Below are 55,827 nucleotides of genomic sequence, written 5' to 3'. Positions count from 1 at the left end.
GACAAGGTGATCACGTACTCCAAGGACGACCTGATCGACCACTCCCCCGTGACCGAACGGCACGTCAAGACCGGGATGAGCCTGCGCGCACTGTGCGAGGCCGCCGTCCGCTACAGCGACAACGCCGCGGCCAACCTGCTGTTCGACGCACTCGGCGGCCCGAAAGCCCTCGACGCCGCGCTCGAGGAGATCGGCGACGACACCACCCGCATGGAGCGCCGCGAGCCCGAACTGAGCCGGTGGATCCCGGGCGAGCAGCGGGACACGACCACGCCGCGGGCGCTGGCCAAGGATCTGCGCGCGTACGTCCTCGGAGACGTCCTGGGCAAGCGCGAACGCGCCCAGCTGACGACGTGGCTGCGGACCAACAAGACGGGAGACACGCTCATCAGGGCCGGGGTACCCAAGGGCTGGACGGTCGGCGACAAGACCGGAACCGGCAGCTTCTACGGCGCCCGCAACGACATCGCCGTGGTGTGGCGCCCCGACGGCGCCCCCGTCGTCATGGCCATCTTGTCGAACCGCAACCGGAAGGATGCCGAACCCGACGACAAACTGATCGCGGAGGCGGCGTCCGTGATCGCCGACACGATGTCGTAGCCGACGACCGGTGGCTGAGGGGGCTGGTGACTCAGGACGACGGGGCCCGCGGTGCACCGACCCCAGTGCCGATTTCCTCGTCGCAGTCCAGCGCTTGGGCCGCCTCGGGAGGGACGGGCGCGGCGATGATGGTGTCCAGCATCTCGCGTGCGGCCCGCAGTTCGTCCATGGCGGCGGTGATCCGGTTCCGCTCCCTGACCAGGTCGACCAGCAGGTCGGGGCAGGCGGCCGCGAGTTGCCCGCCCTCGTCGACCATGCAGGGAAGTACGTCGGCGATGGTCGCGGTGCCCAGACCGGCGGCGAGCAGCGTGCGGATGCTCCGCACCGTGTGGACATGCTCATCGGTGTACTCGCGGTAGCCGCTCGGCCGCCGCAGCGGATTCAGCAGCCCCTGCTCCTCGTAGTACCGCAGCGCCCGTTCGCTGACTCCGGTCCGCTGGGACAACGCCCCGATACGCATGTGATGACACGCTCCCCGAAAGGCGAGTTGACTCTGACGTCGACGTGAGGGTTTAGCTTACGCGGCATGTCAACGGAAACGCTCCACACGACCCTCCCCCGACAGTTGGCCGGGCCCCGAGAATGGCTCGGGCTGGCCGTGCTCGCGCTCCCCACCCTGCTGCTCGCCATGGACGCCACCGTGCTGTACCTGGCCGTCCCGCACCTGAGCGCCGCCCTCCGGCCAAGCGGCAGCGAACTGCTCTGGATCACCGACATCTACGGCTTTATGATCGCCGGCTTCCTGGTCACCATGGGCACGCTGGGCGACCGGATCGGCCGCAGGAAACTCCTGTTGATCGGGGCGGCCGCGTTCGGCATCGCTTCGGCGCTCGCCGCGTACGCCACCAGCCCCCAGATGCTGATCGCGGCTCGCGCGTTGCTCGGGATAGCCGGGGCGACCCTGATGCCGTCCACCCTCGCGCTGATCACCAACATGTTCCGTGACCCAAGGCAGCGCGGCACGGCCATCGGTGTCTGGGTGACCTGCTTCTCGGCCGGTGTCGCGCTGGGCCCTGTGCTGGGCGGGCTGCTGCTCCAGGCGTTCTGGTGGGGCTCGGTCTTCCTGCTGGGGGTGCCGGTGATGATCCTGCTGCTGGTGACCGCCCCGGTGCTGCTTCCCGAGTACCGCGACACCCAGGCCGGTCGACTGGACCCGACCAGCGTCGTGCTGTCCCTCGCCGCCATCCTGCCGATCATCTACGGCATCAAGGAGCTGGCCAAGGACGGTCTCACGATGCTGCCCGTCACCGCCCTGACCGGCGGCCTGGTCCTCGGTGTGCTGTTCGTGCACCGGCAGTCCAGGCTGGCCAGTCCCCTGCTCGACGTCACGCTGTTCAGGAACCGTGCGTTCAGCGCCGCCCTGGGAATCCAGCTGCTCAGCATCGCCGCCCTGGGCGGGGTCTACCTGTTCATCACCCAGTACACGCAACTGGTCGAGGGGCTCTCGCCACTCGAGGCGGGGCTGTGGCTGCTGCCCGCCGCCGGTGCGCTCATCCTGGCGTCCGCCCTGACTCCGGCACTCGCCCGCACGATGCCCGCCGCGTACATCATCGGGGCCTCGCTGGCGGTCTCCGCTGTCGGCTACCTGGTCCTCACCCAGGTCGACCCCGTCTCCGGGCTGCCCGTCCTCGTGACCGGCTTCGTCATCGTCTACCTGGGCATCAGCCCCATGTTCGTGCTGGGCACCGACCTGATCGTCGGGGCCGCCCCGCCCGAGAAGGCGGGTTCGGCCGCCGCGATGTCCGAGACGAGTACCGAGTTCGGCGTCGCCCTGGGCGTCGCGGTCCTCGGCACCGTAGGCGCCGCCGTCTACCGCGACCGGATGACCGGCGCCGTCCCCGGCGAGGCCCCGGCGCAGGAGGCCGAGTCCGCTCGCGAAAGCCTGCCCGACGCCATGGCCACGGCGGACGACCTCCCCAGCCGACTGCACGACCTCTTGCTCGACCCCGCCCGCGCCGCCTTCACCGACGGTCTGAACCTCATCAGCGGCATCAGCGCCCTGGTCGTCGCCGCCCTGGCCATACTGGCCGTATGGCTGCTGCCGCGAACCCGCCCCGACCGTGTCACGTGACGTGGTCGAATGCCCCGGCCTTGGCGGCCCGCACGAAGGTGCGGAGGGTCGTGGGGGTGGTGGCCGCGACGACGTCGGGGTCGTCGCTCTCGCGGAAGTGGATGGCCCCGCCGGGGCCCGGCGCCAACTCGACGCACTCGCTCTGCGAGCCGGTACTGAACGATGACTTGCGCCACGCAAGCGGGGACATGGGGCTCCCTCACAGTTCGTACATCGCGTGCTGGATCAGGCTGAGCGAGTCACGGGAGTCATGCGACTCCGGCGTGACCTGAGGGTCGACAGGAGCGAGCGCCAGCTCCGTCAGCCTCTCGAACATCTTGGCGTACTCGTCGATGCGTTCTCCATCCCCCAGAAAGACCGAGTTGAGCGGGTGCTCCAGGTGGACGGTGTTCAGCTCCGGCGTTGCGGCCTCGAAGAGCACGAAGGGGCGGCTGAAGGCCGCGTACGCGCCCTTCTCGTAGGGGAAGATCTGCACCGTCACGTTGGGAAGCCGGGCCACTTCGATCAGCCGCAACAGCTGCTTGCGCATGACAGTGAGCCCACCGACCCGGATACGTAGAGCAGCCTCGTGGATCACCGCGTGGTACGTCGTCGGCGAGTCACCGTCGAGGACACGCTGACGGGCCATCCGAAAGCCCACGCACCGCTCGGCGTGGTCGTGGTCCTGGCCATCAGTGGCCAGGATCACCTCGCGCGCGTAGTCCTCCGTCTGGAACATGCCCGGGATGAACAGCGGTTGGTGCATGCGAATGGCTGTGGAGCGGGACTCCAGTTCTGCCAGGTCAAGGGCGTTGCGGCCCATCGCGTCGCGGAACTCGTCCCACCACCCCTTGCCCAGCTCCTGCGCCATCTCCATCAGCCCGTCGAACAGCGGCCCGTCCGGGCACCCGTACTCGCGCAGCAGCTTGTAGAGCCGGTTCCGGGACACGTCGATCCGTCCGGCCTCGATGTTGCTTATCCGTGCGCGATCGGCGTCGAGGATCACGGCGGCCTGGTCGCCGGAGAGTCCGGCGCGGTTGCGCAACTTGCGCAGCTCGGCGCCCAGTCGGCGCTGGCGTTCGCTCGGCTGACTCCTGGGTGACATGCGCTCCTCCTCGTAACTCCGCGCAGTCTGCCCACCTCAGCACGGCACGGGCCACCGAATAGGCGTTCCGTCACCCGGTCGAGGGAACCAACGCCGAAACGGTTGCTGGATCGGAAAACCTTTCCCTAGCGTCGGGGCACCAATCGGCAACCCGAACCCGGGAGGTCCGCCATGCTCGTCTCCCTCGTCTTCCCGCCCGAACCCGTATGGGTCCGCGCCGCCAGGGAAACCGTACGATCCCTGCTCCTCGCCGCCGACCGCGGCGACCTCACCGACACCGCCCTCTTACTCACCTCCGAGGCCGTCACCAACGCGGTCAACGCCTGCCTGATCAGCGGCTGTTCGACGCCCGTGACCCTCTTCGCCGAGTGGGCGGCGCACGCCGAGGCCGACTACCTCCGCGTACTCGTGCACGACGAGGCCCCGGGCCGCCCGCTCTGCCGGACAACCGTGTCCCCCGACGACGAGTGCGGGCGCGGCATGGCGCTGATTTCCGGGGGTGCGGACGCGTGGGGCGTCTGCGAGCACGGGCCGGGGCTGGGCAAGGGCACGTGGTTCGAGCTCGGGGCACGCCAGCTGGCCTAGCCGACCGTGGGGTCCGGCCGACCGTGGGGTCCAGCCGGTCAATCCTCGGCGGCGCCGGCCGCCACCGTCTCCGCCACCTCCGCCCGCCGCGCCGCCTCCTCCGCCGCGAAGCGCTCCGCGTCCAGGCGTTCCGCCTGCTCCTCGTCCTCCGCCATCAGCAGGTCCAGGTTGCTGTCGCCCAGCTCCAGTACGCCCATGTCCACGTACGCCCGCTGCAAGCGCTCGCCCCACAGCCCGATGTCCTTCACGCACGGCACGATGCGGCTGAACAGCAGCCTGCGGAACAGGTGCAGGAAGTCCGACCGCTCCGTGTACTCCGCCGCCTCGGCCTTCGGGATGCCGAAGTTCTCCAGCACCTCGACGCCGCGCAGCCGGTCGCGCATCAGGTAGCAGCCCTCGATGACGAACTCCTCGCGCTCGCGCCGCTCGGCGTCCGACAGTTCGCGGTAGTAGTCGCGCAGCGCCATCCGGCCGAAGGCGACGTGGCGGGCCTCGTCCTGCATCACGTACGTGAGGATCTGCTTGGGCAGGGGCTTGTCGGTGGTGTCGCGGATCATGCCGAAGGCGGCGAGCGCCAGGCCCTCGATGAGCACCTGCATGCCCAGATAGGGCATGTCCCAGCGGGAGTCGCGGAGGGTGTCGCCGAGCAGGGCCTGGAGATCGGTGTTGACGGGGTAGAGCATCCCGATCTTCTCGTGCAGGAAGCGGCTGTAGACCTCGGCGTGCCGGGCCTCGTCCATGACCTGGGTGGCGGAGTAGAACTTGGCGTCCAGGCCGGGGACGGCCTCGACGATCCGGGAGGCGCAGACCATGGCGCCCTGTTCGCCGTGCAGGAACTGGCTGAACTGCCAGGCCGCGAAGTGCCGGCGCTGCTCGGCCTTGTCCCGATCCGTCATCTTCGCCCAGTGCGGGGTGCCGTGGAGGACGAGCGACTCGTCCGGCGTGCCCAGCGGATCGTCCGGGTCGACCTCCAGGTCCCAGTCGATCCGCTTGGCCGCGTCCCACTGCTTGTCCTTGCCCTTCTGGTACAGGGCCAGGAGCCGCTCGCGGTGCTCGTCGTACTCCCAGGTGAAGCGGGCCGCCCCGGCGGCGGGCACCTGCCAGATCGGCTCTTCGGGCTGCTGTGCGTAGAGTTCCGCGGTCCCCACCGACGCCTCCTTCGCTGGCTGCCATCCCGGTCCGTCCCCGCACGGGTGGCACGGGCAGGCTCACACGCGCGGTGTGAACGGTCAACATTCCGCGCAAGGGATTGACGAGCTTGCTGACAGAGAGTCTCATAAGGGGGTGACCCCGGGTATCGGTGGCCCGGACAGCCCAACCGCGAGGTGTTCTCAGCCATGACGTCCACGATCGAACCGCCGGCGCTCCGGGACGCGCTCGGTCTGCTCAAGGACCGCGAGCAGGTGGCCGAACGGCTGCTGGAGTCCTCGGCCAAGCACTCCTTCGACCCCGACACGGAGCTGGACTGGGACGCCCCGTTCGAGGACGGCAAGTGGTTCTGGCCACCGGAGCTGGTCTCGCTGTACGACACCCCGCTGTGGAAGCGCATGTCGGAGGAGCAGCGGCTGGACCTGGCGCGGCACGAGTCCGCCGCGCTGGCCTCGCTCGGCATCTGGTTCGAGATCATCCTGATGCAGCTGCTCGTACGGCACATCTACGACCGGCCCGTGACGAGCGCACACGTGCGGTACGCGCTGACGGAGATCGCCGACGAGTGCCGGCACTCCAAGATGTTCGCGCGGCTGATACAGAAGGGCGGCGCGCCCACGTACCCGGTCTCGCCGCTGCACCACAACCTCGCGCGCGTACTGAAGACCGTCTCGACCACGCCCGGTTCGTTCGCGGCGACGCTGCTCGGCGAGGAGATCCTGGACTGGATGCAGCGGTTGACGTTCCCGGACGAGCGCGTCCAGCCGCTGGTGCGGGGCGTCACCCGCATCCACGTGGTGGAGGAGGCGCGCCATGTCCGGTACGCGCGCGAGGAGCTCCGCCGCCAGATGGCCACCTGCCCGCGCTGGGAGGCGGAGCTGACCCGGGTCAGCTCCGGCCAGGCCGCACGGGTCTTCGCCGTCGCGTTCGTCAATCCGCAGGTGTACGAGAACGTGGGCCTGGACCGGCGGGAGGCCGTGGCCCAGGTCAGGGCGAGCGGGCACCGGCGCGAGGTCATGCAGTCCGGCGCGCGGCGACTCACGGAGTTCCTGGATGACATCGGGGTGCTGCGGGGCGTCGGCCGCAGGCTGTGGAAGAGCTCCGGGCTGCTGGCGTAACCCGCGTCGGCCGACATCCGGGCCGGAGGCCGACCCGGTGGGGGGACACGCGTGCCGCAGGCGCCTGAATGCACCGGTCACGCCACCGTTGTGGTGGCGGTTACGCTGCCTGGCATGACGACAGGCAGCGTCCCGGCAGCCGCGCGGCGCGGCGCGTACCGCAGGCTCAGTGTCGAGGAGCGGCGCGCGCAGCTGATCTCCGTCGCGCTCACGCTCTTCGCCGAGCGTGCGCCCGAGGACGTGTCGTTGGACGACGTGGCCACCGCCGCCGGGGCCTCCCGGCCGCTGGTGTACCGCTACTTCCCCGGCGGCAAGCAGCAGTTGTACGAGGCCGCGCTGCGCAGCGCCGTCGACGAGCTGGAGCTGTGCTTCGCCGAGCCGCAGACCGGTCCGCTCAGCCGGCGGCTGACCCGCGCACTGGACCGCTACCTGGCGTTCGTGGACGAGCACGACACCGGGTTCAGTGCGCTGCTGCACGGCGGCAGCGTGGCCGAGACCTCGCGTACGAGCGCGATCGTGGACGGGGTGCGGCGGGCCGCCGCCGAGCAGATCCTGCGGCACCTGGACGTGGCCGAGCCGGGCCCCCGGCTGCGGATGATGGTGCGGACCTGGATCTCGGCGGTCGAGGCCGCCTCGCTGATCTGGCTGGACGAGCAGAAGCAGCAACCGGCGGCTGAGCTGCGCGGCTGGCTGGTCGACCACTTCGTCGCCCTGCTGGCCGCCACGTCGGCGACCGAACCGCAGGCCGCCGAGGTGCTACGCCGGGCGCTCGCGCTGGAACCGGCGGACGGGCCGGTCGGGGAGCTGGTGCGCCGGTTGGCGCCACTGCTGGTGGACGCGCCCCGGCTGCCGGCCGCGCCGCAGGCGCCACAGGCGCCGACGGCGCCGCCCGCCGCCCCGGGCGCCGCGGCCACCCCCGCCGCCCCGGGCACCCGGGCGGGCGGCTCCGGCGGCGGCGCGCGAGACTGAGGGCGTGAAGAGCGAAGACGTACTGTTCACCGGCGGCCCGCTGGACGGCAGGGTGCTGCCGGTGCTGGTCGGGGCGACCGGGCAGCCTCCGAAGGCGTACGAGGTCCCGGTGCCGGACGACGAGGGCGGCCCGCCGACGGTGTACGTGTACCGCCGGGTACCCGCCGCGACGTCGAAGCGGCTGGGGCTGGTGCGGGGCTGGCGGTACGAGTACGCGCCGGAGGCGAAGCCGTGGGGCGGCCCCAAGTGGCCGTGGAGCAAGCCGAGCGCGCCGGACCGCCCGCGCGACCCCGATGGCCCGCGCCCCCCGGACGGCCCGGACACCACGAGGGGCCCGGACACCACCGGCGGCCCGGACGGCCCGAAGCGCCCGGACAGCCCGGACGGGTGACCCCGCACCCCATCCGCGCGCATATAAACGAATAGTCCGACTATGCGTGTCACGATCCTCCCGAGCCCCTTGAGTGAGGCCCCGCGATCCCGCCGGAGGTGGTGTGCGTGTCACGGCGCTTCGGCCGCACGGTCCGTGTGGTCTGCACGCTGTCCCTGGCCGCTGCCGCCGTGGCCCTCCCCCCGACGAGCGCGGCGGCCGACCCCTCCGTGGCGGAGCTGCTGACCCGGCTCCAGACGCTCTACGCCAAGGCGGAGGAGGCCACCGAGGCGTACAACGACACCGAGGAGAAGCTCAAGAAGCAGCAGGCCCGGACCGAGCGGCTGAACCACCGGCTCGCCGAGGTCCGGCGGGCGCTCGCCGGCCAGCGGGCCCGGGCCGGGCAGTTGGCCGGGCAGCAGTACCGGGGCGGCGCCGGGGCCTGTCCGACTCCGTCCACACGCTGCTCAGCGGCGATCTGCGCACGGTCGCCTACGAGCGCCACGCGCTGCGCCGGGCCGCCGACCTGCAGGCCGTGGTCATCGCCCGGCTGGAGCGCGGCGAGCGGCGGACGGCCGCCCTCGCCACGCGGGCCGACGCGGCCCTGGACAAGCGACGGGATCTGGCCGACAAGCGCCGCGAGCGGCACGAGGAGGTCACCGAACGGCTCGCCGACATCGAGCGCGCGCTCGCCTCGCTGACCACCGACCAACTCGCCGCGCTGCGCAAGCGCGAGAAGCGGCAGACCTCCGCCGCCCAACGCGCGCTGATCGCCACCCGGGCCCTCGCCGGGCCCGAGCGCAAGCCGTCCAAAAAGGGCGCGAAGGCCCTGCGCTACGCCATGCGGCAGATCGGCAAGCCGTACGTCTGGGGCGCCGAGGGGCCCGACGCCTTCGACTGCTCGGGGCTGACCCAGCAGGCGTGGCGGCAGGCCGGGTACCTCATCCCGCGCACCAGCCAGGAGCAGTGGCGGACCCTGCCGCGCGTGCCGCTGAGCGAGCTGCGCCCCGGCGACCTGGTGGTCTACTACCCCAAGGCGACGCACGTGGCGCTGTACGCGGGCGGCGGAGCGGTGGTGGAGGCGCCGCGGCCGGGCGGGCGCGTGCGGACGTCCCCGTTGGCCACGTACCCGTTGCGGGGGGCGGTGCGGCCGGATGCCGCGCCAGCCCTCCCGAGCGCCGAGAATCCCTTCCCCGACGACGCCGCGAGCCCCCTCCCCGACGACGCCGCGAAGCCCCTGCCCGACCCCGAGAAGCCGACGCTCCAAAGGCCGGACCCCGAGAAGCCGACCCCGGAGAAGCCCGCTCTCGACCAACCCACGCCGGACAAACCGGCGTCGGACAGGCCCGCGCCCGAGAAGCCCGTCCCGGCGAAGCCCGCGCCCGGGAAGCCCGCCCCCGAGAGACCGGCGCCCGCGAAGACCGCGCCGGAGAGGCTCCCCGACCCGGACACGCCCCGCCCGGCCCCCTCGGACCCGCCCGCGGCCTCGCCCCTCAAGCTCAGGACGGGCGGTCGGCGGTGACCTCCGCCAGGTACGCCGCCGTCTTCTCCGGCTCGTAGAAGAAACCCTCGAAGTCCGACGGATCGTCGAAGCCGTTCGCGAAGCGCTCGGCCACCGGCGGCAGTTCACCGGCCGCGCCGAGCAGGCCCACCACGTGCTCCGGCGGCGGCGCCAGCATCGCGTTCGTCCACTTGGTGACGTGCTGGGCGGCGGCCCAGTAGCGGTCGAACGCAGCCTGCATCCAGTCCGCGTCGAAGGGCCGGTCGCCGTGCTCGACGATGCTGTCGAGGTAGGAGGCCGCGCACTTGGCCGCGGAGTTGGAGCCCTGCCCGGTGATCGGGTCGTTGGCGACGACGACGTCCGCGACGCCCAGCACCAGGCCGCCGCCGGGCAGCTCGCCGATCGGGTTCCGTACGGTCGGGGTGTAGCGGCCGGCCAGGGTGCCGCCCGCGTCGGTCAGCTCCACCTTGGTGGCCCGGTCGTACTCCCAGGGCGTGAAGGCCCTCATCAGCTCCAGCGTCGTGGCCAGGTGCCCGGCCGGGTCCTTGATGCCCTGGAAGACGTCGAGCGGACCGCCGGGCACGCCCTCCCAGAACAGGATGTCGGCGCGGCCGGAGGTGGTGAGGGTGGGCATGATGAACAGTTCGCCGACCCCCGGCACCAGGTTGCAGCGCACCGCGTCGAACTCGGGGTGCTCCGGGCGCGGGCCCAGCCCGTGGACATAGGAGACGGCCAGCGCGCGCTGCGGGCTGTCGTACGGGGAGCGGGCGGCGTCCCGGTCGAACATCGACACCAGTTCGCCCTTGCCCGCGGCCACCAGCACCAGGTCGTACTGGCCCGCGAAGAAGTCCAGGTCGGAGACGGTGGCGCCGTGGATGACGAGCTGGCCGCCGGCCTGCGTGAAGGCGTCCAGCCAGCCGGCCATCTTCAGCCGCTGGTCGACGGACTGGGCGTAGCCGCCCGTGAGCCGGCCCACCCAGTCGATGGCGCGGGCGCCGTCCGGCCCGGCCACGGAGACGCCCAGCCCCTCGATCCGCGGCGCCTGGCTCTCCCAGAAGTTGATCCGCAGATCCCGCTCGTGCCGGAGCGCGGTGGGGAACATGCACTGGGTCGACATCACCCGACCGGTACGGATCTCGTCGGCCGTGCGGTTGGACATCAGGGTGATCTCGTAGCCCCGGGCCTGGAGGCCGAGGGCGAGTTGGAGACCGGACTGCCCGGCTCCGACGATGAGTATCTTCCGCATGACGACAACGCCTTCCAGCTCAGGACATCAAGAGGAACGAGAAGTTCCGCATCTAGGGGCGGGCCAGACGTTACGTCACTCCGGCGTGAGGTCAAGAGCGTGGCCCACCAGGGCCAGCAGCGACTCGATCACGGTGTCCCGCCTGCGCGCGTCCATGACGATGACGGGGACGTCCGCGGGCACCGACAGCGCCTCGCGCACGTCCTCCGCCTCGTAACGCGGCGTCCCCTCGAAGTGGTTGACCGCCACGACGTACGGCAGTCCGCAACTCTCGAAGTAGTCGAGCGCGGGGAAGCAGTCCTCCAGCCGACGGGTGTCGGCCATCACCGCCGCGCCGATCGCCCCGCGCACCAGGTCGTCCCACATGAACCAGAACCGCTGCTGGCCCGGTGTGCCGAACAGGTAGAGCACCAGGTCGGAGTCGAGGGTGATCCGGCCGAAGTCCATCGCGACGGTCGTGGTCAGCTTCCCCGGGATCGCGGCGGTGTCGTCGACGTCCTCGCTCGCCTGCGTCATCAGCGCCTCGGTCCGGAGCGGAGTGATCTCCGAGACCGAGCCGACCAGGGTCGTCTTGCCGACACCGAAGCCGCCCGCGACGACGATCTTGACGGCGATCGGCGCGCGCGAACGGTCCGTCTGCCAGTCCTGGAGCCCCTCTTCGGCGTCCGGCTCCGCGGCCACCGCCGCGCCGGTCGTGGTTGTCGTGCCGTTCGCCTCAGAGTCCGCGAAGTCCAACGAGCACCCTTTCGAGCAGTGCGCGGTCCGGCTGCCCCGGGCCCCGCCCGGTGCCGTAGACGCGTATCTTTCCCTGGTCCGCCAGGTCGCTGAGCAGGACCCGCACCACACCCAGCGGGATCCTGAGCAGCGCGGAGATCTCGGCGACCGAACGCATCCGGCGGCACAGCTGGACGATGGCCCGGATCTCGGGCAGTACCCGCGGGCCGCGCCCCCGGCCGGCCGCCGGCCCCGAAGGTCGTCGGGGGGACCGTCCAGCGCGGCCACGAAGGTCTCCACCAGCAGCACATGGCCGAACCGGGTGCGGCCGCCGGTGAGCGAATACGGGCGCACCCGTGCCGGCTTGCGGCCGAGCGCGCCGCGTATCGGCAGGCCCGGACTCGCGGTCACTGCCCCGACTCCAGCGATCTGCGCAGTTCGCTCCGGAGTTCGGGGGTGAGCACATGCCCGGCCCGGCCGACGAAGAGCGCCATGTGGTAGGCGATCACGCTCATGTCGCAGTCCGGGGTGGCGTGCACGCCCAGCAGCGAGCCGTCGCTGATCGACATGACGAAGAGACTGCCCTCGTCCATGGCGACCATGGTCTGCTTCACCCCGCCGCCGTCCATCAGCTGGGAGGCGCCGAGGGTCAGGCTGCCCAGGCCCGAGACGATGGTGGCCAGGTCGGCGCTGGAACCTTTCGGCCCGTCCTGGGCCGTCGGGTCGCCGACCGCGGACGCCCTGGCCTGGGGGTCGGAGGAGAGCAGCAGCAGGCCGTCGGACGAGACCACAGCCACCGAACGGACGCCCGGCACCTCCTCCACCAGATTGGCGAGCAGCCAATGCAGATTGCGGGCTTCGGTACTCAGTCCATAGGTACTACTGGGCGCGTTCAATCGCGTGCCTCCTCAACAGTGCCACCCTCCTCCTGAACCCCCGTCGGTCCTTGCGGGCCGCTCTGTTCCACGATCTCCGCCGCGGCGTCGCGCCGGCCGTCCCGCGCACCCTGCTGGAACCCGCCCAGCCTGCGGCGCAGTTCGTCGGCGTCGACGCCGCGGGCCCTGTGCCGCGCGGCGGGTGCGGGCCGGGACACCGTCTTCGGGGTGCGCTTGGGCAGACCCTTGCCGGTGAGCGGCCGTTCGGAGACCGGGCCGGTGTCCGCCGGCCCGTCCGGCGCCCCGCCGCCCCCAGCGGGGGCGGGCGCCGACCGCCAGGCGACGCCCCTGGCGGGAGTCCCGTCGGACACGGGCGGCTCGGCCATGAACCCGGCGGCGGGCCCGGCCGTGGGCCCGTCGGGCGTCGCGGCACCGGCCCCGCCCACGCCGTCCACTCCGTGCTCCGGTCCGAGCTCCGGTGCGGTGCCGGTGGCCCACGCGTGCCCGGGGGCCGGCGCACCGCCGAGCGGCACACCGCCACTGGTGGGGGTCGCACCGGCCCGCTCGTCGGCACCGGCCGAGTACGGCGCCTCGGGCACGCCGCCGTCCATCAGGACCTCGTCGGCGTACTCCCCCACAGCCTTGAGGGCGTGGGAGGTACCCCCGGCGTCCAGCGCATCGGTGCCCGCCGGGGCGGCGTCGGCGTACGACGCGTCCAGCGCATCGGCGTGCGCCGCGACGGCGGTGTCCGGCCCGTCGGTTGCGGCGGTGGGCTCGTGGTGCGGGCCGTCCTGCTGGGGTCCGGTGCCTGCCGGGCCGTCGCCGGGGTGCGCCTCCCGGCCCGGGGCCGGGTCGCTGTCCGGGTGCCGCGTCGGCTTGAGGTCGCCGCGGATGGCCGCGAGCTGGATGGTGCGTTCGGCGGCGGCGACCAGCGGGTCCACGCCCGGCGCGACGTCCACCTCGATGTCCGGGACGAAGTCCGGCTCGTCCGTGCCGAAGCCCGGCTCGTCCGCGACGAAGTCCAACTCGTCCGTGTCGAAGTCCGGCCCGTCCGGGGCGGCCTCGCCCGTGTACAGCGGATCGCGGGCCAGGGGGAGGCCGTCGTCGGGGAGTGCGTGGCCGCCGATCCTGGCCGTCTCCTCGGCGTCGTGCCCGAGGCCGCCCCGTACCGACCCGGCCGCGGCCGCGCGGTCCCGGCCGGGCAGCGTGTGGGAGTTGGCCTCGGCGGCCTGGCCGGGGAAGCCCAGGGCCACGCCGGAGGCCCCCGCGCCGGAGGTTCCCTCGGCTGGGGCCGGGGCCGCCGGGGCCTCCCCCGGCACCGCCTCGGTCGGCGACGCCGGCAGGATGTTCGCTGGCAGGATCACCACGGCCGCGACGCCGCCCTGCGGCTGCTCGCGCAGCTGGACGCGGACGCCGTGCCGGGCGGCCAGCCTGGTCACCACGTACAGCCCCAGGCCCAGCGGGTCCTCCGCGTTGGGGCCCTGGCAGTAGTCCGGCACCGGCTCGGCCAGCCGGTTGTTCAGCTCCTCGAAGCGGTCGGGGGTCATCCCGATGCCCTCGTCCTGGACGGAGAGCATCAGCTCGCCGTTGTCCACCAGCCAGGCGGAGACCTCGACCGGGGCCTCGGGCGGGGAGAAGGCCGTGGCGTTCTCCAGCAGCTCGGCGACCAGGTGGCTGACGCTGTCGGCCGCGTACCCGGCGACGTAGGACTGCGGCGGCAGGGACTGGATCCGCACCCGGTCGTACCGCTCGACCTCGCTGATGGCGGCGCGGAGCACGTCCAGCAGCGGGACCGGCCCCTGGTGCGTGGCCTTGTTCTCCGAGCCCGCGATCACCAGGAGGTTCTCGCTGTAGCGGCGCATGCCGGTGGCGAGGTGGTCGAGCTGGAAGAGGGTCTCGAGGCGGTCCGGGTCCGTCTCGCGCTCCTCCAGGCCCTCGATGACGGCGAGCTGCCGCTCGATCAGGCCCAGGTTGCGCAGCGCGAGGCTGACGAAGCTGCCGTGGACCCGGGCCCGCAGGCCCTCCAGCCGGGCGGCAACCGCGTCCCGCTCGGCGTGCGCGTCGTCCCGCTCGGCGCGCAGGTCGTCCCGCTCGCGGCGCAGGTCGGCACGCTCGTCTGCCAGTCGGCGGCGCTCTTCGACCAGCCGGGTGCGGTCGGTGTCGAGCTTGGCGGCGCGCTCGTGCGCGCGGCGCGCGGACCGCTGGAGCTCGTTGACGCCGTCGACGGTGGCCGCGAACTCGTCGTTCCGGCCCCGGTAGGTGATCGGCTCCTGCGCCACCGGGTCCTGGGAGATCCGCTGCGTACCGAGCCGGAGTACGGCCAGTGGGCGCGTCATGGACCGGGCGCCGGAGATGCCGGCGCCGAGGGCGAGCAGCAGGCACAGGCCCAGCAGCCCGAAGCGGATCTCCAGGGCGGTGACGTCCTCGTCGCGCAGCTCCTCCAGCCGGGCCACCTCCGCGGTGGCCAGCGCCGACTCCACGCCGCGCATCCGGTCGATCCGGGCGGTCAGGGCCGCCTCGACGTGGCCCTTGTCCAGCAGCAGGTCGTTGGCCGAGAGATGCGGGCTGTCCGTGAGCCGGCCCAGGTACCGCTCGGCGGTGGTGACCTCGGTGCCGTTGACGGTGCTGGTGTAGCGCTCGCGTACGGCGGCCGGGGCGAGCTGGCTGAAGTCGGCGACGGCGGACTGCTCGCGGACGTTCGTCCGCTGCGCGGCGGCGACCAGGGCCGACCGGCCGCCGTCGGCGGTGAGCGCGCCGAGCAGCAGGCCGCGGCTGGCGGACGCCTGCTCGGTGGCGCGGCCGAGGGTGGCGAGCGCGCCGGCGCTGCCGGTGTCGGCGCGCTCGGGCAGCCGGCGGGCCAGGGTCTCGGCGAGGCCCTGGAGCGCCTGGATGGTCGCGGTGTAGTCCTGGTACACGTCCAGGGCCGAGCCATGGCCGGTGAGGGCGCGCTGCCGCAGCTCGGGGAGCGAGTCCAGGAGTCGGCGGACCGAGCCGGGCGCGTCGGGGCGCAGCTCGGTGATCTGGCGGTCGACGCGGGCCCGCTGGTCCTCGGAGACCCCGGCGCCGGAGGCGGTGGTGCGCCCGGCGGCCACGAACCCCGTCATGGCGTCGCGTTCGTCGGCGAGGGAGTGGGCGAGGACGACGGCCTCGCGGTTGGTCCCGGCGAGGTCGACGAGCCGCTGCGAGTCGTGGGTGTCGTCGATGGCCGCGGCGATGCCGGGGGCGCCGGCCCCGGCGATGGCGATGGCGACGACCGCGACGGAGATGACCAGCCGGTTGCGGACGCGGGCGGTCCGGCGCCGAGGTGCGTCCGAGGTGCGGCTATCGCCGCGTGCGGCGTCCTGCTCGCGCATTTCGCCCTGTGTGCTGTGCTCGCTGTTGCTGCCCCGAAGCCGCTTCTTCCGCACCGGTGCTCACAATCTTTTCTCGCCCTACCCACTGGGAGACCAGGAGGTGACGGCGGTTCAACAATTGCCTGACCTCACCCCATGGCACGGAATCCGACCATTCCAGTACGTCTGTGAGGCGGACGCGCAACACTTGCCCGGCCACCTGAACGAGTGAACATCATTGCGAAGTTGACCATCAACTTCCGCTTGTCGTCTGCACGGGCCCGAAACCACCCCGCAGTTGGAAAACACTTCCCGGTCCTGGCAGTATGCGCACACGCAACTGCACGGAAGCGTCAATTCCGGCCGCAATCCGACATCTGGTGCTCTGCGCCGGACCTCTCGGCGTTCGAGACTCCGAACCGGCCGCCGCGCGCCGCGGTCCGGCAGACTGGCCGAATGCGCATCGAACTCGCGACCGACCCCGGGGATCCCCAACGACCCAACGAGGACTACGCGTCAGTAGCGCTACCAGCGTCGGGGCAGGGTGGAGCCCTGGTACTCCTGGACGGGGTGACTCCGCCCGAGGGCGACGACGGCTGCGTCCATGGCGTCCCATGGTTCACCGCCCGGCTCGGCGGGGCCGTTCTGGAACTGTCCGGTTCGCGCCGGGATATGTCGCTGGCAGAATGCCTCACGGCGGCGATCGAACGAACCGCCGACGCGCATTGTCAAACCTGTGACCTTTCTCACGCACGCACTCCGCAGGCCACCGTCGTCGCGGCCCGCTGGGACGACGACCGCGTCGAGTACCTCGTACTGTCCGACTCCGTCCTGCTCATCGAGGGTGCCGACGGAGCCGTCACCGCCGTACTGGACGACCGGATCGACCGGCTGCGCGCAGCAGGCCACCGGCTGGCCCCGCTGCGCAACGCGCCGGACGGCTTCTTCACGGCGGCCGCCGACCCCGCCGTCGCGGCCAAGGCGGTCACCGGCGCCGTCCCGCGTGCGGAGGTCCGCGCCCTGGCGGCGCTCACGGACGGGGCCACGCGGTGGGTGGAGGTGTTCCGCGAGGGCGACTGGACGGACGCGTTCGCCGTACTGCGCAAGGACGGGCCGCGGGGGCTGATCGACCGGGTACGGGCGGCCGAGGACGCGGACCCCGAGCTGGCGGGGGCTCCGTACGGGAAGGTGCACGACGACGCGGCGGCGATTCTCGCGGAACTCTGAGAAAAGGCGCCGGGGATCCCGGGTCCTATCGTATGTGTGTGGCGTAATGATCGGGTGAGCCGGCAAATCCGCGAGCGGCGCGCATTACTCCTCGGCCTCCTGCGCGCCATTCAGCCGGTGCAGCAGCCGGGCCAGTTCGGCGACCTCGCCGCGCTCCCATCCCGCGAGCCGGCGTGCGTACTGCGCCCGGCGGGCGCTGCGCACCCGGCGGAACCGCTCCCTGCCCTCGTCGGTCAGCTGCACCAGGAAGGCGCGCCCGTCGGCCGGATCCTGAGCCCGCGTCACCAGTCCCAGCATCTCCAGGGCGCGCAGTTGGCGGCTCATCGTCGCCTTGCCGACGCCGAAGTAGCCCGCCAGGTCCGTCGCCCGCTGCCGCCCGGCGTCCGCCAACCGCACCAGCAGCCCGTACGCCGCGGGCTCCAGGTCCGGGTGCATCTCGCGGGCCATTTCCCCGGAGGTGGCACGGGCCCGGCGGAGAAAGACGGCCAATTCGCGTTCGAGCGCCAGGAACGCCTGATCCACACCCGTCGCACCCTCGGCGTCGGAAGCCCCGTTCGCGGGCGGCTCGGCCCCGGTATTGTGCACGTCAGCGCCTCTCCGGATTTTCATCTGGATGAAACTTTCTTTCAGCCGCGCCCGTCGCCGCAGCTCCGACAGTATTTCGCAGGATTAGACCAACGGCAGCACCCGGGCCCCTATCGCGGGGCGGTCTACGCCCGTAGCGTCGATATGACATGGCCACACCAACGACATGTGCTCCCCCCCTCTCCCCCACCCCGAGGCTCTCGGAGGCACGCCATGCCTGCTCACAGACCCGGATCGCTCCGGCCCACGCCGACCGCGATCGCCTGCGCACTCGCCGCACTCCTCGCCATGACCGCCGCACTGTCCGGTACGGCATCGGCCGCCGACCGGCACCCCTCCCCCCGCCCCGGTGACGACCACTGGGCGGGCTCCCAGATCCTCAAGCACGAGGGCGGCGCCATCACCCCCGGCGGCCTGGCGGACGACCCGCCCTCCCTCGCGTCCGTCGAAGGCGTCGACGTCAGCAGCCACCAGGGGAACGTCGCCTGGTCGAGCCTGTGGAGCAGCGGCGTCCGCTTCGCCTACGTCAAGGCGACGGAAGGCACGACGTACAAGAACCCGTACTTCACTCAGCAGTACACCGGTTCGTACAACGTCGGCATGATCCGCGGGTCGTACCACTTCGCGCTGCCCGACGTCTCCAGCGGCGCCACCCAGGCCAATTACTTCGTCAGCAGCGGCGGCGGCTGGTCGCGGGACGGCAAGACGCTGCCGGGCGCGCTCGACATCGAGTACAACCCCTACGGCTCGTCCTGCTACGGCAAGAGCCAGAGCGCCATGGTCAGCTGGATCAAGGACTTCACCAGCACCTACAGGTCCCGCACCGGCCGCGACCCGGTGATCTATACGTCCACCAACTGGTGGAAGACCTGCACGGGCAACAGCTCCGCCTTCGGCAGCGTCAATCCGCTGTGGGTCCCGCGCTACGGCTCGTCCGTGGGCGAGCTCCCGGCGGGCTGGTCCTTCCACACGATCTGGCAGTACACCTCCAGCGGCCCGATCGTCGGTGACCACAACCGCTTCAACGGCGCCTACGACCGGCTCCAGGCCCTCGCCAACGGCTGACCGTCGCCGACCGATCGTCGACAGCCGATCGCTCCGTGACTCAGCCTCTCAGCCTCCGCCCTCCGGCGTACGGACAGGTCTGTCTTCTGTCGCTACGCTGGAGGGCATGAGCACGAGCAGCGCGCGATCCGCCCGGCCCTCCGCCCGCGAGCGCATCCTGTCCACCGCCACCGAGCTGTTCAACGCCCACGGGGTGCGCGCCGTCGGCGTCGACCGGATCATCGCCGAGTCCGGCGTGGCCAAGGCGACGCTGTACGCCCACTTCCGTTCGAAGGACGACCTGGTCGTCGCGTATCTCAGGGTCGCGGACGAGCACTGGCGCGGCGCGCTGCGGGACGCGGCGACGGCCGCCGGTCAGGCCCCGCGCGAGCAGCTCGTCGGGGTCTTCGACGCGCTGCACGAGACGACCGTCCGCGACGGCTTCCGCGGCTGCGCGTTCACCAACACCGCCGGCGAGACAGCCCCGGCCACCGCCCCCACACCGCGACGGTCGAGCACAAGCAGGCGGTCCGCGCGTGGCTGACCGGGCTCGCCACGGCGGCCGGGGCGACCGACCCGGAACTGCTCGCGTGCCAGCTCTCCGTCCTCATCGACGGCTGCATGGCGGCGGCGGCCCTCGAGCCGGTGCCCGCCATCGCCCAGGCCGCCCGCGAGGCCGCGCGCGGCCTGGTGGAACAGGCGTGCCCGGCCCGCGCCTGACGCCGGTGGCGGCGTCGGGACGGCGGGCCGGGCAGCGGGCGAGCGGCTGACCGGGCGCGCTCAGGCGACGGCCACGGCCGGGTCCTCCGCCGCCTCGGACCCCAGCAGCAGCGCGCGGTAGCGCTCCTGGTGCGCGGCGAGCCCCGCGTCATCGAGCTCGTGGGTGCCGTAGACGACCAGGGGCTCCTCGTAAGGCATGCCGCTGAAGTGGGCGGTGGCGTCGAAGGGCCGCAGCAGCTCGGCAACGGCGAAGCGCTTGAACCCGTCGGGCCGGTACGCGGCCTCCGGGGCGCCCGCCGAGGTCGCCACCCGCAGCGACTTCCCGTGCAGCGCGGTGCCCTTCGAGCCGTACGCGAACCCGTACGCGAAGACCTCGTCGAGCCACTGCTTGAGCAGCGGCGTGCCCGAGTACCAGTAGAAGGGGAACTGGAGCACGATCCGGTCGTGCTCCACCAGCAGCCGCTGCTCGTGGGCGACGTCGATGCGTCCGTCGGGATAGGCGGCGTACAGATCGTGGAGCGTCACGCCCTCGACGCCCTCGGCGGTCTTGGCCAGGGCGGCGTTGATCCGCGACGCGGCGAGGTCGGGGTGGGCGAGTACGACCAGGGTGGACACGAAGCTCTCCTCTTGCCGGTGTGGCCGGTCCTGCCGGTGCGGCCGGCACATTGACCAGACAGGTCTGTCTACTTCCGTGGCGCGAAGCTACCAGACAGGCCTGTCTGGGTGTCAACTGCCGCCGCTCGGACGGCTACGCGCCCAACCGGCCAAGGACGGCGCGGCCCGCGCTCCAGGGACGGCGCGACCCGGACGGCCCACTCGGATTGCCCGCCCCGACTCCCCCTGCTCCTCTGGAACCACCCACCCCATGAATATGCCGAAGGGACAATCGTGCCGCCGAACGAGAGCGCCAAGCCGAAGGTCATCCAGGGCCAGGGAAAGGACAAGTGCCCCAGCGGCCATCTCTGCCTGTACGCCGATGCCCAATTCAACACATCGGGCGACCGGAGAGACATCCTCGTCATTCCGCCCGACGCGGCGGCGAACAACTTCAGCGAATACGGCTTCGACCACAGCGGTGACGGGGTGAGCGCCGTCGTCAACAACACGAGCAAGGACACCAAGCTCTTCTCGAAGATCGACCAACGCGGCGACCAACTGCCCATCAAGGCCGGCGCCGCCATCGACGACCTGACGAAATACCCGCTGACCGGAAGCCCCAACGGCACCTGGAACGACCAGGCCCAGTCCGCCCTCGCCCACAACGAGCCCGTGCCGATTCCGGTCATCGCCGAACCCCAACCCGACGCCCACACCACGAACCGCCGACAGCCCGTCAGCGGCACGGCGGGCGCCAAGGTCGAGAAGGCGGAGCTCTAGCCAGAGATGGCGCGGTCGTGGACGCCAGAACCCCTGTCGAGGGCCTCGCCTTCAACGCCGAGAAGGTCGAGGTCACCGAGGGCGGCACCACGCTGGGCTCGCCCCCGGTGGTCGGCGAAAAGTGGACGTTCACTCCCGAGAAGGGCTGGCCGCTCGGCAGCCACACCGTGTCCGCCAAGGCCGTGAAGGGCTCCACGCATTCCCCGGAGGCCAAGGTCAACTTCACCGTGGAGAAGAAGAATCTCACGGTCACCTACAAGCTGGTCCAGGATCCCTGGGAGGACTGGAAAACCCATAAGTGGATCTACCCCTACGACATCACCATGACGGCCGGTAAAACCGCCGTGAAGCGATGGCGTCTCGGCTTCGGCCAGTTGCCGGAGGGCACGGCCCTGTCCGAGGAGTTCACCAAGAACTTCTGGGGAATGATCATCAAGGACGGTTCCAACGGACAGGTCGAGCTCGGCTCGCCGTCAAAGGGCACGTACATTGTGCAAGTAGGCGCCGCTCGGGGGCGTGTGAGGCGGGTGGGGGCGCCGGTCGGGCGCCCCCACCCGGTCAGTGCGTGTCGTCGCATCCCGCCTATACCGCCGCCATCGACACGCGCCCGCCGTCCGCCGCGTCGGACACCGCGTCGGCCGTCGCGGGCTGGAGCGCCAGTTCCAGGACCTTGCGGACGTCGGAGACCGGGTGCACCTCCAGCTTCTCCAGCACCTCCTCCGGAACGTCGTCCAGGTCCGGCTCGTTCCGCTTGGGGATGATCACCGTGGTGATCCCGGCCCGGTGCGCGGCCAGCAGCTTCTGCTTGACGCCGCCGATCGGCAGGACCCGGCCGGTCAGCGAGACCTCGCCGGTCATGGCGACGTCCGGGCGGACCTGGCGGCCCGACAGCAGCGACGCCAGCGCGGTCGTCATCGTGATGCCCGCGCTCGGGCCGTCCTTGGGGACCGCGCCCGCCGGGACGTGCAGGTGGACGCCGCGCTCCTTGAGGTCGCCCACCGGCAGCTCCAACTCCGCGCCGTGGGAGCGGAGGAAGGACAGCGCGATCTGCGCCGACTCCTTCATCACATCGCCCAGCTGGCCGGTGAGGGCCAGCCCCGCGCCGCCCGTCTCCGGGTCGGCCAGCGACGCCTCGACGAACAGGACGTCGCCGCCCGCGCCGGTGACCGCGAGCCCGGTGGCCACGCCGGGGACGGCGGTGCGCCGCTCGGCCGGGTCCTGGGCGGACTCGGGCGTGTGGTGGGGGCGCCCGATCAGCGGGCGCAGCTCCGGCACGCCGATGGTGAAGGGCAGCTCGCGCTCGCCCAGTTCGTGCTGGGCGGCCACCTTGCGCAGCAGCCGCGCGATGGCGCGCTCCAGGGTCCGTACGCCCGCCTCGCGGGTGTATTCGCCCGCCAGCTTGCGTAGCGCGGCGTCGTCCACGACCACCTCGCCTCGCTCCAGGCCGGCCCGCTCCAGCTGGCGCGGGAGCAGGTGGTCGCGGGCGATGGTGACCTTCTCGTCCTCGGTGTAGCCGTCGAGGCGCACCAGTTCCATGCGGTCCAGCAGCGCCTCGGGGATGGCCTCCAGCACGTTGGCGGTGGCGAGGAAGACCACATCGGACAGGTCGAGCTCCACCTCCAGGTAGTGGTCCCGGAAGGTGTGGTTCTGCGCCGGGTCGAGCACCTCCAGCAGCGCGGCGGCCGGGTCGCCCCGGAAGTCGGAGCCGACCTTGTCGATCTCGTCGAGCAGGATGACCGGGTTCATGGAGCCGGCCTCCTTGACCGCCCGGACGATGCGGCCGGGCAGGGCGCCGACGTAGGTGCGCCGGTGGCCGCGGATCTCCGCCTCGTCGCGTACGCCGCCGAGCGCCACCCGGACGAACTTCCGGCCCATGGCGCGGGCCACGCTCTCCCCGAGGGAGGTCTTGCCGACGCCGGGCGGCCCGACGAGGGCCAGGACGGCGCCGCCGCGGCGGCCGCCGACCACGCCGAGCCCCCGGTCTGCGCGCCGCTTGCGCACGGCCAGGTACTCGGTGATCCGCTCCTTGACGTCCTCCAGGCCCGCGTGGTCGGCGTCGAGGACGGCCTTGGCGCCCTGGATGTCGTACGCGTCCTCGGTGTGCTCGTTCCAGGGCAGCTCCAGCACGGTGTCCAGCCAGGTGCGGATCCAGCCGCCCTCCGGGCTCTGGTCGCTGGCCCGCTCCAGCTTGTCGACCTCCTTGAGGGCGGCCTCCCGCACCTTCTCGGGCAGGTCGGCGGCCTCCACCCGGGCCCGGTAGTCGTCGGCCTCGTCCTCCGGCTCGCCGTTGAGCTCGGCCAGTTCCTTGCGCACGGCCTCCAGCTGGCGGCGGAGCAGGAACTCGCGCTGCTGCTTGTCCACGCCCTCCTGGACGTCCTTGGCGATGGACTCGGCGACGTCCTGCTCGGCGAGGTGGTCGCTGAGCCAGGTGACGGCGAGCTTGAGCCGGGCGACGGGATCCGCGGTCTCCAGCAGCTCGACGCGCTGGGCGAGGGTCAGGAACGGCGAGTAGCCGGAGTTGTCGGCGAGCTGGGCGACGTCGTCGAGCTGCTGCACGCGGTCCACGACCTGCCAGGCGCCGCGCTTGCGCAGCCAGCTGGTGGCCAGGGCCTTGTACTGGTTCATCAGCTCGGTGACCGAGCCGGGAAGGGGGTCGGGGACGATCTCCTCGACCGGGGTGCCCTCCACCCACAGCGCGGCGCCGGGCCCGGTGGTGCCGGCGCCGATCCGCACCCGGCGCACGCCGCGGATGAGTGCGCCCGGGTCGCCGTCGGAGAGCCGGCCCACCTGCTCGACCGTGCCGAGCGTGCCCAGCGCGGCGTACGTGCCGTCGATCCGGGGCACCAGGAGCACCCGCGGCTTACCCCCTCCGTCACGGGCGGCGGCCTGCGCGGCCTCGACGGCGGCGCGCACCTCGTTGTCGGACAGGTCCAGGGGCACCACCATGCCGGGAAGCACGACCTCGTCGTCGAGCGGCAGCACAGGCAGGGTGAGCGGTGTGGACAGCGAAGCCATGATCTCCCCTTCGGCAGGCAAGTTGAGCTATGCCGACTCAATGCATGGACTGCCGCCGATGTTCCCCTGCGGTGGGCGTGTTCGCTGTGAGCGATCAGCCCGCGGTGGTCCGCGGGAAGGCGCGCCGGTAGTCGGTCGGGGTGACGCCGACGTGCAGCGTGAAGTGGCGGCGGAGATTGGCGGCCGTGCCGAGCCCGCTGAGCTCGCTGACCCGCTCGACCGGCAGGCCGGTGGTCTCCAGCAGGGTCTGGGCGCGGGCCAGCCGCTGGTGCAGCAGCCACTGCAGGGGCGTGCTGCCGGTCGCCGCCTGGACCCGGCGGAAGAAGGTGCGCGGGCTCATCGCGGCGCGCCGGGCCAGGTCCTCGACGGTGAGCGGCTCGGCGAGGTGTTCCCTGGCCCACTGCAGGACCGGGGCCAGGCCGTCGTCATCGGAGGCGGGCACGGAGCGGTCGATGAACTGCGCCTGACCGCCCGGCCGGTGCGCCGGCACCACCATCGCCCGCGCGAGTTGGTTGGCGACGTGCGCGCCGAGGTCGCGGCGGACCAGGTGCAGGCACAGGTCGAGCCCCGCTGCCATCCCGGCGCTGGTCAGCACGTCCCCGTCGTCCACGTACAGCACCGAGTCGTCCACCCGCACCTTGGGGTAGCGGCGGGCCAGGTCCGCGGTGTGCGCCCAGTGGGCGGTGGCCCGGCGGCCGTCCAGGATGCCGGCGGCGGCCAGCGCGAAGGAGCCGTTGCACAGCGACACCATGCGGGCCCCGGCGGCGGCCGCCGCGCGGAGCGCGTCGATCAGCTCCGCCGGCAGCTCGGCGCCCTCGGTGACGCACGCCTCCGGCACCGAGGTGACGATCACGGTGTCGGCGCGGGCCAGCTCGTCCAGGCCGTACGGGATGCCGACGCCGAAGCCCGGCCCGAGGGGACCGGCGCCCGGCCGCAGCCCGCACAGCCGCAGGTCGTACCAGCGGTCGGCCAGCTCCGGCTGCGGGCGGCCGAAGACGGCGCAGGGGATGCTCAGCTCGTACAGGTCCCAGACCGGGATGTCGGCGTCGTCGATCACGGCGATCGCCACCGAACCGGGGCCGCTCCCCGGGGTGACGGGACGCATGCGGTCGGCAGGAGCGGCGGAGGCGGCGGGGCTCGCAGGGGCGGCAGCGCGGCTCGCGGGGCCGGTGAAGCTCACGGAAGTCATGATCGCGAGGCTATGCCGCAACTGGCAGGAATTTTGCGAGAGCCGTCATATCCGCCACTGTCCGCGCGACGGCAGCGGTGCGAACGTGGTGCGTGCTTGATCAACAAGCCGGTCGGCACAGGCCGTTACCACCACCTCTCGCATCCGATTCCGGAAGGCCCCCCATGACCGCACACCCCGCACGCCCCACCACCGTCTCCGTCCTCGGCCTGGGCTCGATGGGCCGGGCGCTCGCCGGGGCGCTGCTCCGCGGCGGCCACTCGGTCACCGTGTGGAACCGCTCGGCGGGCCGTGCCGACGCGCTGGTCGCCCAGGGCGCCCGGCAGGCCGCCGACGCCGCCGAGGCGGTCGCCGCGGGCGAGCTGGTGATCGTCTGTGTGCTCGACTACGCGGCGATGCACGAGATCCTCGACCCGCTGGGCGACGCCCTCGCCGGCAAGGTCCTGGTGAACCTCACCTCCGGCTCGCCCGAGCTGGCCCGCGAGACGGCGGACTGGGCGACCGGGCTCGGCGCCGCGTACCTCGACGGGGCGATCATGATCACCCCGCCGGGGGTGGGCAAGCCGGAGTCGATGTTCTTCTACGGCGGCCCGCGCACCGCCTTCGACGCGCACCGCGCGACGCTCTCGGCGCTCGGCGACCCGTTGTACCTCGGCGCCGACGCCGGTCTGTCCTCTCTCTACGACACCGCCCTGCTCGGCCTGATGTGGTCGGCGCTCAGCGGCTGGGTGCAGGGCGCGGGGCTGCTGGCCGCGGACGAGGTCGCGGCGGAGGCGTTCACGCCGGTCGCGGTGCGCTGGCTGACCGCCGTCGCCGGGTTCATCACCACCTACGCGCCGCAGGTCGACGCCGGCAGCTACCCCGGCGACGACGCCACCCTCGAGGTGCACCGCGCGGCCATCGAGCACTTCGTGCACGCCAGCGAGGCGGCGGGCCTGGACACCGCGCTGCCGCGGCTGCTCAAGGGCCAGATCGAGCAGGCCATCGACGCCGGCCACGGCGCCGACAGCTACGCGGCCGTCATCCGGGTGCTCGCCAAGGGGAGCAAGTGACCGCCACGACCGCCATGACCGCGGCGACCGCCATGACCACCGCGACGGTCATGGGCACCGCGACGGCCACGACGAGCGCGACGGCCACGGACTGGCCCGCCCTGGTGACCGCGACGGCCGCCGAGTGCACCGCCGTGCTGGAGCGGGGCGCCGCGGCGGCCTGGTCCCGCCCGGCCGGCGCCGGCGACCTGGACTGGAGCTGTCGTACGACGCTCGACCACATGGCGCTCGGCGTGGTCGGCTACGCGGGCCTGCTCATCGCCCGCCCCACCGACCGCTACATCGCCCTCTTCGCCTCGCTCGACGAGCACGCGCCGATCCCGGCCTGCCTGGAGGGCATCCGCATCGCGGCGACCGTGCTGGCCTCGGCTGTCCGCGAGGCGGCCCCGGACGTGCGGGCCTGGCACCCCTGGGGCCACTCCGACGGTCCGGGCTTCGCCGCGATGGGCGTGGTCGAGCTGACCATGCACACGTACGACATCGCCCGCACCCTGGGGCTGGGCTGGACCCCGCCGGACGAACTGGTGGCGCCGGCGCTGCACCGCCTCTTTCCCGAGGCCCCGTCCGCGGCAGTCCGGCACGGCGCGGCGCAGGCCCTGCTGTGGTGCACCGGCCGCACCGCGCTGCCCGGCCTGCCCCGGCGTACGGCGTGGCAGTGGCACGGCGAGGTACGGAGGCCGGCCACGGCCGGCTGACCGGCACGCGCCGCGGTCAGCGGCCCGCGGCGCGGCGCTGCCGGACCTGGCGTACGTACGGCCAGCAGGCGAGGCCGGTCAGCGCCGCGAGGACGTGGCCCCAGTCGGTGAGCGGGTCGTCGCCCCGCACCAGGGCGTACGCGAGCATCCCTCCGGTGACGGCGAGCAGCGGCAGACGGAAGCGGGGGCGCAGCAGGCCGGCAAGCACGGCGACGCCGGCGAGCAGGCCGTAGCTGATGCCGTAGTCCATCCGGCGCAGCGAGCTGCCCGGGAGGTGGCCGACGGCGACGGAGACGGCGACCGACGCCTCCGTGAGCATGGTCGCCATGACGTGGCCGAGCAGGAAGACCGCGGCCGTGCGCAGCCCGCCGATACGCCGCTCCAGTGAGCCGATGACCAGCAGGAACAGCACGAGGTAAGGCGACAGAAGCCCGCCCGCGACCCAGAGGCAGCTGGCGAACAGCACGAGCAGCGGCCGCTCGGCGAGGTGGGAGACGTCGGTGCTGGACTCGGCCAGCAGGGTGTCCACGGTGCCGGGGTCGCCGAGGCCGGCGAAGACGCTGGTGGCGATCAGCACGAGGGCGTAGCCCAGGGTGAAGGGCACCCGGGCCCACGCGGGCACGCGCAGGGCCCGCGCGCGCCGGGAGCGCACGCCCGGCGCCCGGGCCGGGGCGCCGAGCTGCGGCGTGCTGGCGCCGGGGGCGGTGAGGCCGTCCGCGGCGGCGGCCACGGGAGGCGTCGCCGCTCCAGGTGCTGCCGCGACGGGGCGTGCGACCACAGGCTCGGCCCCGATCAGGGACGCGCCCCCGGCCGCCGTACACCAGCCCGCGGCGCGGACGTGTCCGCCGCAGCCGCTGGCGACCGCCGCGGCCCGTCCCGCCGGGGCAGGCGCAGGGGCGGGCGCCGAATCGGGCACCGCGGCAGGCGCCGCGGCCGTCGTGGGAGCGTCCCCGCCCGGCCTGCCCGCCGTACACGTTCCGGTCATCGCGCGGCCACCTCCCTCACACTGAACAGGAACAACAATCGACCATGAACCTGTGCGACGGGCGCATGATCGCTGTGATGGTCATCACATCACGCAACCGTTCCGGCGCCAAGCCCGTCACGCCCGACCGATGGAGCCCCGCATGCAGCCCCTGCACGACATCGCCATCGCCGCCGACGAGCAGCCGGTCGTCCTCGACCGCCGCGACGGCCCGTACGGCGAGGTGGTGCTGCGGCGGCGCGGCGCGGGCCCCACGCTCACGGACCCGCCGGTCTACGAGATCATCGCCAACGGGTGCTTTCTCATGGACACCTCCGACGGCCGCTCCGAGCGGCTGCTGGTCCGCGCCGCCCTCGACGCGCTGCCCGCCGACCGGCCCGCCCCCGCCCTGCTGATCGGCGGCCTGGGGGTCGGCTTCTCCCTCGCCGAGGCGGCCGCCGAGCCCCGCTGGAGCCGGATCACGGTCGTCGAGCGCGAGCAGGCGGTCATCGACTGGCACCGCGCCGGGCCGCTGTCGGCCGTCACCGCGCGGGCGCTGGCCGATCCGCGTACGGAGATCGCGCACACCGACCTCGTCGCCCACCTGCACGGGACCCACGAGGCCTACGACGCGCTGTGCCTGGACATCGACAACGGCCCCGACTGGACCGTCACCGAGGACAACGGCAGCCTGTACTCCCCCGCCGGCCTGGCCGCCTGCGCCGCCCGGCTGACCCCCGGCGGCGTGCTCGCCGTCTGGTCGGCGCAGCCCTCGTCCGCTTTCGAGGACGCTCTCCGGAATGCCGGATTCTGCGGCGTACGGACCGAAGAGATCCCCGTTGCCCGCGGTGTCCCCGACGTGGTCCACTTCGCGGTTCGGGGCGCGTAGCCGAGCTACGTACGGTGCCTTTACGCTGCTTGTCGGTAAGGGCGGCCGGGCACATGACCAGGCACGGGGCCGCGGGTTCAGGACGACGCAGGGGCGGGCGTATGGAGCAGACACACACCACCCAGGGCAGCGCCGCCGCGGCCACGCCGGGGGCGCAGCGCCGCGTACTGGTCGTCGAGGACGACCCGACGATCGTGGACGCCATCGCGGCCCGGCTGCGCGCCGAGGGCTTCCAGGTGCAGACCGCCGGAGACGGCCCCTCGGCCGTGGACACCGCCGAGGCGTGGCAGCCCGACCTGCTGGTCCTCGACGTGATGCTGCCGGGCTTCGACGGCCTGGAGGTGTGCCGGCGGGTGCAGGCGAGACGGCCGGTCCCGGTGCTGATGCTCACGGCGCGGGACGACGAGACCGACATGCTGGTCGGGCTCGGGGTGGGCGCCGACGACTACATGACCAAGCCGTTCTCGATGCGCGAGCTGGCGGCCCGGGTCCATGTGCTGCTGCGCCGGGTGGAGCGGGCCGCGCTGGCCGCCCACACGCCGCGCAGCGGCATCCTGCGGCTGGGCGAGCTGGAGATCGACCACGCGCAGCGCCGGGTGCGGGTCCGGGGCAGCGACGTGCACCTCACCCCCACCGAGTTCGACCTCCTGGTGTGCCTGGCGAACACCCCCCGCGCGGTCCTCTCCCGCGAGCAGCTGCTCGCGGAGGTGTGGGACTGGGCGGACGCCTCGGGCACCCGCACCGTCGACAGCCACATCAAGGCGCTGCGCCGCAAGATCGGCGCGGAGCGCATCCGCACGGTCCACGGGGTCGGCTACGCCCTGGAGACCCCGGCCGCATGAGGCGGATGCCGTGCCCCGCGCCATGAGACGACCCGTCCTGGGACGGGCGGCCTGGAGCCGCCTGTGGGAGGCGCTGCGGCCGCTCGACCCGTACCGTTCGGTGAAGGCCGCGCTCGGCGCGCTGGTCATCGGGTCGGTGATCATCACCACGCTGCTGGTGTTCGTGGCGGTGCGCTCCGACACCGAGCTGCGCATCATCACCATCTTCTCGATCATCGCCTCGCTGCTGATCACCCAGTTCGTCGCGCACGGGCTGTCCGCCCCGCTGGACGAGATGACCGAGGTCACCCAGGCGATGGCCGAGGGCGACTACAGCCGCCGGGTGCGGGCGGCCGAGCGCCGCGACGAGTTCGGCGACCTGGCCGCCTCCTTCAACCGGATGGCGGCCGACCTGGAGGCGGTGGACACCCACCGCAAGGAGCTGGTCGCCAACGTCTCGCACGAGCTGCGCACCCCGATCGCGGCGCTGCGGGCCGTCCTGGAGAACGTGGTCGACGGGGTCTCGGACGCCGACCCGGAGACGATGCGGGTCGCGCTGCGCCAGACCCAGCGGCTGGGCCGGCTGGTCGAGCAGCTGCTGGACCTGTCCCGGCTGGACAACGGGGTGGTGCCGCTGCACGCCCGGCGCTTCGAGGTGTGGCCGTACCTGGCCGGGATCCTCAAGGAGGCGAGCATGGCTCGCAGCGCCACCTCCGACTCCCGTTCGGGCACCCACTCCCGCAAGGACGTCCACCTCAACCTCGACGTCTTCCCCTCCGACCTGACCGCCCACGCCGACGCCGAGCGGCTGCACCAGGTGGTCGCCAACCTGATCGACAACGCGGTCAAGCACAGCCCGCTCCACGGCCGGGTCACCGTCCGCGCCCGGCGCGGCGACGGCCCGCAGAGCCTGGAGCTGGAGGTGCTGGACGAGGGACCCGGCATCCCGGAGGCCGAGCGCTACCGGGTCTTCGAGCGGTTCAACCGGGGCGGGCCGAAGCCGACCGGGCCCGGCGGCGACGGCGGTACGGGGCTGGGTCTGGCGATCGCCCGCTGGGCGGTCGACCTGCACGGCGGGCGCATCGGGGTGGCCGAATCACCCCGCGGCTGCCGGATCAAGGTCATCCTTCCGGGTACCGATCGGGACCAGGTTTGACGCGGTTGACGTAGGGTCGACGACGGAAGCACACATCGCAGCGGTGTGGGCGCGTCTCGACGTACCCGCCGACAGGCCGAACCACGGGTGTTTCCCGCCATGTCATGCGCCGAAACCCGCCGATCAATGTGACTTGCGCGACGATGACCTGTGCGGCCTGCACGTAAGGGGCTAAGAGGCGTAGCCTTTATTCCCGCTGTCCACCACCTTAGGAAGCGGAAGAGGGCGGTTGCCGCCGTGTCGCCACAGTCCCCCAACACCTCGAGCGTCTCGACCGACCAGGACGGGCAAGGCAAGAGCCCTGCCGACGCCTTCGGTCCCAATGAGTGGCTCGTCGACGAGATCTACCAGCAGTACCTCCAGGACCCGAACTCGGTCGACCGAGCCTGGTGGGACTTCTTCGCCGACTACAAGCCGGGCCAGGACACGAGCTCTGCGGTGGCCGCGCCCCCGCAGGCCGTGACCGGCACGCCCGCGGCGCCCGCCGCGCAGGCACCGGCCGCCCCGGCGAAGCCCGCTGCGCCGGCACCCGCCGCCGCCCCGGCCGCCCCCGCCGCGCAGGCGCCCGCCGCACCGGCGAAGCCCGCCGCGCAGGCCCCGGCCGCCGCCAAGCCGGTCGCGGCCGCCGCGCCTGCCGCCGCCAAGGCGGCCGAGCCGGCCACCGCCCCCGCGGGCCCGGAGTTCGTCACGCTGCGTGGTCCGTCCGCGGCCGTCGCGAAGAACATGAACGCCTCGCTGGAGCTGCCGACGGCCACGTCCGTCCGCGCGGTCCCGGTGAAGCTGCTCTTCGACAACCGCATCGTCATCAACAACCACCTCAAGCGCGCCCGGGGCGGGAAGGTCTCCTTCACCCACCTCATCGGCTACGCCATGGTGCGGGCGATCAAGGCGATGCCGTCGATGAACTGGTCCTTCGCGGAGAAGGACGGCAAGCCGACGCTGGTCAAGCCGCCGCACGTCAACCTGGGCCTGGCCATCGACCTGGTCAAGCCCAACGGCGACCGGCAGCTCGTGGTCGCGGCCATCAAGAAGGCCGAGACGCTCAACTTCTTCGAGTTCTGGCAGGCGTACGAGGACATCGTCCGCCGCGCCCGCGCCAACAAGCTCACGATGGACGACTTCACCGGGGTCACGGTCTCGCTGACCAACCCGGGCGGCATCGGCACCGTGCACTCCGTGCCCCGCCTGATGCCCGGCCAGTCCGTGATCATGGGCGTCGGCGCGATGGAGTACCCGGCCGAGTTCCAGGGCACCTCCCAGGACACCCTGAACAAGCTGGGCGTCTCCAAGGTCATGACGCTGACCTCGACCTACGACCACCGCACCATCCAGGGCGCGGCGTCCGGCGAGTTCCTGCGGATCGTCTCCAACCTGCTCCTCGGCGAGGACGGCTTCTACGACGACATCTTCGAGGCGCTGCGCATCCCGTACGAGCCGGTCCGCTGGCTCCGGGACATCGACGTCAGCCACGACGACGACGTCACCAAGGCCGCCCGCGTCTTCGACCTGATCCACTCCTACCGGGTCCGCGGCCACGTCATGGCCGACACCGACCCGCTGGAGTACCGCCAGCGCAAGCACCCCGACCTGGACATCGTCGAGCACGGCCTCACCCTGTGGGACCTGGAGCGCGAGTTCGCCGTCGGCGGCTTCGCGGGCAAGTCGATGATGAAGCTGCGCGACATCCTGGGCGTGCTGCGCGACTCGTACTGCCGCACCACCGGCATCGAGTTCATGCACATCCAGGACCCGAAGCAGCGCAAGTGGATCCAGGACCGCGTGGAGCGGCAGCACGCCAGCCCGGAGCGCGAGGAGCAGCTGCGCATCCTGCGCCGGCTGAACTCCGCGGAGGCGTTCGAGACCTTCCTGCAGACGAAGTACGTCGGCCAGAAGCGCTTCTCGCTGGAGGGCGGCGAGTCCGTCATCCCGCTGCTGGACGCGGTGATCGACGCGGCCGCCGAGTCCCGTCTGGACGAGGTCGTCATCGGCATGGCCCACCGCGGCCGCCTCAACGTCCTGGCGAACATCGTCGGCAAGTCGTACGCGCAGATCTTCCGGGAGTTCGAGGGCAACCTCGACCCGAAGTCGATGCACGGCTCCGGCGACGTGAAGTACCACCTGGGCGCCCAGGGCACCTTCACCGGCCTGGACGGCGAGCAGATCCAGGTCTCGCTGACCGCCAACCCCTCCCACCTGGAGGCGGTCGACCCGGTCCTGGAGGGCGTCGCCCGCGCCAAGCAGGACATCATCGGCAAGGCGGGCACGGACTTCACCGTCCTGCCCATCGCCCTGCACGGCGACGCGGCCTTCGCGGGCCAGGGCGTCGTCGCGGAGACGCTGAACATGTCGCAGCTGCGCGGCTACCGCACCGGCGGCACCGTGCACATCGTCATCAACAACCAGGTCGGCTTCACCGCCGCCCCGACCGCGTCCCGCTCCTCGATGTACGCCACCGACGTGGCGCGCATGATCGAGGCGCCGATCTTCCACGTGAACGGCGACGACCCGGAGGCGGTCGTCCGCGTTGCCCGCCTGGCCTTCGAGTTCCGCCAGGCGTTCAACAAGGACGTGGTCATCGACCTGATCTGCTACCGGCGCCGCGGCCACAACGAGACCGACAACCCGGGCTTCACGCAGCCGCTGATGTACGACCTGATCGACAAGAAGCGCTCGGTGCGCAAGCTGTACACCGAGTCGCTGATCGGCCGGGGCGACATCACGCTGGAGGAGGCCGAGCAGGCGCTGCAGGACTTCCAGGGCCAGCTGGAGAAGGTCTTCACCGAGGTCCGCGAGGTCACCTCGCAGCCGGCCCCGGCGCACGTCCCCGAGCCCGAGCCGGAGTTCCCGGTGGCCGTGCAGACCGCGGTCAGCCAGGAGGTCGTCAAGCGGATCGCCGAGTCGCAGGTCAACATCCCGGAGCGGGTCACCGTCCACCCGCGTCTGCTGCCGCAGCTGCAGCGCCGCGCGGCCATGGTCGAGGACGGCACCATCGACTGGGGCATGGGCGAGACCCTCGCCATCGGCTCGCTGCTGATGGAGGGCACCCCGGTCCGCCTGGCCGGCCAGGACTCCCGCCGCGGCACCTTCGGCCAGCGCCACGCGGTGCTGGTGGACCGCGAGACCGGCGAGGACTACACCCCGCTGCTGTACCTGTCCGAGGACCAGGCCCGCTACAACGTCTACGACTCGCTGCTCAGCGAGTACGCGGCGATGGGCTTCGAGTACGGCTACTCGCTGGCCCGCCCGGACGCGCTGGTGATGTGGGAGGCCCAGTTCGGTGACTTCGTCAACGGCGCGCAGACCGTCGTGGACGAGTTCATCTCCTCGGCCGAGCAGAAGTGGGGCCAGACCAGCGGTGTGACGCTGCTCCTCCCCCACGGCTACGAGGGCCAGGGCCCGGACCACTCGTCCGCCCGCCCGGAGCGCTTCCTCCAGCTGTGCGCGCAGGACAACATGACGGTCGCCATGCCGACCCTGCCGTCGAACTACTTCCACCTGCTGCGCTGGCAGGTCCACAACCCGCACCACAAGCCGCTGATCGTCTTCACCCCGAAGTCGATGCTCCGGCTCAAGGCCGCGGCGTCGAAGGCGGAGGAGTTCACCACGGGCGGGTTCCGGCCGGTCATCGGTGACGACAAGGTCGACGCCTCGACGGTCCGCAAGATCGTCTTCACCTCCGGCAAGGTCTACTACGACCTGGAGGCGGAGCGCGAGAAGCGCGGCGCCACGGACACCGCGATCATCCGCCTCGAGCGGCTGTACCCGCTGCCGGGTGCGGAGCTCCAGGCCGAGATCGCCAAGTACCCGAACGCGGCGAAGTTCGTGTGGGCCCAGGAGGAGCCGGCGAACCAGGGTGCCTGGCCGTTCATCGCGCTCAACCTGATCGACCACCTGGACCTGTCGGTGGGCGCCGACCTGCCGCCGGCGGAGCGCCTGGTGCGGGTCTCGCGTCCGCACTCGTCGTCTCCGGCGGTCGGCTCGAACAAGCGGCACCAGGTGGAGCAGCAGGCGCTGGTCAACGAGGTCTTCGAGATCTGAGTCCGCTGACGCCACGGCATACGGCGTACGGAAGGCCCGGCCCCGCATCGCGCGGGGCCGGGCCTTCCGGCGTCTTCCGGGGCGGGGTGCTCAGAAGGGCAGCGCCTCGAAGGTGGGGCGCAGGGGGGTCTCGTGGTTCGCGGTCACCCCGACCGTGTACGGGTGGCCCGCCCCGAGGGCGGCGCGGTAGCCGTCCACCGCCCGCAAGGTCAGTCGTTCCGCGCCCTGCCGATCCACGTACGTCTTCTCCGCCGCCGCCCGGTTGGCCAGGGCCATGAGGGTGAGCGGTGCGTGGCGGCCCAGCAGTTTCTCCGCTCCTTTGTGCGCTGCCCGGAGCCGGTCGAGGCCGGCGGTCACGCGATCGCAGCGCAGCTCGCAGAGCGCGAGTTCGTGCTCGGCTGCCAACGTGTACGGGTTGTCCGGCCCCAGCCAGGCGCGGAGCGCCTCCGCGACCGGCGTCTGCGTGTCCAGGGCCTGGGTGTAGTCCCCCTTGAGCCGCAGGTCCAGGGACAGCCGCTGCTCGGCGAGGAGCCGCAGGACCCGGTGCCCCAGGTCGGAGCGGGCCCGGAAGGCGGCGGCGCAGGCGCGGCTGTGCCGCCGCGCTTCCTTGTGGCGGCCGAGCAGACGCAGGGAGTCGGCCAGCCCCAGCCTGGCGTTGAGGGTGGCCGGATGGTGTTCGCCGAACAGCTCGCGGCGGCCCTCGTACCGTGCCAGGGACAGTTCGAGCGCCTCCGTGTACCGGCCCAGCCCTTGCAGGTCGTTGGAGAGCTGCCCCATCACGCGAAGATCTTCCGCGCCCGCACCGTGGACCAGCCGCTGCCGCTCCAATTCCGCGCGGTCCAGTTGTTCCGCGCGCTCGAACTCCCCGGCAGCTCTGAGCAGTGCCGTGTGGCGCCCGACGAAGGCGGCGAGCTTCGGGTGAGGACTGCCGAGTTCGCCGAGCTCGGATCGCCACATCCGGTCGGCCCGTTCGGCCAGCCGCAGTCCCTCGCGCACCCGGCCCCGGAAGTGCAGGTGCGAGAGGCATTCGAGCACCAGGTCCGCGGCCGGCTTGTGGGCCGGGTTCAGCGCGCCCGTGGCCTCCAGCTGCGGGATGACCGCCGCGTACCACGGCCAGTACTCGGGCTCCATGTGGTCGCCGGGTGCGGTGTCCCGCAAGGCGGCGCGGATCCGGCCCGTGAGCCCTTCGCGGTCCTCGGCCGGGATGCGCTGCCGTACGGCTGCCCGGAGGGCGGGGTGCATCCGTGCGATCGGCACGCCCTCCCGCGTGGTGTCGCGGGAGAGCAGCGACATCTGCACCACGCTGCGCACCAGCACGTCGCAGTCCACTCCGCGGAATATGGGCCGCAGGACGTCCAGCGGGGCGGTGCCGTCGTGGAACATGGCACACAGGCAGAGAAGTTCATGGGCTCGGGGGGACCGCTCGGCGAGCCGGTTCAGGGCCGGGGCGAAGATCTGCCCGGTGTCCGCCGGGGTCCCCGTCCCCTCCGTACCGCTGAACCGGGCGACGTAGTCGGTCACCGGGAGGGCGGTGACATCGAGATGGCGGGCGGCCCGGCCCAGCAGCAGCGGCAGGTCGCCGAGCGCCTCCGCCAGCGCGTCGGCCCCGTCCGCGCCCACGCGCCGTACGAAGCGGTGGAGATACGCGGTGCTCTCCGCGCGGGTGAACAGCGGCACGTCCACGACGTCATGGCGCGAGACCCAGGCGCGGCTCTGCGAGGTGACCAGGACGTCTCCCGTGCCCGCGGGGAGCAGGTCCGCCAGCGACGTGAAGTCGTCGGCGCCGTCCAGGACGATCAGCCAACGGCGGTATGGACGGCCTTCACGAAGGGCGTCGGACGCCGCGCTGATGCGGTCCTCCAACGCGCCGCCGACGTCGCGGCCCAGGACGAGGCCGAGCCGGGCCAGCTCTTCCCGCACCCGGGCCCGGGTGTCCGCCGCCACCCACCACACCAGGTCGTAGTGGGCGGCGAACCGGTGCGCGTACTCCGCCGCCAGCTGCGACTTGCCGATGCCCGGCATGCCCACCAGGGCGCATACGGAGGCCGTGCCGCTTTCCCGGCCGAACCGCTGCCGGAGCTGTGTGAGCAGTTCCTCCCGGCCGCTGAAGTGGGGATCGCGGTGCGGCACACCCTCCCAGACGGCGGGCGGGTCGAGCGGGTAGCGGGCCCCGCCCGGGCTGCCCGGCACCCGGCCCGGGGCGACGGGCAGCCCCAGGTGGCGCAGCAGCGCACGCTCGGTGGCGGCCTCGCCGGACAGCCTCCCGAGGCCGAGGGGAGCGAGCGCGGTCGCCGCCTGGTGCGTGGTGCCGGCCACCTCGCAGGCCCGGACCCGGAGCGCGTAGGTACCCCTGATCGTGGAGATCACCGTCGACCAGTCGATCCCGGCCCGGGTCCCGAGGTCGAAGAACGGGTCGCTGAGCAGCAGGATGGTCAGGCCATCCGTGCTGGGCAGCAGGTCCTGGGCGGAGGCGAAGGACGTCGGGTACCAGCGCCGGAGCACGGCCTGCTGCCCGTGCGCCTCCAGCCGGTGGGCGATCCATTCGGCCCAGGGGGCGTCCGCGGCGGCGTGCACCACGGTGAATTCGGGCGCGTCCGGACCCAGGAACCGGACGACCGGGCTGTGCTCGGTTTCGCCGATGCCGTCCCCGGCGGCGGAGCTTTCGAGCTGCGCCGCGGCCATGGTGCGGCGCGAAAGCTCCACCAGCACCCGGTCCCGCTCGGCGGCCCGTGCCCGCTCCGCCCGTAGCGCCTCCAACTCCTCCTGCAGCTCCCGCGCACGGCGCTCGGCCGCCAACCGGAGCTCCTCCGAGCGGTCCAGCAGCTCCGCGTACGGCTCCTGCGCCAGGTCGCCGGGCTCCGCCGCCTCCTCCGCCGTCTGCAGCTGGTGCTCCAGCGCCTCGCAGCGCTGCTCCGCCGCCACGGCCTGGCGCCGCGCCTGGTCCAACTCCTGCTGCAGGCGGGCCACTTCCGCCCGCAGCCGGTCCCGTTCGCCGCGTAACCGCTGCTCCTCCGCCCCGCGCCGGGCCAGCTCGGCGTCGTACTCGGCCCGCTCGATCGAGACGGACGCCGCCAGCCGCCGCTGGTCCACCTCCATCTCGGCGATCCGGGCCTTGCGGTCCTGCAACGCCTCGGTCAGCGCCTCGGCCACCGTCTCCGCGCGCTGGCGCTCCCGGTCGGCGTCCGCGAGCTGGTCGCGGAGCATCTGGAGCTCGTAGCCGACGCTGTTGGTGGCCTGCAACGCGGTGCGTTGCAGGCGGTGCACATGGGCCAGCACCTCGGCGGCCACCGGGCGCCCCGTCGCCTTGCCCGCGTCGACGAACAGCTGCTCGACGAAGGTCGCCGGGGCCACCACCGTGCCGTTGAGGTACCGCGACACCGTGCCCGGGTCGTGGTGTGTGCGCGTGGCGTAGACGCGCAGCGAGACGCCGACCGCGCCGAACAGCTCGCGCAGGCTCAGCGCGAGCGCCCGGCACTCCGGCCCCACCTGCCCGGGGATGGGTTTGAGGTCCCCCACCCGCCGGTTCTCGCGCGGGTCCGGCACCAGTTCGCCGCTCACGACCTCGTCCCCCATCGGCGCCCGTACCCCTCCGCTGTTGTGGCCGTCCGCAACGTGTGCGGGCTGCCGCAACACCCTCCGCTCCGCACATCGTGAACGTATCCCGGCGCGTCGGCGTCCGGGCCCCGTCTCACGAACTCGTCCCCCGAAAAGGAGCCGACCTTGACACGCCGGAACAGCCGCCCCGCTCCGCTGCTCGTCCTCGCCGCCGCTGCCGTCTCCGGCGCCGTCCGCGCCGTCCTGGGCTGGCTGCTCAACCGGCTCGGCTGATCAGCGGCCCCCGCGCGCCGACTCGGGTGAGCGGCCGCTCCCGCGCCGTGGACCGCCGCCTATCCTGGATGCGTACGATCAACGACTTTCCCTGTGGAGCTCTCCTTGTATTTCACCGACCGCGGCATCGAGGAGCTGGAGAACCGGCGCGGCCAGGAGGAGATCACCTTCGAGTGGCTCGCCGAGCAGCTGCGGACCTTCGTCGATCTGAACCCGGACTTCGAGGTCCCGGTGGAGCGGCTGGCGACCTGGCTGGCCCGGCTGGACGACGAGGACGAGGACTGACCCAGGAGCAGCCCGGGTCAGCCCCCCCGGGGTCCGGGGAGCCCGTCCCCGTCCCCCGGAGGGCGCGTGTCACGCCACCACCGGCCCCCGCCCCGCCGCCCCCGTCTCCACGTCCAGGCGCGGGTCGGAGGCGAGGACGGCCTGCTGGAGACGCTGGAGCCTCAGTGACGGCTCCAGCCCCAGTTCCTCCGCCATCGTCAGTCGCAGCCGCTGGTAGACGGCGAGGGCGCGGGTGCGCTGTCCGGCCCGGTGCAGGGCCAGCATGTACTGGCCGTGCATGCCCTCGTGGAAGCGGTGCTCCACCACCAGGGAGGCGAGCTCGCTGAGGGCTTCCTGGTGGCGGCCGAGCCGGAGCCGGGTCTCGATGCTGCGTTCGGTGACGGTGAGCCGGGACTGCTCCAGCCGGGCGACCTCGGCCTGCAACGGCCGTCCGTGGGCCACGTCGACCAGTGCGGGCCCCTGCCAGACGGCGAGCGCGCGGCGGAAGGCGGCGTCGGCGGTGCGTTCGTCTCCGGCGTCCAGCGCGCACTCGCCCTGCGTGACGAGATCGCGGTACCGGTGCACGTCCAGCTGGCCGGAGCGGAGGGCGAAGGCGTAGCCGCCGGGCCGGGTCTGCAGGACGTCCCGGGCGACGGTGGCGGTCGGTACGCCGAGCACCTGCGCGAGCAGTTTGCGCAGGTGGAGGATGTAGGTCTGGAGCGTGGTCAGTCCGGTGCGGGGCGGTTCGTCGCCCCAGAGCTCGGCCATGAGGGCCGGCACCGGGACCACCCGGCCGTCGTTGAGCAGCAGCAGTGACAGGACCTTGCGCGGCTTCATGGCCGTCGGCACCCCGGAATGGGTGCCGTGGCGCAGCGTCAGCGGTCCGAGGACGTTCACGTACATGGGCGTCACCTCCTCACATCACCTGCGGTAGGCGCGGACGAACAGGTCGGCGGCCTGCTCGCAGATGGCGGCGGCCTCCGACCCGGCGAGCGCGCGAGTGCCGTACATGGACTGGTGCAGGCCCTGCTGGACGAGCAGGGCCACGAACTGCCGGGCCCCGGTCTCGGGCTCCGGTACGTCGAGCTCCGCCCGCTCGGTGCGGCGCCGCAGCATCGCGGCCAGGTACGCCACGAGTGCCTGGGGTTCGCCCTCGGCGCAGGCGGGGCGCAGCGAGGGGTGGCGCGCGACCTCGGCGATCACCAGGCGGCGCAGCGCGGAGGCGCGTTCGTCGAGGAGGACCTCCAGCACGCGGTGGCCGAAGGCGATCAGCGCGGCCCGCGGCGTCATGTCGTCCTGGGCGGCGGGGTCCTGGGAGACGTCGGGCGCGAAACCGGCCGCGACGCGCTGCCGTTCGTTGTCGACGGCGGCGACGAACAGGGTCTCCTTGTCGCCGAAGTGGTTGTAGACGGTCTGCTTCGACACCCGGGCCTCGTCGGCGATGGCCTCCACGCTGGTGCGGATATAGCCCTCCCGCAGGAAGACGGTGACGGCGGCTTCCAAGATGGCCTGCCGCTTTGCTGGTAGGGGGCCCGCGGGGCGTCCCGGCGCGTCGTGCCGCGCCGTGCTGTCCGTCCGCATGGTCGGTCGTGTCCTTTCGCTCGTGCCGGTCCCCGCTCCCGGTGTGTGTCGTGCCTGATGTGTGGTGCTCGTTCCGCGTCGTGCTCGGGTCCGCGTCGTGCTCGTTCCCCGTCGTACGCGTGCTGTGCCGTGCTCGTGCTGTGCCGAACGCGGGCCGCTCCCGGCCGCCTTGCCCCCAGCGGCCGTGCGCCCCTAGCCTTCCACATCAGGATTGGACTAGTCCGTCCAGTCCAATAAATTGGCAACAGCCTGACGAGGAGAGGTTCATGAGCGCAGCTCAGGACAGCGGCACCGGCGAGCTGATCACCCTGCCGGCCGAGGCACAGGACCAGCTGTTCCGGGAGGCCCGTACCGCCAACACCTTCACCGCCGAGCCGGTCACGGACGCGCAGGTCCGGGCCATCTACGAGTTGGTGAAGTTCGGGCCGACGTCGATGAACCAGCAGCCCCTGCGCGTGGTCCTGGTGCGGTCCCAGGAGGCGCGGGACAAGCTCGTGCCGCTCATGACCGGCCGGAACCAGGAGAAGACCGCCAAGGCCCCGCTGGTCGCGATCCTCGGCGCCGACCTGGACTTCCACGACGAACTGCCGAAGCTGGTCCCGTTCATGGAGAACCCGCGGGCGATCTACGAGAACCCGGCGGTGCGGGAGGAGTCGGCACGGTTCAACACCGCCATCCAGATCGGCTACTTCATCCTCGGGGTGCGGGCCGCGGGGCTCGCGGCGGGCCCCATGATCGGATTCGACAGGGCGGGCGTCGACAAGGAGTTCTTCGCCGACGGCCGACACAGCGCCCTGTGCGTGGTGAACATCGGCAGGCCCGGCCCCGACGCGTGGATGGGCCGACTGCCGCGGCTGGCGTACGAGGAGGTCGTCACCAGCGTCTGATCCGGACGGCGTGGAGCGGGGCGGCCGTCCGGGCCACCCCGCCTCCCCGGCCGGATCCGCTCAGCTCCCACTCAGCCCTCACTCAGCTCCCGATCAGCTCTCGATCAGCTCTCGATCAGCTCGTGGAACGCGACGGTGTCGAAGATGTCCTCCATCCGCACGGCCTTGCCGTTCCGCATCGTCCAGGAGTGGACGAAGTCCAGCGTCACCGTGGTGCCGCGGCGGCTGGTCACCTCGCGGGTGCCGAAGACCACGACGCGGTCGCCCTGCTCGATGAACTCCCGCGGGTTCAGCTTCATCCCGCCCAGGACGGTCGGTACGTGCGCGAGAAACTCCTTGATCCCCGCGTGCCCCAGCTTGGTGCCACCCAGGCCGTACGTGGCCATCCCGTCCGGATGGACCCACTCCACATCCGGGTGCATCCCGGACAGGATCCCCTCCACGTCGCGGTCACGGAAACCCGCGTAACTGCGCTGTATCGCCTCGATGTTCTCGGACACCATCGTCCTTCGCTCTCCTTCGTTCCTCAGCCCTTGATGTGGTCGGGGTACAGCGCCTCGACGGTACGGCGGATGCCCTCGCGCCAGGGCACCTCGCACGGGCCGGTGAGCGCCAGACGCCGCGCCGGGTCGAACTGGTAGGTCTCCCGGGTGACCTCGCTGGGCACCAGCCTGGCCTCGACGCCGGTCAGCTCCTCCAGGTAGCGCACGCAGTCCGTCATGCCGACCGGCTCGTCACCGCCCCAGTTGACCAGGGTGGCGGGCACCGAGGCGGCCTCCCAGAGCTTCGGGACCTGCCGGACCAGGTCGTCGGTGTACAGCAGGGAGCACCAGTTCTGGCCCTCGACCGGCACCGGGATCGGCTCGCCGGCGAGCATCCGCTTGAAGTAGAGCATCGGTACGCCGCCGTAGCCGCCGGGCCCGTAGGCGATGTTGAGCCGGGCGATGGTGGTCGGCAGGCCCAGCACGCTCGCGAAGGCGCGGACCGTTCCCTCGGCGGCGATCTTGCCCACCGGGTAGGCGGGCAGCCAGTCCGCGACCCCGTCGACCGGGTCGGTCTCGGTGTACTTGTGGTCCAGGGTCCGGCGCTTGTAGAGGGCGCCGGTGGAGACGTACAGGAACGCCTCGGCGGTGCGGCAGTGGGTCATCAGCCTCCCGCACGCGACGGAGTTGACCTCCACGGCCGCGTTGAAGTCGCCGTCCTCCCCGCGTCGTACCGCGGAGTGGACCACGTGCGTGAAGTCGGTGGGCAGTCCCTCGTACGCCGCTCCGTCCAGGTCGTCCATGTCCCAGCGGTACGTGGTGATCCCGCGAGCCCTGAGCGCGTCCTCCGCGCCCGGGGTGCCGAACCGGCCCAGGCACCACACCTCGTTGCGTTCGGCCAGCGCCTCGGCCACCGGCCCGGCCACCTGCCCGGTGCCGCCCGTGACCAGGATCTTCTTGCCTTCCACCTGCTAGTTCCCCTCTTTGACGTGCGTGCTGTCGCTGTCGCCGTCGCAGTTGCTGTCGCTGTCGCTGTCGCTGTCGCGCAGGGCTTGGTCGAGTTCCCTGCGCAGAACGGCCTGGAAGGCCGCGACGTGGCGCGGCCCCATCAGGGTGTAGTGCTCGCCCGGTACGTCGACGTACCGGTTGGGCTCCGTGGTGTGCTCGTCCCACCTGCGCAGCTCGTTCTCCAGCCAGTCCTCCTTGGTGCCGCGCAGCGGGGTGGCGTAGAAGACCGTCATGGAACGGGTGGTGCCGGTGGGGGTGTAGGTGCGGCCGAGGTCGGTGAGCCCGTTCGCCAGCTCGGCCCACGTCGTGAACTTCGCCAGGTCCAGGTCGAGTTCCCGCAGGCGGTCCTGCGGGGCGAGCCGGATGAGGCGCGCCAGCTGCTCCTCCTTGGGCAGCTCGCGCAGCTGCGCCGGCAGGTCCAGGGACTGCTTCTTGTTGACCAGGTCGAGGAAGAAGGCGAGGTTGACCGCGGTCTCGACGAAGTCGAGTTCGTCCATGCGGTACTTGATGTGCGGGGGCAGGTTGAAGCTGCCGACGAAGTCCACGCGCTCGCCCTCGGCCTCCAGCGCCTTGGCGATCTCGAAGGCCACCGCGCCGCCGTAGGAGTAGCCCGCCACGGCGTACGGGCCGTGCGGCCGGCGCTCCCTGATGGCCGCCACGTAGGTGCGGACCATCTCCTCGAACGACGCGAAGGGCCGCTCGCCCTCGTTGAAGCCGCGGGCGCGCAGCGCGTAGAAGGGGCGGTCGCCGACGAAGTACTTGGCGAGGTTGACGAAGACCAGGACCTCGCCGACGCCGGGGTGGACGCAGAACAGCGGTGTCTTGTCGCCACTGAGCTGGAGCGGCACCACCGGGTCGTACGGGCGGGCCTGCGTGTCCCCGCCGGAGTCCAGCCAGGCCCCGAGCCGGCGGGCGGTCGGCGAGGTCAGCACCGTGATGATCGGCAGGTCCCGCACCCCGAGGCGCCGGTCGACCTGGCGGCGCAGCCGCAGGATGTCCAGTGAGGTGCCGCCGAGGTCGAAGAAGTTGGCGGTGGCGCTGACGTCCTCCGGCGCGGCGTCGAACATCTCGGCGAAGATCTCGGTGAGGACGCGCTCGGTGTCGGTCTCGGGGGCGGTGTAGCCGCCGAGCCGGCGCGTGGTCAGCTCGGTGACGCGCGTAGCTATGTCGTCGTAGCCGCCGGCCTCCAGCTTCTGGCGCATCCGGCGGCGCAGTGTCTTGCCGAGGCTGGTCTTGGGGAACTCCTCGCGCGGCAGCGGCAGGATCAGCGAGGGCCTGAAGCCCCAGAGCATCACGACGGTGGAGCGGACGGCGGTCAGCAGACGGTGGAGTCCGGCCTCGTCGTCATCGGCGAGCCGCGGATGGAAGGCGATCACCAGTTGTTCGGTGTCGCTGCCGGGGCGGCGGGTCGGGAAGGCCGCGACATAGCCGCCAGCCACGTCGTCCAGCTGCTCCAGCGCGGCCTCGATCTCGTGGCTGAAGTAGTTGACGCCGTTGACGATGACGCTGTCCTTGCTGCGGCCGACCAGGGTGAGCCGGCCGTCGTCGTCGATCCGGCCGAGGTCGCCGCTGCGGAACCAGCCGTCCGGGGTGAACGCCTCGCGGGTGGCGGCCTCGTTGTTGTAGTAGCCGCTGGTGATCATGGGGCCGTTGAGCTGGAGCTCGCCGATCTCGCCGGCGGGCAGCGGGGTGTGGCCGTCGTCCGCGACCCGGATCCGCAGGCCCTGCACCGGCGTGCCGAGGTGGGCGAACTCACTCCCCGCGTCGGCCTCCGGGAACGCGCGGTTGTAGATGCTGCCCGCGCAGGTCTCGGTCATCCCGAAGGCGGGCCACAGGGCGGAGCGCCGCAGCCCAAAGGGGGCGTAAGCGGCGAGAAAGGTCTCACCGGTGGCGACGACATTGGCCTCACCGCCGCTGACGATGTGCCGCAGCGCGCTGAGGTCAAGGCCCTCGCCGCCGGCCGCCAGTTCCTCCGCGATCTGATCCGCGGCGGAATTCAGCGAGCCGAGCAGGAAATTCGGCGTGAAGGTCATGGTGACCTTGTGGCGCGATACGATGCGCAGGAACCGGAGCGGATCCTCCAGAATAGCGGACGCTTGCGCGTGCAATTGCAGGGCGCCGACATAGAGCGGCAGGAGATGCGCTTCGAGGAGCGCGGCCACATGGTCGTACGAAATCCAGTTGAAGGTGGTGTCGGCGTCGGTGAGCCGCTGCTTGTCCGATTTTCCCGCCATGGACGCCAGCAGATTGCCATGGCTCAGCATCACGGCCTTGGAATTCCCGGTGGAGCCGGAGGTGAGCACCAGCAGCGCCAGATCCTCGGGAGCCGCCCGGTGGAACTCGGTCGCGGGCGCGGCTCCGCGCAGCCCCTCCAGTACGGCGACCGTCAGCCCCGGGACGGCCGGGAGCTCGGCGGCCATCTGCTCGGTGGTGACCAGGAGGGGCCGGTCGAGAAGCCGGTCGACATGGGCGAGCTGCGCCGCCCGGCACGCCGGGTCACCGGGGAGCGGCCCCATCGGGCAGGGCACGAAACCGCCGAGCAGGCAGGCCCAGAAGACGCTCAGGAATTCCCGCTGGTCCGGAAGCAGCAGGGCGACCTTGTCCCGGGGCCGCAGTCCGCGTCCGCGGAGCCCGGCGAGATAAGCTCGGGCCTCGTCGAGCAGCTCCGGATAAGACTGGAAGTGCGATTCTCCGTCGACCCCGCCGAGGAAGTACCGTATACCCGCGGCCGGGTGCCCCCGCGCAGCTCTCAACAGCATCTCCGCCACGCAATTGAGATCCTCTGCATTTGCCGGTGCAGATAATTGCAAGGGCTCCACTCTCATTACCCACTGTCCCCTTCCCTACGGATTCCAAGGATCCCGAAGGTAACAGTCTCGAACACCTGCCCTCCACGATCCTCTAGCAACGCTCTAGCGGGGCTCTAGCGGAAATCCCCGGGAGACTTTTACGAGACGGAATGAACTACTCCGCCACCCCGAAACCACACCTTGAGCACATCCCGGAAGCGTGTGCGGCACACACCAGGGCGCGCCCGGGGCTTGACTTCGCCAGACCGCGATATATCGTGAGTACGGAGACGCGATATGTTGCGTCCGGCTCGCCGAACCAAGCGGAGGTCTGGCATGTCAGCCCGGTCCGAGTGGTCACTCGACGCACCACGGAAACTCACCTTCGACGCCCCCGTCACCACCCTCCAGGTGCGGATCGTGGGCGGCACGGTCAACATCGTCGGCACCGACACCGGGCCCGCCCGCCTGGAGCTGTCCGGGATCGACGGCCCGCCGCTGACCGTCACCCACGAGGACGGCACGCTGTCGGTCACGTACGACGACCTCCCGTGGCAGGGCCTGCTGAACCTGCTCGACGGCAAGGAGCACAACGGCAAGGGCCGCAGCCTCAAGGACTGGAGCCTCAGGGACTGGACCCACTGGGGCACGAACCGCAGGAACTGGCACCGTACGGCCCACATCACCCTGGCCGTGCCGACCGGCACCGCCGCCTCGGTGGGCGTCGTCGGCGCCGGCGCCGTCGTCTCCGGCCTCGGCGGCAGCACCGAACTGTACGGCGTCACCGGCGACTTCACCCTGGTCGGGCTGACCGGCGCGGTCCGCGCCGACACCGTCTCCGGCCACGTCGAGGCCCAGGCCGTCACCGGCGAGCTGCGCTTCCAGTCCGTCTCCGGCGGGCTCACGGTCGTCGACAGCGCGGGCCCCGCCGTCCGCGCCGACTCCGTCAGCGGCGACATGGTGCTCGACCTCGCCCCACCGCCACGGACACGGACCTGCGGCTGACCAGCGTCTCCGGCGAGATCGCCGTGCGACTGCCGCACCAGGCCGACACCCGGATCGACGCCAACACCGCCAGCGGCAACTTCTCCTGCGCCTTCGACGATCTGCGGGTGGGCGGCCAGTGGGGCGCCAAGAGGATCACCGGCACACTCGGCGCGGGAAGCGGCCGCCTGAAGGCCACCACCGTCTCCGGCGCCATCGCACTACTGCGCAGGCCCGCCGCCGACGACGGCGGGACCGAGGCCGAGGGCGCCCCGGAGCGTGAGCGCGGCGGGACCGAGGCCGGGCGTGCCCCGGAGCCTGAGGACAAGCCCTTCCCCGCAGGCACTGGGGACAAGCCCTTCGGCGGGACCGCCGACGACAGCGACGACAGCGAAGGGAAGGTCCTCTGATGCCACCCGTCTTCGCGCACGGCCGCCTGCGCCTGTACCTGCTCAAGCTGCTCGACGAGGCCCCGCGCCACGGCTACGAGATCATCCGCCTGCTGGAGGAGCGGTTCCAGGGCCTGTACGCCCCGTCTGCCGGCACCGTCTACCCGCGGCTGGCCAAGCTGGAGGTCGAGGGCCTGGTCACCCACGCCACCGAGGGCGGCCGCAAGGTGTACTCCATCACCGACGCCGGGCGCGGCGAACTCGCCGACCGGAGCGGCGAACTCGCCGACCTGGAGCTGGAGATCCGCGAGTCCGTCGCCGAACTGGCCGCCGAGATAAAGGCGGACGTACACGGCTCGGCCAGCGATCTGCGACGCGAGATCCGGGAAGCGGCGCAGCGGGCGCGGAATCAGGGCACGCCGCACACCGGAACGGACCGCCCCGGCACCTCCGGCACCCCGACCCCCGGCACCCCGACCTCCGACACGCCGACGGACGCGTGGGGCGTACCGCTCGCCGACAGGGACGCGTGGCGCGAGGCCAAGGAGGAACTGCGGCGCGCCCGGGAGGAGTGGCGGGAGCAGGCCCGACGCGCCAAGGAGGAGAGCCGCCGCGCCCGCCAGGACGCCCAGCGCGCCCGCCAGCAGGCCAAGGACGCCCAGAAGTTCGCCCGCGAGGAGATCCAGCGGATCGCCCGACGGGTGCAGGAGCAGACCCAGGAGCACATCCGCGCGGGCGACTGGCAGCGGGCGGTACGGGACGGCCTGTCCGAGGTGTCGCGCGCGATGACCCACATCTCCCGGCAGGGCCCGGCATCGGCGGACTGGGTCGAGGACCTGTTCCGCGCCTGGCCGACGGGGGCGAGCGGACGGACGGGCGAGCCGTGCGGCGACGACACGGCGGGAACGGCTGATACGGCGGGAACGGCAGGCAGGACGGGGACGGCGGAACCCGCGCGAACGCCGGACACCGGCGAGTCCGAGCAGCGGCCACCGCGGGCCCAGCAGGGCCCGGACCTCACCAAACAGCCCGACACGCGCAGCACCACGGCGCAACCGCACCCCTCCTGGCCCGAGGAGTTCCGGCCGAGCGGCGATCCCGACCGCGACCTGGAGCGACTCCTGGACCGGTTCCGCGACGACGTCCGCGACACCGCCCGCGACCACGGCGTGACCGAAGCCGCCCTGGCCGAGGCCCGCCACCGCCTCGCGACCACCGCCACGGAGCTGACCGCACTACTCCGCGACGACATCACCGACGCCTGACCGGCTCCCCGGGGCGGCCTGCGACGGATACGGTCGCGCGCCACGGCTGAGCTCACGCAGCTCGGCCACGCGCGCCCGTACGTAGTCCTCCACCCCGGAGCCGCAGTCGCCGCCCTCACCCGGGCCGGTCCCCCGACACGCCGCACACCTGCCCCCGACCATCGCACCGGCGCGCCCCGGCCGCCCGCAGCCCGCGCACTCGCGCAGCCGCGCCGGGAAGCTCTCGGGCGCGGGCCGGGGGTCGGGGAGCTTGTCGATCAGCCGTCTGCCGAGGAGGGCGGCGGGGTGGTGCACGCGCTGCGGCAGCCCGGTGGTGAGCGCGGCGGCCAATTCCCTCCTCTGTACGCCCCGTTGCAACCACAGCGCCGCGGCGGGTGCGAGCCGACGGACTTCACGGGCGGAGAGCAGCAGACAGGGCACGCGCTGGACCAACCCCCGCAACACCTCCTCCGCCGCGCCTCTCAGCCCGGGTTCGATGTCCACGTTGTCCAGATCATCCACGTCGTCCGCCCCGCTCACGTCACCCGTCACGGCGGCCTCCGGTTCGGCGGAAGGCGAGGTGGGCGGCTGCATGGGAGACGGCGGCTCGGTACGGCACGGATGACCGACGGGTTGGTCGTACACCCACGTTCGGGTGATCCAGCGCCCGCACTCCAACTGCGCCCTCTCCCGCCGCAGATAGCCCTCCGCCTCCAACTCGTGGAGCGCGTCGGCCACCCGCTTCTGGCCCGCCCCACCGACCCGTCTGGCCAGCGTCTTGATGCTGATGTCGACCCCGTCGGGGAGCGCGAGGAGACGCACGCCGAGAGAGATGGCGGTGTCGCTGAGGGTGGGGTGGAGGGCCAGGTGGTTGGAGACGATCGTGAAGCCGCGCTGGTGGCGATGGCGGATATGGATCACGCCGCCGGGGGCGGCGTCGGCGCGCGGACGCGCGGGGGCACTAAGCTGTGCGACAGCCACGGGAAGACTCTCATTCTTCCTCGGAGGTGAGGCCCTCGGCCGGTGTTGGTAGCACCGCCGGGGGCCGTTTTCTTTTCCCGCACACGCTATCGTCACCTCACCCCAACTCGACCCAAAACCAGCGAGGTTCGCCCATTCCGGTGACGACGGGGGGACGGGAGGGGGGTCCTGACCTCCGGTCCTGCAGAAGACCGCTCGCCCCACCGGACCTCGGCCCCGTGGGACCCGGCAACGGCACCCCGGCCCCGCTCAGTTGATCGCATCAGCGCGGCGCGCGAGATCCTTCAACTCCGGCGGCGCCGAACGCCCCGCGAGGTGGTGTCACGCTGTTCCCTCTGCCTCTCCGCTCAGCTTGCCGCCGACAGCTTCAAGGAAGGTGACGTCGAAGCGGGCCACGTACTGCTGACGCGCCTCAAGGAACTCTCGCACGTGAGGCTGCCGCTCGTGCTCCTCGAAGGCTTCCCGGTCGGCGTAGAGCTCGTAGAAGACGCGGACATCGGGCTCCCCCGGCACCCGATGACTCACGTACACCAGCGTGCCGGGCTCGTTCTCCTTGATGCCCTTGAGGGTCTTGTCCACCAGCGCGTCAAAGGCTGTTGCAGCGGCGGCGTCATGCAGCTCGAAGCGCACGATCAGCCCGTATCCCACGGCCAAGGCTTGCTCCTCTCGCTCCGGGCGAGTCTCGCAGGGCCCGCAGCCCCACAGATCATGGCTTCACTCCGGGGTCGTCCGTTGGTGCGTATCCGCAGGTATCCGGGCCGCAGTACGACTCGTGGTCCCGACTCCAGAGCCACGCGTCCCGCTCGGTGGTGCGCGCGATAAGGGCCAAGCGGCGTTGCCGGAGGCGAGGCACCGTCGAGGGCAGGGCCGTGAACGTCTCGGGCATCACGGCGAGGCTGCCGCCTACCTGCTCGCCGTCGACCATACGCAGGAGCACACTGCACTGCCACCATGGGCGACCCGCGCCCGAATCAGGCCAGTAGTAATGAGCGGGATCAGGGAACAGGAAGTGCGGGGCGTCGGAGTCGAGGTGAGCGTGGAGCCATGGGCTGTCCTTGCCCAGGCCGAGACGAAGACGCCCCGCTTCCTCGTAGAGGGCGAAGATCGCTTCGCGGTCCAGCGCCTTGAGGATGCGTGCCTGACGGGGCAGCCGTTGACGGCCGGGAGGCGTCTTCACCGTCCAGCCCCTCAGCAAGCCGAGCTGCTGCCACATGCTGAGGGCCGGCGCACCTTTACGGGGCATTGGGAGCGGAGGCGGGGGCGTCCAGCGGAAGCCGGCGCTGTCGATTTGCCGGACGATCCATGCACGTCTCTCGGGACTGCTGACGTTCCATCTATAGCTCATTGGCCGATCCAGCATCACCTGCTCCCGCCTGCTGGGAGTGCCGCGCGAGGGGCGCCAACGGTGCGGCTTGGAGATCCCCAGCATCGCGTGGCGGAAGTCGGCCCAGTTGTTGATCTTCTCGACAGCCTCGGCAGATGAGTCCTCTTCGGCCTGCCGCCTCGCGTGGACGGCCAGGATGCGAATCTCCCAGAGCGCCCTGTCCGCGAGCAGCGCGGCCAACTCCCTGTCGTCTATCGCCCGCACACGAGGCCGCCCGCGAGGTATCAGCATCCGTGGAGTCTGCCACGAGCATCCCCGACGCAGCCTCCGAGACAGCTGGTTCAGAATCAGGGCATGGATGTCCCCAAGCTGCTGGAAGCCGCTTCCCTGTTGATCCCCGAGGAGATCGCCACCGAGAGCGACATCACGGTAAACGACGTCTGGGACTACCTCACCCACGACGAGTGGGAGGTGGCCCTCGGACTGTTGGAGGAGCTCGGTGACGTCCACCCGCTTCCGCTGAGCTTCTGGGAAACTCTGGCTGCCGCCGCAGAGCAGATGCATCTGGAGAACAGTGCGGCCTGGTGTCATTGGCGCTGTTACGAGACCCGCAACGGAATCATCCGAGCTGACCTGACCCTCCGGTCGGCGGCTGAAGCCCGACGGCGAACCCCTATCTCCGGAGCTGGCGTCCTGCGACCGATGTGGAGCATCGGAAATCGAATCCCGACCGGCGAACCAACCCTCGACATCGCCCGGCTCTGGGTGGAGTTCACGCCCCTCCTGGAGCCGGGCGGACGATCCCCGGTGCGACTCGCGCCTCTCGTCCCCTCACGATGGCAGCACCTTCAGCCCGGCCAAGTAATCACCATGCACGAGGATCGATCTGTGGCCGGAACGGCGATCGTCCTGGAGGTTCACCGTCCTCCCGTCAACGCCCCCAACGCATAGAAGGCCTCGTGACGACCTTCGGCGATGCCATGGCAACGCCCAGCAGCCCGGACGGTCGCCCAGTCGGTGTGAGCACTATCTGACACACGACGGCGCCCCGTCAGCTGTCCTCGTGGAGCACGAGCACCGTGTGCTCGTGCTCGCCATCCCAGACGGTCTCGGTGCGCCGGAAGCCGTGTTTCTCCAGTAGCCGCACCGAGCCGGTGTTCCCGGCGAAGGGGTCGGCGTAGAGCGGGCGGGCCTTCTCGCGTCGCAGGAAGAGCGTCAGGGCCTGAGTGCCGATGCCTCGGCCCCAGAAGCGCCGGCCGAACCAGTACCCGATGAAGCGCCGGTCCCGGTCCCACCAGGCCACCACGTTGCCCGCCGCCTCGCCGTCCACGGTGACGGTCTGGACGAAATTGGCGGGGTCCCCGAGGACCTTCGTGGCCCAGTGGTTCATGAAGCTCTCCCGGTCCCGGGGAGTGAACCTCGATCGTCGCACCGCCTCAGCATCGTGTTCGTACTGGAAGAACAACTCCAGATCAGCTTCTTCGACATCCCTCAGCCGCACATCGTGACTCATGTTCAGCGAGTCTGGCACCAGGCACTGACAATCCCGGCCGGACCTCTCCAGCCGTCTTGACTTAAAGCAAAGGTGAAGTATGAGGATCGTGATCGCCGGGCCGGAGCGGCCCGGCGGTCACGATCCCGAGGAGACGTCCATGTCCGCGCCCGCGACCCACGTCAGCGACCACCAGCACCCCGACCCGGCCCGACCCGATGTCGGCGCCGCCCTGTTCAGTACCTGGAGTGTCGGCACGCCCGAGCGGCAGCGGGCGACGGTCGACGCCATCGCGGCCACGTGGGAGGGGCGGCCGTGGCCGGATCGGAACCTGCTGTCGTACAGCGTCTACGCGGGTACCGACGGCGACACCTTGATGCACTACTCCCAGTGGACCAGCGAGGAGGCGTACTTCGACTTCGTGCGCAACCACCGGCAGGAGCGGAACGACGAGATCGACACCGCTGTCCCCGGCATCAAGCGCGTGGGTATCAACAGCTACCAGCTGTACCGGAGCCACGTCCCGGACCCCGCCCGGCGGGCCGCCGAGGCGCCCGGTGCCATCGTCACCGTCGACATCCGCTTCGACGCCGAGGCGTCCGGCCGTCGGCGGGAGTGGGTCGACACCGTCATCGAGGCGCTGACCGCCACGTCCAGCCCCGACTGCGGGCTGCTGGGCGCCCACTTCCATCTGCTCGCCGACGGCGAGGCGCATCTGAGCTCCGCCGAGGACCGGGTGTTCAACTACGCGGAGTGGACCAGCGAGGAGGTGTACGACGAGTCCTTCGCGGCGGTCGCCGGCGCGCCCTCACCCGCCTGGGAGAAGGTGCTGGAGTTCCCCGGCTTCCTGGGCACCACGGTCCGGCGCTACCACCTGCTGCGGAGCTTCACCCCGCACGACCGACAGGCCCCGCAGCAGGGATAGGCCGCGCGGTCACACCGTCAGGACGACCTTGCCGAACTGCTCGCCGCCCGCCATCTTCTCGAAGCCCTCGCGCGCCCGGTCCAGCGGCAGCACCGAGTCGATGACCGGCCGCACGCCGCGCGCCGCGCAGAAGCTCAGCAGGTCCTCCAGTTCCTCCTTGGTGCCCATGGTCGAGCCGATGACCTTCAACTCCAGGAAGAAGATGCGGTTCAGCTCGGTCGCCTTGGGGTTCGGGCCGGAGGTGGCGCCCGAGATGACCAGCGTGCCGCCGGGCTTGAGCGACTTCACCGAGTGGGACCAGGTCGCGGCGCCCACGGTCTCGATCACCGCGTCGACCCGGCGCGGCAGCCGCTCCCCCGGTGCGTACGCGCCCTCGGCGCCGAGGTCCAGCGCGCGCTTGCGCTTGGCCTCGTCGCGGCTGGTGGCGAGGACGCGCAGTCCGGCGGCGGCGCCCAGGACGATCGCGGCCGTGGCCACGCCGCCGCCCGCGCCCTGCACCAGGACGCTGTCGCCGGGCCGGACCGAGGCGTTGGTGAAGAGCATGCGGTAGGCGGTCAGCCATGCCGTCGGCAGGCAGGCCGCCTCCTCGAACGACAGCTCCTTGGGCTTGGGCAGCAGGTTCCAGGTGGGTACGGCGACCCGCTCGGCGAACGTGCCCTGGTAGCGCTCGGTCAGGATGGAGCGCGGCTCGTCCGGGCCCACACCGTGACCGGTCTGCCCGATGACGGAGTGGAGGACGACCTCGTTGCCGTCCTCGTCGATCCCGGCCGCGTCGCAGCCCAGGATCATCGGCAGCGACTCCTCGCCCAGGCCGACCCCGCGCAGCGACCACAGGTCGTGGTGGTTGAGGGAGGCCGCCTTGACGGTGACGGTCGTCCAGCCGGGGCGCACGGCCGGCTCGGGGCGTTCGCCCAGTTCGAGGCCGTTGAGTGGCTGGTCGGGGTCGATACGTGCGGCGTAGGCAGCGAACATGATCCCGACCATAGGACGCGGCGGGGACGCGGCGGAACCACAGGACCATGTGACACGCGCCGCGTCCCCTTTCCGTGTCCCCTCGCCCTTCCCTTGTCGCCGCGCCGCGTCCCCCCTTCCGCCCTCAGTCCCTTCGGTACTGCGCCGGAGACCCCTTCGTCGCCTCGTCCTCGTACGCGCCCGCCCGGCCCCGGTCCACATGGAAGCGGGTCAGCGTGGTCACCGGGGAGGCCGGGTCGCGGCGGTCGCCGACCACCCGCATATGCGTGGTCCAGCGCTCCGGCGTCACCTCGTAGACGTCGTAGCCGTAGCGGTTGCCCTCGAAGTACTGCAGGTGCGGGTTGGCCCGGCCCATCAGCGGGCCGTTGGCGGCGTTCCAGTCCGCCGAGTACGCACCCGAGGTGACGGAGTGCGCGGTGAACTCGGTACCGATGACCGGCCCGTCCGGGTCGTCGAAGTCCGGGCGTATGTCGTCCACGAAGGCGGAGTGCCAGTCGCCGGTGATGACGACGAGGTCCTCCAGGCCGCTGCGCCGCACCTGGTCGAGCACGTCCTTGCGCTCCGTCAGGAAGCCGTCCCACTGGTCCGTGAACATGTACCCGCCGCCCGGCCTGCCGCGCAGCTGGCTGAGCATGATCGAGTTGACCCAGCAGTGCCAGGCGTCCGGCGCCCGGTCGATGCCCCGGCCGAGCCAGGCACGCTGCTCGGCGCCGAGGATGGTGCCGTCCGGCAGGTTCTGCTCGGACCGGAACTGCCGCAGGTCGAGCACGGTCAGCTCCAGCAGGTCGCCCCAGTGGCGGACCCGGTGGATGCGGGGCTCGGCGGGCAGCGCGGTGCCCTCCGGGGAGGCGGCGGGGTCGCGGTGGGGCATGTGCTCGTACCACGCCTGGTACGCGGCGGCGCGCCGCTTGACGAAGGGGCCGCCGCGAGTGCCGCTGTAGTCGTTGACGACCTCGTGGTCGTCCCAGGTGAGGAACCAGGGGTGGGCGGCGTGCGCCTCACGCAGCGCGGGGTCGCTCTTGTAGAGGGCGTGGCGGCGCCGGTACTCGGGGAGCGTGAAGACCTCGGGGCCCTCGTGGTCGCGCAGTGCCTGGCCGCCGACCTGGCCGTGCTCGTAGATGTAGTCGCCGAGGTGGACGACGAACGCGATGTCCTCGCGGGCGATGCCCCGGTAGGCGGGGTAGTAACCGTCGTGGAACGCCTGGCAGTTGGCGGAGGCGAAGCGGACGCGTGCGACCCGGCCCGCCGGGGCGGTCCGGGTGCGGCCCACCCGGCTGCGCTTGCCCAGCGCCCGGAAGGCGTACCAGTAGCGGCGGTCGGGCTCCAGCCCCGGGACGGTCACATGGACGCTGTGGCCGAGCGCGGCGGTGGCCGCCGCGGTCCCGCGGGCGACCACCTGGCGCAGCTCGCGGTCGCGGGCCACCACCCAGTCGACGTCCACGGACTCGGGCAGCGGCTGCTCGACGGCGAGGGGTTCGGGGGCCAGCCGGGTCCACAGCACGACGCTGTCGGGCAGCGGGTCGCCGGAGGCCACGCCGAGGGTGAAGGGCGCGGCGTCCCAGGAGGCTCCGAGCTGTTCGGCGGCCTCGCGTGCCTGAGCGGGGCTCAGCCCCGCGCTGAGCGGCCACAGGACGTTCAACGCCCCGGCTGCCGCCGCGGCTTTGAGGAGGTTGCGGCGATCCAGGCTCATACGCTGCTCCGTGTCTGGTCGGGACAGGGGTGACGGCTGCGCCCTCGGCAGGGCGCGGCGTTGCGTATGACATCGGACTCCGCTGAATGCGGGGCGTACGGGGTGTGGCGGCGTGCCGTACGGGCGGCAAGCCGAAGGCGGTACGGGCCGCGGGTGGCCCGTACCGCCTTCGGGTGGCCGTACGTGAGGTGACGCGGGCGGCGTCCGGGGCGAAGCCCCGGCGCCTCAGCGCCGCGCGACGCCCTCCGCGCGCGCGGCCGCCGCGACCGCCGCGGTCACCGCCGGGGCGACCCGCTCGTCGAACGGCGACGGGATGACCTTGTCCGCGCTCAACTCGTCGGCGACGACGGCGGCCAGCGCCTCGGCGGCGGCGAGCTTCATGCCCTCGGTGATCCGGGAGGCCCGGACCTGGAGGGCGCCGGCGAAGATGCCGGGGAAGGCGAGCACGTTGTTGATCTGGTTCGGGTAGTCGCTGCGGCCGGTGGCGACGACGGCCGCGTACTTGTGGGCGACGTCCGGGTGGATCTCCGGGGTCGGGTTGGCCATGGCGAAGATGAACGCGCCGGGCGCCATGCGGGCGACGGCGGGCTCCGGGACCGTA

49 protein-coding genes and 2 pseudogenes (2 of these 51 running past the window's edge) are annotated in these 55,827 nt (G+C 71.9%); 24 read left to right on the top strand and 27 right to left on the bottom strand.

The features are described from left to right. Positions 1–600, top strand: the 3' portion of a protein-coding gene (bla, locus tag Q3Y56_RS24120; RefSeq protein WP_304463926.1) for a class A beta-lactamase. Its footprint begins 324 nt before the window's first position; only the last 600 of its 924 coding nucleotides appear in the window; its start codon lies beyond the left edge, outside the window; the stop codon is at positions 598–600. Between the two features lie 31 nt (positions 601–631). On the opposite strand, the gene Q3Y56_RS24115 is transcribed toward bla, so the two are convergent. Continuing rightward, a complete protein-coding gene (locus tag Q3Y56_RS24115; protein WP_304463925.1) occupies positions 632–1,060 on the bottom strand; it encodes a MerR family transcriptional regulator in 429 nt (142 codons plus the stop codon). Positions 1,061–1,126: 66 nt separating this feature from the next. Between Q3Y56_RS24115 and Q3Y56_RS24110 the strand changes: the two genes are divergently transcribed. Continuing rightward, positions 1,127–2,671, top strand: coding sequence for an MFS transporter (locus tag Q3Y56_RS24110; protein WP_304463924.1), 1,545 nt, complete (start codon positions 1,127–1,129; stop codon positions 2,669–2,671). Here the strand turns inward: Q3Y56_RS24110 and Q3Y56_RS24105 are convergent. Next, positions 2,664–2,861, bottom strand: a complete 198-nt coding sequence (locus Q3Y56_RS24105) for a DUF397 domain-containing protein (RefSeq protein WP_304463923.1) — start codon at positions 2,859–2,861, stop codon at positions 2,664–2,666. The two genes, Q3Y56_RS24110 and Q3Y56_RS24105, sit on opposite strands and share 8 nt — an antisense overlap. A gap of 9 nt (positions 2,862–2,870) precedes the next feature. Beyond that, positions 2,871–3,755 carry a helix-turn-helix transcriptional regulator gene (locus Q3Y56_RS24100; protein WP_304463922.1) on the bottom strand — a complete coding sequence of 295 codons (885 nt, stop codon included), beginning with the start codon at positions 3,753–3,755 and terminating at the stop codon, positions 2,871–2,873. A gap of 171 nt (positions 3,756–3,926) precedes the next feature. Between Q3Y56_RS24100 and Q3Y56_RS24095 the strand changes: the two genes are divergently transcribed. Further along, positions 3,927–4,340, top strand: coding sequence for an ATP-binding protein (locus Q3Y56_RS24095; protein WP_304463921.1), 414 nt, complete (start codon positions 3,927–3,929; stop codon positions 4,338–4,340). Between the two features lie 38 nt (positions 4,341–4,378). Here the strand turns inward: Q3Y56_RS24095 and Q3Y56_RS24090 are convergent, their stop codons facing one another. Next, positions 4,379–5,488, bottom strand: coding sequence for a ferritin-like domain-containing protein (locus tag Q3Y56_RS24090; RefSeq protein WP_304463920.1), 1,110 nt, complete (start codon positions 5,486–5,488; stop codon positions 4,379–4,381). Between the two features lie 189 nt (positions 5,489–5,677). On the opposite strand from Q3Y56_RS24090, the gene Q3Y56_RS24085 reads away from it, so the two are divergent. The 5 genes from Q3Y56_RS24085 to Q3Y56_RS24065 all read left to right on the top strand — a co-directional run bounded on the left by Q3Y56_RS24085 (position 5,678) and on the right by Q3Y56_RS24065 (position 9,468). Then, positions 5,678–6,607: a diiron oxygenase gene (locus tag Q3Y56_RS24085; protein ID WP_304463919.1), complete on the top strand. Its 930-nt coding sequence runs from the start codon at positions 5,678–5,680 to the stop codon at positions 6,605–6,607. Positions 6,608–6,721: 114 nt separating this feature from the next. After that, entirely contained in the window at positions 6,722–7,576 is an 855-nt protein-coding gene (locus tag Q3Y56_RS24080; RefSeq protein WP_304463918.1) for a TetR/AcrR family transcriptional regulator, read from the top strand. Between the two features lie 4 nt (positions 7,577–7,580). Then, positions 7,581–7,967, top strand: coding sequence for a hypothetical protein (locus Q3Y56_RS24075; protein ID WP_304463917.1), 387 nt, complete (start codon positions 7,581–7,583; stop codon positions 7,965–7,967). 107 nt (positions 7,968–8,074) lie between these two features. After that, the gene (locus Q3Y56_RS24070; RefSeq protein ID WP_304463916.1) at positions 8,075–8,647 is read left to right on the top strand and encodes a hypothetical protein; all 573 of its coding nucleotides are present in this window, start codon (positions 8,075–8,077) and stop codon (positions 8,645–8,647) included. Between the two features lie 140 nt (positions 8,648–8,787). Next, positions 8,788–9,468, top strand: a complete 681-nt coding sequence (locus Q3Y56_RS24065; protein WP_304465769.1) for an NlpC/P60 family protein — start codon at positions 8,788–8,790, stop codon at positions 9,466–9,468. Here Q3Y56_RS24065 and Q3Y56_RS24060 read toward each other — a convergent pair. The 5 genes and pseudogenes from Q3Y56_RS24060 to Q3Y56_RS24040 all read right to left on the bottom strand — a co-directional run bounded on the left by Q3Y56_RS24060 (position 9,446) and on the right by Q3Y56_RS24040 (position 15,635). Then, positions 9,446–10,693: a styrene monooxygenase/indole monooxygenase family protein gene (locus tag Q3Y56_RS24060; RefSeq protein ID WP_304463915.1), complete on the bottom strand. Its 1,248-nt coding sequence runs from the start codon at positions 10,691–10,693 to the stop codon at positions 9,446–9,448. The genes Q3Y56_RS24065 and Q3Y56_RS24060 overlap by 23 nt on opposite strands. Before the next feature lie 75 nt (positions 10,694–10,768). Continuing rightward, a complete protein-coding gene (locus tag Q3Y56_RS24055; RefSeq protein ID WP_304465768.1) occupies positions 10,769–11,374 on the bottom strand; it encodes an ATP/GTP-binding protein in 606 nt (201 codons plus the stop codon). Between the two features lie 34 nt (positions 11,375–11,408). Next, a pseudogene (locus tag Q3Y56_RS24050) lies at positions 11,409–11,818 on the bottom strand (DUF742 domain-containing protein). Then, on the bottom strand, positions 11,815–12,303 hold the full coding sequence (locus tag Q3Y56_RS24045) for a roadblock/LC7 domain-containing protein (protein WP_304463914.1): 489 nt from the start codon (positions 12,301–12,303) through the stop codon (positions 11,815–11,817). The pseudogene Q3Y56_RS24050 and the gene Q3Y56_RS24045 overlap by 4 nt, the downstream one beginning before the upstream one ends. Continuing rightward, positions 12,300–15,635, bottom strand: a complete 3,336-nt coding sequence (locus Q3Y56_RS24040; protein ID WP_304463913.1) for a nitrate- and nitrite sensing domain-containing protein — start codon at positions 15,633–15,635, stop codon at positions 12,300–12,302. Before Q3Y56_RS24040 ends, Q3Y56_RS24045 begins: the two co-directional genes overlap by 4 nt. A 435-nt stretch (positions 15,636–16,070) precedes the next feature. Here Q3Y56_RS24040 and Q3Y56_RS24035 point away from each other — a divergent pair, with 435 nt between their 5' ends. Further along, positions 16,071–16,841 carry a protein phosphatase 2C domain-containing protein gene (locus Q3Y56_RS24035; RefSeq protein WP_304463912.1) on the top strand — a complete coding sequence of 257 codons (771 nt, stop codon included), beginning with the start codon at positions 16,071–16,073 and terminating at the stop codon, positions 16,839–16,841. Positions 16,842–16,925: 84 nt separating this feature from the next. Here the strand turns inward: Q3Y56_RS24035 and Q3Y56_RS24030 are convergent, their stop codons facing one another. Beyond that, the gene (locus tag Q3Y56_RS24030; protein WP_304463911.1) at positions 16,926–17,426 is read right to left on the bottom strand and encodes a MarR family winged helix-turn-helix transcriptional regulator; all 501 of its coding nucleotides are present in this window, start codon (positions 17,424–17,426) and stop codon (positions 16,926–16,928) included. 213 nt (positions 17,427–17,639) lie between these two features. Here Q3Y56_RS24030 and Q3Y56_RS24025 point away from each other — a divergent pair, with 213 nt between their 5' ends. Further along, positions 17,640–18,491: a lysozyme gene (locus Q3Y56_RS24025; RefSeq protein ID WP_304463910.1), complete on the top strand. Its 852-nt coding sequence runs from the start codon at positions 17,640–17,642 to the stop codon at positions 18,489–18,491. A gap of 106 nt (positions 18,492–18,597) precedes the next feature. Continuing rightward, a complete protein-coding gene (locus Q3Y56_RS24020) occupies positions 18,598–19,014 on the top strand; it encodes a TetR/AcrR family transcriptional regulator (RefSeq protein ID WP_304463909.1) in 417 nt (138 codons plus the stop codon). 236 nt (positions 19,015–19,250) lie between these two features. Here Q3Y56_RS24020 and Q3Y56_RS24015 read toward each other — a convergent pair whose 3' ends face one another. Beyond that, positions 19,251–19,805, bottom strand: coding sequence for an NAD(P)H-dependent oxidoreductase (locus Q3Y56_RS24015; protein ID WP_304463908.1), 555 nt, complete (start codon positions 19,803–19,805; stop codon positions 19,251–19,253). 273 nt (positions 19,806–20,078) lie between these two features. Between Q3Y56_RS24015 and Q3Y56_RS24010 the strand changes: the two genes are divergently transcribed. Then, a complete protein-coding gene (locus Q3Y56_RS24010; protein ID WP_304463907.1) occupies positions 20,079–20,567 on the top strand; it encodes a peptidase inhibitor family I36 protein in 489 nt (162 codons plus the stop codon). A 582-nt stretch (positions 20,568–21,149) separates the two neighbouring features. On the opposite strand, the gene lon is transcribed toward Q3Y56_RS24010, so the two are convergent. Both lon and Q3Y56_RS24000 read right to left on the bottom strand, forming a co-directional pair. Continuing rightward, entirely contained in the window at positions 21,150–23,582 is a 2,433-nt protein-coding gene (lon, locus tag Q3Y56_RS24005; protein ID WP_304463906.1) for an endopeptidase La, read from the bottom strand. A 94-nt stretch (positions 23,583–23,676) separates the two neighbouring features. Continuing rightward, entirely contained in the window at positions 23,677–24,645 is a 969-nt protein-coding gene (locus Q3Y56_RS24000) for a GlxA family transcriptional regulator (RefSeq protein WP_304465767.1), read from the bottom strand. Between the two features lie 290 nt (positions 24,646–24,935). Here Q3Y56_RS24000 and Q3Y56_RS23995 point away from each other — a divergent pair, with 290 nt between their 5' ends. Continuing rightward, positions 24,936–25,823, top strand: coding sequence for an NAD(P)-dependent oxidoreductase (locus tag Q3Y56_RS23995; RefSeq protein WP_304463905.1), 888 nt, complete (start codon positions 24,936–24,938; stop codon positions 25,821–25,823). Further along, complete coding sequence (locus tag Q3Y56_RS23990) at positions 25,820–26,518, top strand: hypothetical protein (RefSeq protein WP_304463904.1); 699 nt, start codon at positions 25,820–25,822, stop codon at positions 26,516–26,518. The genes Q3Y56_RS23995 and Q3Y56_RS23990 overlap by 4 nt, the downstream gene beginning before the upstream one ends. Before the next feature lie 16 nt (positions 26,519–26,534). Here the strand turns inward: Q3Y56_RS23990 and Q3Y56_RS23985 are convergent, their stop codons facing one another. Continuing rightward, positions 26,535–27,503 (bottom strand): rhomboid-like protein, encoded by a 969-nt coding sequence (locus tag Q3Y56_RS23985; protein WP_304463903.1) that lies wholly within the window; start codon positions 27,501–27,503, stop codon positions 26,535–26,537. A 142-nt stretch (positions 27,504–27,645) separates the two neighbouring features. Between Q3Y56_RS23985 and Q3Y56_RS23980 the strand changes: the two genes are divergently transcribed. The 4 genes from Q3Y56_RS23980 to Q3Y56_RS23965 all read left to right on the top strand — a co-directional run bounded on the left by Q3Y56_RS23980 (position 27,646) and on the right by Q3Y56_RS23965 (position 34,386). After that, positions 27,646–28,371, top strand: coding sequence for a spermidine synthase (locus Q3Y56_RS23980; RefSeq protein WP_304463902.1), 726 nt, complete (start codon positions 27,646–27,648; stop codon positions 28,369–28,371). A gap of 101 nt (positions 28,372–28,472) precedes the next feature. Next, positions 28,473–29,213, top strand: a complete 741-nt coding sequence (locus Q3Y56_RS23975; protein WP_304463901.1) for a response regulator transcription factor — start codon at positions 28,473–28,475, stop codon at positions 29,211–29,213. 22 nt (positions 29,214–29,235) lie between these two features. Beyond that, on the top strand, positions 29,236–30,348 hold the full coding sequence (locus tag Q3Y56_RS23970) for an ATP-binding protein (protein ID WP_304463900.1): 1,113 nt from the start codon (positions 29,236–29,238) through the stop codon (positions 30,346–30,348). 237 nt (positions 30,349–30,585) lie between these two features. Beyond that, on the top strand, positions 30,586–34,386 hold the full coding sequence (locus Q3Y56_RS23965) for a multifunctional oxoglutarate decarboxylase/oxoglutarate dehydrogenase thiamine pyrophosphate-binding subunit/dihydrolipoyllysine-residue succinyltransferase subunit (RefSeq protein WP_304463899.1): 3,801 nt from the start codon (positions 30,586–30,588) through the stop codon (positions 34,384–34,386). Between the two features lie 90 nt (positions 34,387–34,476). On the opposite strand, the gene fxsT is transcribed toward Q3Y56_RS23965, so the two are convergent. Continuing rightward, the gene (gene fxsT / locus Q3Y56_RS23960; protein ID WP_304463898.1) at positions 34,477–37,959 is read right to left on the bottom strand and encodes an FxSxx-COOH system tetratricopeptide repeat protein; all 3,483 of its coding nucleotides are present in this window, start codon (positions 37,957–37,959) and stop codon (positions 34,477–34,479) included. 360 nt (positions 37,960–38,319) lie between these two features. Here fxsT and Q3Y56_RS23955 point away from each other — a divergent pair, with 360 nt between their 5' ends. Next, the gene (locus tag Q3Y56_RS23955; protein ID WP_304463897.1) at positions 38,320–38,499 is read left to right on the top strand and encodes a DUF6104 family protein; all 180 of its coding nucleotides are present in this window, start codon (positions 38,320–38,322) and stop codon (positions 38,497–38,499) included. 69 nt (positions 38,500–38,568) lie between these two features. Here the strand turns inward: Q3Y56_RS23955 and Q3Y56_RS23950 are convergent, their stop codons facing one another. Both Q3Y56_RS23950 and Q3Y56_RS23945 read right to left on the bottom strand, forming a co-directional pair. Beyond that, positions 38,569–39,381 (bottom strand): AfsR/SARP family transcriptional regulator, encoded by an 813-nt coding sequence (locus tag Q3Y56_RS23950; RefSeq protein ID WP_304463896.1) that lies wholly within the window; start codon positions 39,379–39,381, stop codon positions 38,569–38,571. Positions 39,382–39,399: 18 nt separating this feature from the next. Continuing rightward, the gene (locus tag Q3Y56_RS23945; RefSeq protein ID WP_304463895.1) at positions 39,400–40,059 is read right to left on the bottom strand and encodes a TetR/AcrR family transcriptional regulator; all 660 of its coding nucleotides are present in this window, start codon (positions 40,057–40,059) and stop codon (positions 39,400–39,402) included. A 266-nt stretch (positions 40,060–40,325) separates the two neighbouring features. Here Q3Y56_RS23945 and Q3Y56_RS23940 point away from each other — a divergent pair, with 266 nt between their 5' ends. Beyond that, entirely contained in the window at positions 40,326–40,946 is a 621-nt protein-coding gene (locus Q3Y56_RS23940; RefSeq protein WP_304463894.1) for a malonic semialdehyde reductase, read from the top strand. Positions 40,947–41,050: 104 nt separating this feature from the next. Here Q3Y56_RS23940 and Q3Y56_RS23935 read toward each other — a convergent pair whose 3' ends face one another. From Q3Y56_RS23935 to Q3Y56_RS23925, 3 genes are read right to left on the bottom strand one after another with little or no spacing between them, the layout of a single operon-like run. After that, the gene (locus Q3Y56_RS23935; RefSeq protein ID WP_304463893.1) at positions 41,051–41,449 is read right to left on the bottom strand and encodes a nuclear transport factor 2 family protein; all 399 of its coding nucleotides are present in this window, start codon (positions 41,447–41,449) and stop codon (positions 41,051–41,053) included. A 23-nt stretch (positions 41,450–41,472) separates the two neighbouring features. Beyond that, positions 41,473–42,396, bottom strand: a complete 924-nt coding sequence (locus Q3Y56_RS23930) for an NAD(P)-dependent oxidoreductase (protein ID WP_304463892.1) — start codon at positions 42,394–42,396, stop codon at positions 41,473–41,475. Positions 42,397–42,399: 3 nt separating this feature from the next. Further along, a complete protein-coding gene (locus Q3Y56_RS23925; RefSeq protein WP_304463891.1) occupies positions 42,400–45,261 on the bottom strand; it encodes a non-ribosomal peptide synthetase in 2,862 nt (953 codons plus the stop codon). Positions 45,262–45,561: 300 nt separating this feature from the next. Between Q3Y56_RS23925 and Q3Y56_RS23920 the strand changes: the two are divergent. Together Q3Y56_RS23920 and Q3Y56_RS23915 are read left to right on the top strand one after the other, a co-directional pair. Next, positions 45,562–46,619, top strand: a pseudogene (locus Q3Y56_RS23920) (DUF4097 domain-containing protein). After that, entirely contained in the window at positions 46,619–47,863 is a 1,245-nt protein-coding gene (locus Q3Y56_RS23915) for a PadR family transcriptional regulator (protein ID WP_304463890.1), read from the top strand. Before Q3Y56_RS23920 ends, Q3Y56_RS23915 begins: the two are co-directional and overlap by 1 nt. Here Q3Y56_RS23915 and Q3Y56_RS23910 read toward each other — a convergent pair. From Q3Y56_RS23910 to Q3Y56_RS23900, 3 genes are all read right to left on the bottom strand, one after another. Beyond that, positions 47,834–48,763, bottom strand: a complete 930-nt coding sequence (locus tag Q3Y56_RS23910; protein ID WP_304463889.1) for a helix-turn-helix domain-containing protein — start codon at positions 48,761–48,763, stop codon at positions 47,834–47,836. The two genes, Q3Y56_RS23915 and Q3Y56_RS23910, sit on opposite strands and share 30 nt — an antisense overlap. Positions 48,764–49,144: 381 nt before the next feature. Next, positions 49,145–49,471, bottom strand: coding sequence for a putative quinol monooxygenase (locus tag Q3Y56_RS23905; RefSeq protein ID WP_369696864.1), 327 nt, complete (start codon positions 49,469–49,471; stop codon positions 49,145–49,147). A 58-nt stretch (positions 49,472–49,529) separates the two neighbouring features. After that, positions 49,530–50,387 (bottom strand): hypothetical protein, encoded by an 858-nt coding sequence (locus tag Q3Y56_RS23900; RefSeq protein WP_304463887.1) that lies wholly within the window; start codon positions 50,385–50,387, stop codon positions 49,530–49,532. A gap of 114 nt (positions 50,388–50,501) precedes the next feature. On the opposite strand from Q3Y56_RS23900, the gene Q3Y56_RS23895 reads away from it, so the two are divergent. Then, positions 50,502–51,098, top strand: coding sequence for a hypothetical protein (locus tag Q3Y56_RS23895; protein ID WP_304463886.1), 597 nt, complete (start codon positions 50,502–50,504; stop codon positions 51,096–51,098). A 100-nt stretch (positions 51,099–51,198) separates the two neighbouring features. Here the strand turns inward: Q3Y56_RS23895 and Q3Y56_RS23890 are convergent, their stop codons facing one another. After that, complete coding sequence (locus Q3Y56_RS23890) at positions 51,199–51,660, bottom strand: GNAT family N-acetyltransferase (protein WP_304463885.1); 462 nt, start codon at positions 51,658–51,660, stop codon at positions 51,199–51,201. A gap of 79 nt (positions 51,661–51,739) precedes the next feature. Here Q3Y56_RS23890 and Q3Y56_RS23885 point away from each other — a divergent pair, with 79 nt between their 5' ends. Further along, positions 51,740–52,564 (top strand): antibiotic biosynthesis monooxygenase, encoded by an 825-nt coding sequence (locus tag Q3Y56_RS23885; protein ID WP_369696788.1) that lies wholly within the window; start codon positions 51,740–51,742, stop codon positions 52,562–52,564. A 9-nt stretch (positions 52,565–52,573) separates the two neighbouring features. Here Q3Y56_RS23885 and Q3Y56_RS23880 read toward each other — a convergent pair whose 3' ends face one another. The 3 genes from Q3Y56_RS23880 to Q3Y56_RS23870 form a co-directional block, all read right to left on the bottom strand. Continuing rightward, positions 52,574–53,536 (bottom strand): zinc-binding dehydrogenase, encoded by a 963-nt coding sequence (locus tag Q3Y56_RS23880; RefSeq protein ID WP_304463884.1) that lies wholly within the window; start codon positions 53,534–53,536, stop codon positions 52,574–52,576. A 124-nt stretch (positions 53,537–53,660) separates the two neighbouring features. Then, positions 53,661–55,226, bottom strand: a complete 1,566-nt coding sequence (locus Q3Y56_RS23875) for an alkaline phosphatase (protein WP_304463883.1) — start codon at positions 55,224–55,226, stop codon at positions 53,661–53,663. A gap of 225 nt (positions 55,227–55,451) precedes the next feature. Next, positions 55,452–55,827, bottom strand: the end of a protein-coding gene (locus Q3Y56_RS23870) for an NADP-dependent malic enzyme (RefSeq protein WP_304463882.1). 857 nt of this gene lie beyond the right edge of the window; only the last 376 of its 1,233 coding nucleotides appear in the window; the start codon falls outside the window, past its right edge; the stop codon is at positions 55,452–55,454.

Origin of the sequence: Streptomyces sp. XD-27 (genome assembly GCF_030553055.1) — a bacterium.
GTDB lineage: Bacteria > Actinomycetota > Actinomycetes > Streptomycetales > Streptomycetaceae > Streptomyces.
The sequence above is the reverse complement of the archived record's forward strand: the minus strand, read 5'-3'. Positions and strand labels throughout refer to the sequence as shown.

What these genes read in the sequence shown, in the direction of transcription:
- Q3Y56_RS24115 (WP_304463925.1), bottom strand. Translation starts at nt 1,060, where the DNA reads ATGCGTATCGGGGCGTTGTCCCAGCGGACCGGAGTCAGCGAACGGGCG.
- Q3Y56_RS24110 (WP_304463924.1), top strand. Translation starts at nt 1,127, where the DNA reads ATGTCAACGGAAACGCTCCACACGACCCTCCCCCGACAGTTGGCCGGG.
- Q3Y56_RS24105 (WP_304463923.1), bottom strand. Translation starts at nt 2,861, where the DNA reads ATGTCCCCGCTTGCGTGGCGCAAGTCATCGTTCAGTACCGGCTCGCAG.
- Q3Y56_RS24100 (WP_304463922.1), bottom strand. Translation starts at nt 3,755, where the DNA reads ATGTCACCCAGGAGTCAGCCGAGCGAACGCCAGCGCCGACTGGGCGCC.
- Q3Y56_RS24095 (WP_304463921.1), top strand. Translation starts at nt 3,927, where the DNA reads ATGCTCGTCTCCCTCGTCTTCCCGCCCGAACCCGTATGGGTCCGCGCC.
- Q3Y56_RS24085 (WP_304463919.1), top strand. Translation starts at nt 5,678, where the DNA reads ATGACGTCCACGATCGAACCGCCGGCGCTCCGGGACGCGCTCGGTCTG.
- Q3Y56_RS24080 (WP_304463918.1), top strand. Translation starts at nt 6,722, where the DNA reads ATGACGACAGGCAGCGTCCCGGCAGCCGCGCGGCGCGGCGCGTACCGC.
- Q3Y56_RS24065 (WP_304465769.1), top strand. Translation starts at nt 8,788, where the DNA reads ATGCGGCAGATCGGCAAGCCGTACGTCTGGGGCGCCGAGGGGCCCGAC.
- Q3Y56_RS24060 (WP_304463915.1), bottom strand. Translation starts at nt 10,693, where the DNA reads ATGCGGAAGATACTCATCGTCGGAGCCGGGCAGTCCGGTCTCCAACTC.
- Q3Y56_RS24040 (WP_304463913.1), bottom strand. Translation starts at nt 15,635, where the DNA reads ATGCGCGAGCAGGACGCCGCACGCGGCGATAGCCGCACCTCGGACGCA.
- Q3Y56_RS24035 (WP_304463912.1), top strand. Translation starts at nt 16,071, where the DNA reads ATGCGCATCGAACTCGCGACCGACCCCGGGGATCCCCAACGACCCAAC.
- Q3Y56_RS24025 (WP_304463910.1), top strand. Translation starts at nt 17,640, where the DNA reads ATGCCTGCTCACAGACCCGGATCGCTCCGGCCCACGCCGACCGCGATC.
- Q3Y56_RS24020 (WP_304463909.1), top strand. Translation starts at nt 18,598, where the DNA reads ATGAGCACGAGCAGCGCGCGATCCGCCCGGCCCTCCGCCCGCGAGCGC.
- lon (WP_304463906.1), bottom strand. Translation starts at nt 23,582, where the DNA reads ATGGCTTCGCTGTCCACACCGCTCACCCTGCCTGTGCTGCCGCTCGAC.
- Q3Y56_RS23995 (WP_304463905.1), top strand. Translation starts at nt 24,936, where the DNA reads ATGACCGCACACCCCGCACGCCCCACCACCGTCTCCGTCCTCGGCCTG.
- Q3Y56_RS23985 (WP_304463903.1), bottom strand. Translation starts at nt 27,503, where the DNA reads ATGACCGGAACGTGTACGGCGGGCAGGCCGGGCGGGGACGCTCCCACG.
- Q3Y56_RS23980 (WP_304463902.1), top strand. Translation starts at nt 27,646, where the DNA reads ATGCAGCCCCTGCACGACATCGCCATCGCCGCCGACGAGCAGCCGGTC.
- Q3Y56_RS23975 (WP_304463901.1), top strand. Translation starts at nt 28,473, where the DNA reads ATGGAGCAGACACACACCACCCAGGGCAGCGCCGCCGCGGCCACGCCG.
- Q3Y56_RS23970 (WP_304463900.1), top strand. Translation starts at nt 29,236, where the DNA reads ATGAGACGACCCGTCCTGGGACGGGCGGCCTGGAGCCGCCTGTGGGAG.
- fxsT (WP_304463898.1), bottom strand. Translation starts at nt 37,959, where the DNA reads ATGGGGGACGAGGTCGTGAGCGGCGAACTGGTGCCGGACCCGCGCGAG.
- Q3Y56_RS23950 (WP_304463896.1), bottom strand. Translation starts at nt 39,381, where the DNA reads ATGTACGTGAACGTCCTCGGACCGCTGACGCTGCGCCACGGCACCCAT.
- Q3Y56_RS23945 (WP_304463895.1), bottom strand. Translation starts at nt 40,059, where the DNA reads ATGCGGACGGACAGCACGGCGCGGCACGACGCGCCGGGACGCCCCGCG.
- Q3Y56_RS23940 (WP_304463894.1), top strand. Translation starts at nt 40,326, where the DNA reads ATGAGCGCAGCTCAGGACAGCGGCACCGGCGAGCTGATCACCCTGCCG.
- Q3Y56_RS23935 (WP_304463893.1), bottom strand. Translation starts at nt 41,449, where the DNA reads ATGGTGTCCGAGAACATCGAGGCGATACAGCGCAGTTACGCGGGTTTC.
- Q3Y56_RS23925 (WP_304463891.1), bottom strand. Translation starts at nt 45,261, where the DNA reads ATGAGAGTGGAGCCCTTGCAATTATCTGCACCGGCAAATGCAGAGGAT.
- Q3Y56_RS23915 (WP_304463890.1), top strand. Translation starts at nt 46,619, where the DNA reads ATGCCACCCGTCTTCGCGCACGGCCGCCTGCGCCTGTACCTGCTCAAG.
- Q3Y56_RS23895 (WP_304463886.1), top strand. Translation starts at nt 50,502, where the DNA reads ATGGATGTCCCCAAGCTGCTGGAAGCCGCTTCCCTGTTGATCCCCGAG.
- Q3Y56_RS23890 (WP_304463885.1), bottom strand. Translation starts at nt 51,660, where the DNA reads ATGAGTCACGATGTGCGGCTGAGGGATGTCGAAGAAGCTGATCTGGAG.
- Q3Y56_RS23885 (WP_369696788.1), top strand. Translation starts at nt 51,740, where the DNA reads ATGAGGATCGTGATCGCCGGGCCGGAGCGGCCCGGCGGTCACGATCCC.
- Q3Y56_RS23880 (WP_304463884.1), bottom strand. Translation starts at nt 53,536, where the DNA reads ATGTTCGCTGCCTACGCCGCACGTATCGACCCCGACCAGCCACTCAAC.
- Q3Y56_RS23875 (WP_304463883.1), bottom strand. Translation starts at nt 55,226, where the DNA reads ATGAGCCTGGATCGCCGCAACCTCCTCAAAGCCGCGGCGGCAGCCGGG.